Genomic DNA, 57,671 nt, shown 5'->3' on the forward strand with positions numbered 1-57,671 from the left:
TCACCGTAACGTTCAAGGTTCCTCCTGTATTCGAGTTGATCGTTCCATCAGTAGCATTCACTGTTGCCGATTCTGCTTTGTACAAGATCATAGATCCTGTAGCCACACCTGCCGTAAAGGTCAAGCTAGTTGCTGTACCAAAGTTTATGGCTGCTACCGTTGGTGTCGTAGCTGGACTTGGTGATGCAGTCGCTCCACTGAATGTAATGTTTTTTGCTCCTGTGTAAGTTGTTACTGTATTGCCACTCGCATCTTGTGCGGTAACCGTTACGGTTTGACTGCCTCCTGCAGTTTGGGTTCCAGTTCCTGTGACAGCTAATTTAGTCGCTGCTCCTGGATTGACTGTAATGCTTGAACTAGTAGCAGCCGTTCCTGATGCTGGAGTAAAGGTAAAGGTTCCTGCTCCCGATGTTCCTGTGAACTTCAAGCCTAAGCTCGTTAAGTTCGCTACTCCACTAACAAAGTCTCCCGCTTGGTTCAATACATTGTTAACTCCACTTCCTAAACCACTTACTGTTCCTGTTAAACTTGTCGTTACCGTTACGTTATTCGTGTTAGCTGCAAAAGTAGTTACCGTATTTCCGTAAGCATCTTGTGCCGTTAAGGTATTCGTTCCTGTAAAGGCTGTGCCATTAATCTGTGGACTCGTTAAGCTCACCGCCAATTTCGTCATCGTCGATGCACTCACAGCTACCGTTAAGCGATCTGCACCTGCTGCTGAAATACTTCCGTCGGTCACTGCCACTACAGCTGATTCCACGTTGTACAACTTCATGTTGGTCGTTACAGCTCCTGATGCAAATGTCAAGGCTGTTGCTGTTCCAAAAGCAATATCTGTAGCCGAACTGTTGGTCACCTTAGGCGTGGTTACAGGGGCTGTTGAACTCGTTGCTCCTGAGAATGTTAAATTCTTAGAGCCTGTATAAGTGGTTACTGTATTACCACTCGCATCTTTAGCCGTAATCGTAATGGAATTACTCGCTCCTGCTGTTTGAGTTCCTGTTCCTGTAACCACTAATTTAGTAGCGGCTCCGGGGCTGACAGTGACACTAGAGCTAGTAGCCGCTGTTCCAGATGCTGGGGTAAAGGTAAATGTTCCTGCTCCCGAAGTTCCTGTGAACTTCAAGCCTAAGCTCGTTAAGTTGGCTACTCCACTAACAAAGTCTCCCGCTTGGTTCAATACATTATTAACTCCTGATCCTAAACCACTTACTGTTCCTGTTAAACTTGTTGTTACTGTTACATTATTCGTGTTAGCTGCAAAAGTTGTTACCGTATTTCCGTAAGCATCTTGTGCTGTTAAGGTATTCGTTCCTGTAAAAGCAGTACCATTTGTTTGTGGACTCGTTAAGCTCACCGCCAATTTCGTCATCGTCGATGCACTCACAGCTACCGTTAAGCGATCTGCGCCAGCTGCTGAAATACTTCCATCGGTCACTGCCACTACAGCTGATTCCACGTTGTACAACTTCATGTTGGTCGTTACAGCTCCTGATGCAAATGTCAAGGCTGTTGCTGTTCCAAAAGCAATATCAGTAGCCGAACTGTTGGTCACCTTAGGCGTGGTTACTGGGGCTGTTGAACTCGTTGCTCCTGAGAATGTTAAATTCTTAGAGCCTGTATAAGTGGTTACTGTATTACCACTCGCATCTTTAGCCGTAATCGTAATGGAATTACTCGCTCCTGCTGTTTGGGTTCCTGTTCCAGTTACCACCAATCGAGTAGCTGCTCCTGGACTTACTGTAATGCTTGAACTAGTAGCTGCTGTTCCTGATGCTGGAGTAAAGGTAAATGTTCCTGCTCCTGAAGTACCTGTGAACTTCAAGCCTAAGCTTGTTAAGTTCGCTACTCCACTAACAAAATCACCAGCTTGGTTCAATACATTGTTAACTCCTGATCCTAAACCACTTACTGTTCCTGTTAAACTTGTTGTAACCGTTACGTTATTCGTGTTAGCTGCAAAAGTCGTTACCGTATTTCCATAAGCATCTTGTGCAGTCAAGGTATTCGTTCCTGTAAAGGCTGTGCCATTAATCTGTGGACTCGTTAAGCTCACTGCCAATTTCGTCATCGTCGATGCACTCACAGCTACCGTTAAGCGATCTGCGCCAGCTGCTGAAATACTTCCATCGGTCACTGCCACTACAGCTGATTCCACGTTGTACAACTTCATGTTGGTCGTTACAGCTCCTGATGCAAAAGTCAAGGCTGTTGCTGTTCCAAAAGCAATATCTGTAGCCGAACTATTGGTTACCTTAGGCGTAGTTACAGGTGAACTTGAACTCGTTGCTCCTGAGAATGTTAAATTCTTAGAGCCTGTATAAGTGGTTACCGTATTACCACTCGCATCTTTAGCCGTAATCGTAATGGAATTACTCGCTCCTGCTGTTTGAGTTCCTGTTCCTGTTACCACCAATCGAGTCGCCGCTCCTGGATTGACTGTAATGCTTGAGCTAGTTGCCGCTGTTCCGCTCGCTGGGGTAAAGGTAAATGTTCCTGCTCCTGAAGTTCCTGTGAACTTCAAGCCTAAACTTGTTAAGTTCGCTACTCCACTAACAAAGTCTCCCGCTTGGTTCAATACATGGTTAACTCCACTTCCTAAACCACTTACTGTTCCTGTTAAACTTGTTGTAACCGTTACGTTATTCGTGTTAGCTGCAAAAGTCGTTACCGTATTTCCGTAAGCATCTTGTGCTGTCAAGGTATTCGTTCCTGTAAAGGCTGTGCCATTGATCTGTGGACTCGTTAAGCTCACTGCCAATTTCGTCATCGTAGAAGGACTCACCGTTACGTTCAAGGTTCCACCAGTATTCGAGTTGATCGTTCCATCAGTCGCATTCACTGTTGCCGATTCTGCTTTGTACAAGACCATCGATCCTGTAGCCACACCTGCTGTAAAGGTCAAGCTAGTTGCTGTACCAAAGTTCGTAGCGGCTACTGTTGGGTTTGTCACCGGACTTGATGATGCAGTCGCTCCACTGAATGTGATATTTTTTGCTCCTGTATATGTTGTTGCTGTATTACCACTCGCATCTTGTGCAGTAACAGTTACGGTTTGACTACCTCCTGCTGTTTGGGTGCCAGTTCCAGTAACTACTAATTTAGTAGCAGCTCCGGGGCTGACAGTGACACTAGAGCTGGTAGCAGCCGTACCAGATACTGGAGTAAAGGTAAATGTTCCTGCTCCCGAAGTTCCTGTGAACTTCAAGCCTAAGCTCGTTAAGTTCGCTACTCCACTAACAAAGTCTCCCGCTTGGTTCAATACGTTGTTAACTCCTGATCCTAAACCACTTACCGTTCCTGTTAAACTTGTCGTTACCGTTACGTTATTCGTGTTAGCTGCAAAAGTTGTTACCGTATTTCCGTAAGCATCTTGTGCTGTTAAGGTATTCGTGCCTGTAAAAGCAGTACCATTAATCTGTGGACTTGTTAAGCTCACAACCAATTTATCGAAGGCGGCTGCACTCACAGCTACTGTCAAGCGATCTGCGCCAGCTGCCGAAATACTACCATCGGTCACTGCCACAACAGCTGATTCAGCCTTGTACAAGGACATTGGGACAGAAGATGCCACACCATTGGTGAAGGTAATCACGGTGCCTGTTCCAAAATTTATGGCAGTTGTATTCTTATCCGTTACAGTTGGATTAGTTGCCGGATTTATAGATGAATTCGCACCCGAAAAAGTTAAAGTTTTATCACCAGTATAGGATGTTGCCACATTTCCACTTACATCATAAGCGGTCAAAGTAATATTTTGACTATTTCCTGCAGTTTGGGTACTAGTACCTGTAATAACTAATTTAGTTGCTGCTCCTGGATTTACCACAATAGATCCACTAGTGATAGCTGTACCTGAAGCTGGTGTAAAGGTAAATGTACCAGTTCCACTAGTTCCAGTATAAGTCATCCCTTGAGCCGTTAAATCAGCCACGCCACTCGTAAAATCTCCCGCTTGATTCAGCACGTTATTGGCACCTGAACCTAAACTACTTACTGTACCACCTAAGGTATTGCTTACCGTAATATTATTAGTAGAAGCATTGAAACTAGTGGCCGTATTTCCATAGGCATCCAAAGCTGTTAACGTATTCGTACCCGTAAAAGCTGTTCCATTCGTTTGAGGTGTCGCAATACTGGTAGACAACTTCGTCATGGTAGATGGACTAACCACAATAGACAATCGATCAGCTCCTGTTGCTGAATTGGTTCCATCTGTTACAGCAATGAGTGCAGTTTCAGCTTTATATAATTTCAAGGATGTAGTGGCAACCCCAGCAGTAAAACTATCCGAAGTAGTAGAACCAAAAGCTATATCGGAAGGAGTACTATTAGCTGCTGTAGGAGCTGTAACTGGACTAGGAGAACTATTGGCTCCTGAAAAGGTTAAATTTTTGGCTCCTGTATAGGCCGTTGCCGTATTGCCATAGGTATCTTGTGCCGTAATGGTAATAGTCTGACTACCACCAGCCGTTTGAGTACCTGTTCCAGTAACTTTCAATTTAGAAACAGCTCCTGGGGTAACGGTCAATGTTGCCGTCTCAATAACATACCAACCAACTGCATTTTTCAATTCAACATTAAACACAGTAGACCCTACCTGTGTATCTGTCACCGTTACGGCCGCTTTACCTGTATTTCCCCCTGATCCAGCAGTAGTTCCCGGATTAGTTCCTGTGATTAAAGCTGTTCCTGAAGTCGAACTGAAAGTAGCTGTAATACTGTTGACGTTGGTATTAGAGGTATTTTTTGATTGTGTAGTAAGCGTTGTAGTTACCCCTGCAACAACCGAACTTGCAGTTAGGGTCAATGTCGAACCAACACCGATGGCGGCAGAAAATCCATGTACAGTAGTTCCCTCATTTCCACTAGCCAAAGTATAGGCCGTACTAGCTGCTAATGTTGTAGTTGAATTGGGAAGCTTTAATAAATAACCTGCTGTACCTGCACCACCGGTTAAAAAACCTAAAATGGAGTTGGCTGGAGATGCTCCTGACATGGCATAATTAACCACACCTGATATCGATGTTACTCCATTCCAAAAGGTAGCCGTAATGGAAGCTGTACCACCAGTAGTTGCATTCCAGGCATTAGCAATGACAGCCGTTTCCAATCGTAAAGGTGTATTGGTAGATTTAGCCGCCCCAGTTGTCCAAGTAGTTCCTCCACCAGAAGCCGTAGTAGCAGGCCAAGCCTCTAATAAATATACCCCTGCATCTTCTACAAAGATATCTTTCCCGTCAACCTTGATTTTATTATGGTCATTACGCACCAAAACAGTTTCGACGTAACTTTCGGTTACGTCTAATTTCAATACTCGTACAGCAAACAAATCCCCTTCATCACCAGGGGAGTCATCTAAACCATTTAAATAATCATCTATTGCGTGTCCATATTCTTGAAATAACAAGGAAATCAACTGCGTATCCGTGGCATCAGGGTATAAAAAATTACCTTGACCTTCCGAATATTCTTTATTCATGTAAATACGTGGCCGACCATCAGGACCAATGGAACTATAACTAGCCATGGCTCCATGCATGTTTTCCCATTTCACAAATTGAATGGGTACATACAAACCATTTCCTAAAACCAAATTTTTCAAAGCAATGGCCTTCTCATCAAAAGAAGCGTCTATTTGCTTCCGCTTTCCTGGGAAGAATTTAAATAATTGCTCGCGATAATTAGCTTGATTGAAAAATGATCTTAAATGAAAATCAACACCATTTTTGGCTTTCAATACCCTTTTTCTGGCAAAAGAGTAATCTAAACTGTCCGACTGCTCAACAAACACCTGTTGAGAAAATGGCATAATACCAGCAGAAGATGAATAAGAAGCGGCAACAGGCGAAAAGTTCCGCTGGGCAATCAAATTAAAATTTAATGTAAACAAAAATAGGCCCAAAAGAGCCACAAGGGCAGATTTACCCCTTAACGAATTTTTTCCGGAACAAAGTAGAAAAAGAATTTTTGTAATTCTTTGTTGCATAAATTTAATAATAGAACACAAACACACCAGATTAAGACTTTCCTATATTCTTATTCTGATATAATTCGGTATAGGCTTGATGAATAAAACACTAATACTAAACAGTAAATAACTCCAATAAAGTTACTTATAATATTTGAGCTGAACTTACAAAAAACACACTCATTTGTTCTTTATTTTAAATTCCGCTCTTCATATCCTTCAAATACTCCGATGGCGTCTTACCAGTATTGTATTTGAACGCTTTAACAAAGTTAGATCTTGATAAAAAACCCGAAGAATGAGCTAAAGCTTCTAAGGTATTTTGCTGAGCTTTACCGGATTGAATTAAAGTAATGATATGCTTAACTCTCAACTCATTTTTCCAATCATTGAAACTTACTCCTAAGTGATTGTTAAAATAATATGACAATTGATAATACGGTATTTTAGTGTCTTCTGCAATCATAGACAAAGAAAACCGACTTCTTAAATAAGGCTCATCAACACAGTATTTGGCGATTTGATGCCCTATTTCTTCCAAGCGAAAATATGGAACTTCATAGGCTGTTGAAGTTACAACACGCTTAACTGGTGGCGCAAAGGTCGACAAAACCAAATCACCTTGAGCTCGAGAGCTTGTATGCTTTTTCTTCTTGTATTGAGGACTAAATAATACGTAAGGAATGAATAAAATTGATAGATTTTGCAATGAATAAACCCAATATTTGACATCAAAACAAATCTTAAGCATCGTTGGACTCAACCAATTTTGATGCGTTTTTTGAAGCTCAAAATTATTCAGAAGTACCAATAAAGAAGCAGAATTCAATAAAATATACAAGATAATGATTAAGCCAATCCAAAGAATGCTAACCTTGTGCGTCACAAAATAATTCTTAATTCGGCAACGCTTAATCAAATAATAACCTGTGTAAAGAAAATATCCAATCGTAAAAATAGGTCTAATCGTTGATTGAACTAAAGTGGGCATAAACAGGTATTGGGCCTCATATAGAGCTTCAGAATGCGCTACAATTTTGTGCGCCAAAATAAGCTTATCGTCAAATGACGAAAATAAATGAGGTAAAATGTTAATCAAAAAAATCCCAGCTACACCTGCATGCAACCAATCTTTCTGAACTAATCTTTCTCTACCAATAATTACTTTAACAAATAAAAAGAACACAGGCCCCATTAAGAAATATAAAGGGCTAAAATTGATTGCAAACAAGGAAATCATGAATTCTGAGCGTGGTGTATTCGTTACATCATGCACAATTCCAAAAATACTTGTTAAGAAATAAAATATAGCCAATAGAATCTTGGCATAAGCTCTACCCTCCCTGTATATGTAGAGCAGAAGCGCAACGACCAATCCTAAAAAAGAGAGATTTAGTATCATGAAAAATTATAGAACACGGAACAGTTTAAATATTTTTTAGAACACGGAACAGTCTGTATGAAAGACTATAAGACAAATGTAGAACGAAAAATTTTAAATACAAGAACTTTATCATTAAAATTTGTTCTCAATTTGTAATTTACTACTTAAATATATAATATAATTTATATAAAATATAACTATTACTATGCATTTCATTGTTCTCACAAAAAAATTAAAAAGTAATTTAAACTTTTGTTTACACCAAATTAGTCGAATTTGAACAAAAGTACGATACCATACACACTTCTTTGATTACAAAATAGGACGTTGTACACTCTCCACCATGGAGAATATATGTCATACAAAATGGTCTATTCCAATACTTTTACCTCCAGAAAAATTTGAATTATTCCTAAAATCACAAAGCCACGAGAATCGCGTATTTGAAAACTTTCTAGGGATGGCACGGGAATACTAAAATCTCAGGCGAATGAAATTTCGACAAAAAGCATACTACTTAAGGATAAATAGTTATTAATTAAATAATTGTCTTACTATTTAATTAATATATAATAGATCAACTAATCCAATTTCATTTCCTCCACCTCACCACGAATGATTAAATCGGCAGCTGTGGCCGCTTGAATTTGTTCAATGCTTACACCCGGCGCGCGTTCCACCAATAAAAATCCGCCTTCAGGTAAAATATCAATTACCGCTAAATCGGTTACCACTCGACGAACACAAGACTTGCCTGTCAAAGGCAAATCACAGGTTTTCAATAATTTAGATTGGCCATTTTTATTTTGATGTAACATGGCTACAATAATATTGGGTGCAGAAGCCACTAAATCCATTGCTCCACCCATCCCCTTTACCTGCTTACCTGGTATTTTCCAATTGGCCAAATCTCCATTTTGGGACACTTCCATTCCTCCCAATATGGTTACATCAATATGTGCCCCACGAATCATAGCAAAACTATCCACCGAACTAAATAAGGATGCCCCAGGAATCATCGATATGGTTTGCTTGCCCGCATTAATCAATTCAGGATCTACGTGATCTTCCTCAGGAAATGGACCAATACCCAGCAAGCCGTTTTCAGATTGTAAAACAACACTCATCCCTTTAGGAATGTAATTGGCTACCATGGTTGGGATACCTATCCCCAGATTAACATAGTCGCCATCCTTAATTTCTAATGCCAAACGCTTGGCTATAATCTCTTTTTGAGAATCTAGCACAGATAAATGAGCTAAATCCTTTGTCGTGGTACGATGTTCTATTCTTTTTTGATAATTTTTCCCTTGAAAAATTCGCTGAACATAAATACCTGGAACGTGTATTTCATCAGGATTCAAAGAACCGATAGGCACTAATTCCTCCACTTCAGCAATGGTGATTTTGCCAGCCTGTGCCATCATCGGGTTGAAATTTCTAGCAGTGCCATGAAAGACCAAATTACCTTCCAAGTCACCTTTTTGAGCTTTTACGAATGCATAATCAGCAAACAAAGCCTCTTCCATGATATACTCTTTCCCTTTGAAAGTCCGTACCTCTTTACCTTGAGCCACCTCGGTCCCAACACCTGCAGGAGTAAAAAATGCCGGAATTCCAGCCCCTGCTGCTCGAATACGTTCCGCTAAGGTTCCTTGGGGAACCAATTTTACTTCTAATTCACCCGATAAAAGCTGTTCTTCAAACACATCATTTTCCCCAATAAAGGAAGAAATCATGCATTTTATTTGTCTATTTTTTAATAATATTCCCAAACCAAAATCATCGACTCCCGCCTCATTCGATATACAAGTCAAGCCCTTGACCCCCTTCTTGCTCAACTCAGATATGGCATTTTCTGGAATACCCGCAAGCCCAAACCCTCCCACCATAATTGTTGCACCTGATGAAACATCAAACAATGCCGCTTGTGCATCTAAAAACACTTTATTCTTCATATCAACCTGATTTATAGCTACAATACTAAAGAATTAAACTTATGATAAAAATGAAAAAATCTAGCATCGATACATTTATATAGAGATATTGATCAGGTTTTTTAATCTAAAAATCACTTCACGCCGCCAACGCTGGCAAGGTTTCGAACCTTGACAGCGTTAAATGTTTCTGCTTGAAACGATTTTCCCTTCACAATAATTGTCCAACAAATTGATAATAAAATGGCCGAATACTCAACATAGAAGCATATAAGCATTTTGAGCTTTGGACATATTTTTCTAATTTAAAGTCTTATAACCTATTGCCTCTAAAACCTATAAAATGAACCCAGAAAAGGAACCTGGATTAAAAAGAACCTTAAGCCCACTGATGTTGTGGGGACTAGGTGTCGGATACGTCATATCCGGCATGTATTTCGGATGGAATCTTGGACTGGAAAAAGGAGGTACGCTTGGTCTTGGACTAGCTACCCTTTTAATCATTCTATTATATACCACATTTACATTTTCTTACACTGAATTAGCTTGTGCTATTCCTAAAGCAGGTGGAGGATTTGACTATGCAGGAAGAGCTTTAGGGCCTACTTGGGGATTTGTGGCGGGGATGGCTCAAACCATTGAATTCATCTTTGCTCCACCAGCTATTGCCTTTGCCATTGGGGCATATTTCAATTTATTCTTTCCCCAAATTCCGATCATTAGTATTGCCATTGCCTCCTATTTTTTATTTACTGCGCTTAATGCCTATGGTGTCAAAGCTGCCGCTATTTTTGAATTAACGATTACCATTCTGGCTGTGGGAGAACTACTGCTTTTCGCTGGGATAACATTACCAGCTTTTGAACTAAAACATTTACAGAGTAATCCCCTACCGCATGGTTGGTCAGGATTTTTTGCAGCCATCCCATTTGCAATTTGGTTTTTTCTAGGAATTGAAGGAGTTGCCAATGTGGCTGAAGAAGCAATCAATCCACAAAAAACGATCTTAATTGGTTTTGGATCCGCGATTCTGACCCTCGTCCTTCTTTGTATGTTAACCTTTTTTAGTTCTATTGGCGTCAATGGATGGGAATCCATTGTCTATCAAGCGGATGGATCCTTATCCGACTCTCCACTTCCTCTAGCTTTAAAGCACGTAGTAGGTGACAGTAATCTGTTGTATCATTTATTAATTTCAGTAGGATTGTTTGGCTTGATTGCCTCCTTCAATGGCATCATTTTAGCGGCAGGTCGGTCTACTTATGAACTGGGTAAAGTTAATGCAGCTCCTCCTTTTCTTGGTCGAGTTCATTCCAAATTTCAAACTCCTACAAATGCCTTGTTCATCAATATGACTTTGGGAATTATGGCACTTTTAACTGGTAAAACCGCAGAAATTATTACTATTTCTGTATTTGGAGCCTTAACACTTTACCTTATCTCCATGGTGTCTATTTTAGCTCTTAGACGTAATGAGCCAGATCTAGAACGGCCATTTAAAACACCATTTTTTCCCTACTTCCCATGGATTGCGTTGATTATCGCAGCCATATCCATGATTTCCATGATGTATTACAATCCTGTTCAAGCAGGCATATATTTCCTTATTTTACTAGGCACCAGTATCATTTATCGATTTTTTGGCCCTAAATTGACCCATAAACCCTAATTTTCAATTTAGAAAATGACCTCTACCGAATTAAAAAACTATTTATCTAGCCATCCTACCTCGAAAGTAAAAATCGCTTTCACGGATATCGATGGTATTTTGCGTGGCAAATACATTTCCACTGAAAAATTCTTATCCATTCTTGAAAAAGGAACTACATTTTGCGATGTCGTTTTTGGTTGGGATGCTGCGGATGTATTGTATAGCCAAGGTAAAAAAACAGGCTGGCATACAGGTTTCCCAGATACTCCTGCTCAATTGGATTTAAGTACTTTCCGACAAATACCATGGGAAAACAACCTTCCTTTTGTACTAGGTGATTTTCTAGAACAAGATGGAAAAGCATCTTCTGTTTGTCCCCGACAATTACTTAAAAAGATTATCGCAGAGGCTCAGGCCCTACATTTTACACCGATTTTTGCCCAAGAATTCGAGTGGTTTAATTTCGCTGAAACACCTGATTCTGCCCAAGATAAGCAGTACAAAAACCTGAAGCCTTTAAGCCCAGGAATGTTTGGGTATTCCGTGTTGAGAACAACATTGAATAATCCCTTTTTCAACGATTTATTCGAACAACTTAAATCTTTCAATGTACCCATTGAAGGATTACATACTGAAACTGGACCAGGTACTTATGAAGCGGCCATTGCCCATTCGGGTGCCTTAGAAGCGGCTGATAGAGCTGTTTTATTTAAAACTGCCGTAAAAGAGATCGCCTATAAACATCAAATCATGGCTACTTTTATGGCCAAAATAGATGAAAATTTACCAGGATGTGGTGGTCATGTGCATCAAAGTCTTTGGGACGCTGATGGCAAGACCAACCTTTTTTACGATGCTCAAGATCCCTACCATTTAAGTAAAATGGCCAAACACTATTTGGCAGGTATCCTACATTGTTTACCCCATATTTTACCCATGTTTGCCCCAACTATCAATAGCTATAAAAGATTAGTGGAAGGCGCCTGGGCCCCTACCACGCTAACGTGGGGACTAGATAACCGAACCGTAGCTTTACGTGTGTTAAGCGCTGGTGCTAGCTCGGCCCGTATAGAAACCCGTGTCATTGGAGCTGACGTCAATCCATATTTAGCTATTGCTGCCTGCTTAGGTGCAGGACTTTATGGCATTAAACATGAATTAGACCTGCAAGATCCTACCACGGGTAATGGATATTTAGATTATTCCCATGGAAGTATTCCTCATACCTTGATTGATGCCACCAAAAATATGCAGCAATCGGCCGTAGCCAACGAGATTTTTGGCCAGGAATTTGTGGAGCACTTTACCATGACCAGAACCTGGGAATGGCAACAGCATTTAAAGTCGGTGACCGACTGGGAATACAAACGTTATTTTGAAATCATTTAATCAAGCCTATATTTTAAACACATGTCTTCATCCATTTTACAGTATAATTTTCCGACAACCATCCGCTTTGGTGCAGGAGCCATCAACGAAGTAGCCGATTATCTACTAAAAAATGATCTCACAAAGCCTTTGGTGGTTACTGACCCCGTTGTTGCAAGTTTGGATTTTTTCAAATCCTTTATTCAATCGCTTGAAAAGAAAAACATCTCAGTTGAGGTCTTTTCTCAAATTCATAAAAATCCAGTAAAATCCGATGTTTACTTAGGTGTAGATTCCTATGATGCCAACCAAAGAGATTCTATCATTGGAATTGGTGGTGGAGCGGCTATGGATGTGGCGAGAGCCATGGTGTTGCGCGTCAATCACCGGGAGGATTTATTTAAATACGATGATTTGATTGGAGGGGATATTTATGTCACCAATGACGTACCTCACTTTATCACGATACCAACCACTGCTGGAACTGGTTCAGAAGTGGGTCGTAGTGCCATCATTGCAGATGATGTTACGCATCAAAAAAAGATTCTTTTTTCACCCAAATTATTAGCTAAAACCATCTTTGCTGATCCTATGTTAACCATGGATTTGCCACCAGCCGTAACTGCTGCAACTGGTATGGATGCCTTAACGCATAATTTGGAAGCTTATGTAGCTAAAATGTCGCATCCGCTTTGTGAGGGAATCGCATTAGAAGGAATCTCCTTGATTGCTAAATCCATGGAAAAGGCAGTCAAAAATCCGGATATTGAATCCAAAAGCAATATGCTCATTGCTTCTTTAATGGGGGCTGTAGCCTTCCAAAAAGGCCTGGGTGTCGTTCATTCCCTGGCTCATCCGATGTCGTCCTTATTGGATACTCATCATGGATTAGCCAATGCGGTCAATCTACCCTATGGTATGAAATTTAACATCGCTGGTTTTGAGGAAAAATTCCGTCGCATCGCTCGTACATTAGAGATCAAAGATGAAAGTGGAGAAGGTGTAGTGAATTTCTTATTTGACTTAAATAATCGAATAGGAATCCCCCATAAACTACGGGAAGTGGGTGTTAAAGAGGAACATGTGGAAACCTTAGCTGATTTAGCTATTGCCGACTTTGCTCATCCTAACAACCCAAAACCAGTTAGTAGAGAAGATTTCAAAAACCTATATTTAGAAGCTTTATAAGTTATGAAAATCCGTTTGGGCATCAGTTTTAGTAGTACCAATTTCCAAAATTACCTCCGATGGTTTGATCCAGAAGTGTCTGCGGGGAAAGTGGAATTACTAGAACTGAAAGCCGAAAATAGCAAGGAGGCTGATCTAGAATCTTGTGACGGATTTGTCCTCAGCGGTGGTTGCGATATCGATACCTTGCTCTACCAAGGTGCTCCCGAGTATCCACATAAACCAGAAGAATTCGAAACCGATCGAGATCATTTTGAAGCTTCCATCTATCTATTTGCCAAACAATACCGCAAACCATTATTAGGAATTTGTCGTGGCATGCAATTAGTTCAAGTAGTAGAAGGAGGAAAACTCATTCAAGACTTGGGAGAAGCGGACAATTTGATTCATAAAAAAGCGGGTAATATCGACCGAAAGCACCGTATAGAAGTTAGCGAAGGGAGCTTTTTAGCCTCTATAAGTCAGCAAAGCTCAGGAGTAGTTAACTCGGCCCACCATCAGGCAATAGATACTAAACAACTAGGCCAGAATCTATTCATTTCTGCTTGGTCGCCAGAAACCCATAGCCCTGAGGCCTTGGAATACCAAAATAAAGAAAATCAAGCTTTTATGCTCTGTGTGCAATGGCATCCAGAACGTATGGAGGAAAAGGAGAAAAGTCCTTTCTCCGAAAACATCAAACAATCATTTTTAGCCTCGATTATACATTCAACATAATTATGCAAGTTATTAACCCCGCCACCGAACAAGTTATTCAGGAATTAACCGAAGATAACGCAACTACTTTACAACAAAAATTGACCCAATTACAACAAGGTCAAATTACTTGGGCAGCCAAACCATTGTCCGAGCGAATAGAAATCGTATTAAAATTTGCAGCCCTTTTAGAAGAAAATCGGGAAGAATTAGCCTCTATTTTAAGTTCAGAAGTGGGAAAACCGCTTCAACAATCGCGCAACGAAATCAATGGTGCCAGAGCCCGAATCCAATGGCTTTGTGAAAATGCAACGGCCTATCTGAAAGAAGAAATCATGTCGGACGGCTCAGGCATGCAAGAAAAAATAGTCTATGAACCACTAGGTGTTATTTGCAATATCTCCGCATGGAATTATCCCTATTTAGTAGGCACCAATGTATTTGTTCCAGCCCTTTTAGCGGGAAATGCCGTGATGTATAAACCATCAGAATATGCAAGTTTGACGGGTTTGTCGATTGCGAAATATTTCCATCAAGCTGGGGTTCCTGTAGATGTATTCCAAATCGCCATTGGGGCTGGTTCAGTAGGGGCTAACCTATTAGAAATGCCTTTTAATGGTTATTATTTCACAGGTTCTTATCAAACTGGCCAAAAAATATATACGAAGGTGGCACCTAAAATGGTTCCAGTTCAATGCGAATTAGGAGGTAAAGATCCATTATACATTACCGATGAAGTTCAAGATATCGCAGGAATTGCAGCAGGAACTGCCGATGGTGCTTTTTATAATAATGGGCAAAGTTGTTGCTCTGTAGAACGAATCTATGTCCATGAAAAGGTCTACGATTCTTACGTGGCTGAATTTGTCAAAGAAGTAAAATCTTGGAAAATGGGTGCTCCAACAGAAGATGGCGTTTATCTAGGTCCTCTTTCCAGAAAAGCACAAATATCTGTTTTGGAACAACAAGTAAAGCAAGCCTTAGATTTAGGTGCAAGTGTATTGACTGGAGGAAAAGCAGTGGCTGGCACAGGTTATTATTTTGAACCAACCGTTTTAGTGAATGTAAATCACCAAATGGATGTGATGAAAGAAGAATCCTTTGGTCCTATCATTGGCATACAAAAAGTAAAAGATGATGCAGAAGCCATTGCTTTGATGAAAGATACCGCTTATGGACTTACCTCATCAGTATACAGTGTCAATGAGAAGAGAGCAAATCAGATTTTAGCTCAAATGGATTCAGGTACTGCCTATTGGAATTGCTGCGACAGAGTAAGTGCAGCCTTACCGTGGAGTGGCCGCAAACATTCGGGCTTTGGTGCTACCCTATCGCATCAAGGAATTCGAGCATTTACCAAAACTAAAAGTTATCATTTGCGACAGCCCTAATAAGGCTTTTGACCTACAAAACCTTTGAACGATGAAAACCTTCCTGTTATTCACTAGCCTACTTGTATGTAGTAGCTTACAAGGCCCATTATTGGCTCAGAAATCTCGCCTTAATCCTTTGGCTTATGAAGAGATCCCTTTAGGGCAAATTCGTCCAACAGGTTGGTTGAAACAACAAGTGGATGTCATGGTTAAAAACTCCACAGGGCATTTGGATGAAAATCACAAGAAGATTAAAACCGATAATGGCTGGTTAGGAGGCAAAGGGGATGATTGGGAAGAAACACCTTATTGGTTGGATGGTGCCTTACCAGCAGCCTATTTAAGTGGTGATTCTGCCTTAATTAAAAAAGTATTGAATTATGTCAACTGGACCTTATCGCATCAGCGCCCATCTGGCTTCTTTGGTCCATATAGCAAATACGAGAAAGAGACAGGGAAAATGGCCGAAACTGGAGATCAAGCTGCGGATTGGTGGCCAAGAATGATTATGTTGAAAATATTGCAACAGTATTATCAAGTAAGTCATGATCCGCGTGTCATTCCATTCATGACGAAGTATTTTCAATTCCAACTTAAGAATTTAAAAAATACGCCTTTGGTCAAATATACTGAATGGGCACAGTCGAGAGGTGGAGATAACCTGATGGTGGTTTATTGGCTATACCGACAAACCAAAGCGCCGTTTCTATTGGAATTAGGCGATTTGATCTATTCGCAAACGACCAATTGGACGGATTTATTAGGAAACAGGGATTGGGCTATTCAGGCAGCATATCAGCAAAACGACCAGCACTGGATGGATCGGCATGCTGTCAATGTAGGTATGGGAATCAAATTGCCCGCCATTTATTCTCAATCAAAAAAAGACCCACATTATTTACAGGCCTTAAAAACGGGTTTTCGAGATTTAATGACATTGCATGGATTGCCACATGGTATGTTTTCTGGAGATGAAGATTTACATGGGAATGACCCCATTCAAGGAACAGAATTATGTGCCACCACGGAAACGATGTTTTCTCTAGAACAAATCATTTCGATTACTGGAGATACGGAATACATGGATGCCCTGGAACGCATGACATTCAATGCTTTACCAGCCCAAATCACCGAAGATTTTAATGGGAAACAGTACTTTGGCATGGCTAATCAAGTGGAAGTAAAAAGAGGCGTATATAGCTTTTCGTTACCATTTTGGAGAGGTATGAACAATGTCTACGGCCCATATAGCGGATATACGTGCTGTACCGCCAACATGCACCAAGCATGGCCCAAATACATGTCGCACCTTTGGTATAAAACTACCGAAGGTGGTTTTGCTGCTTTGGTTTATGGACCCAATAAACTAGAATCGTCTTTGACTTCAGGAGTGAAAGTACAAATTGAAGAAAAGACCAATTATCCGTTTGAGGATCAAATCCAGTTCAGCATTAATCCCGAAAAAAAGCAATCTTTCCCTTTGAAATTTAGAATTCCATCCTGGTGTGAAGAGGCTATTATATGGCTAAACGGGAAAGAATTACAAAGAGAAAAGGGAGGTCAAATTGCTAAAATCACTCGAGAATGGAATCCAGGCGATCAAATCACCTTGCAATTTCCTACTAAAATCCGAACTCAAAACTGGGGTAAAAACTCCCGTTCTGTTGAATACGGCCCACTCATCTTTGCCCTTAAAATTCAAGAAGACTTTCAAAAAAATGTTCATCCCCAAGAAGGTGAGTACTTTGAAATTCTACCAAAAAGTGACTGGAATTTTGCTGTGTTAAAGAAGTTCGTGGATAAACCTGCCGAAAATGCCCAATTAATTAAGAAGTCTTTCCCTGGCAACTTCCTTTGGAACCAAGAAAGTGCTCCTTTGGAAATCGTATTGGAAGGCAAAAAACTACCTGATTGGAAAAGCCATGCTGGGGTTGCATATCAACCAGTTACCACACGAAATGGAGATTATTTGGGACCAGCAGAAGAAAAAATTGAGAAGATTACCTTAATTCCCTTTGGATTTACTCGTTTACGGATAGTCGCCTTTCCTGTAGTGAAATAATCAAACTTATGATTTTCTTTCAAATCAGGATACCTCTTTATCTATTTCCCCATAGATTTGCGATTAGATTAGCATTTTCAATTTAGCTTTGTCAATTAGCTTTGTCAATTAGCTTTGTCAATTTAGCTTTGTCAAATTTTCAAAATTTGACAAAGCTTACTGAAGCTTACATAGGCTAACAGAAAGCTTAATTCATTACCTACCCCTTTAAAACAAATACTCCTATGAATCCAGTAAAAAGTTACGGTGCCATTAATAAAGATTCGGCGATAGCTCCTATGCCGATTGAACGTAGAGATTTAGGTGCTCATGACGTCTCTATTGACATTTTATACTGTGGCGTTTGCCATTCTGATATCCACATGGCTCGCTCAGAATGGGGACCATCCGTCTACCCAATTGTCCCAGGACATGAAATTGTAGGAATCGTCAAAGCTGTAGGTTCAGCTGTGACCCAATTTAAGGTGGGACAAACAGCTGGTGTGGGAGTTTTTGTGGACTCTTGTCGCACATGCCCATCTTGCCAAGGTGGTCAAGAACAATATTGTGATAATAACTTCACGCCTACCTACAATGGATATGAAAGAGATGGAAAAACACCTACTTTCGGAGGCTATTCTTCCAACATTGTTGTTGATGAAAAATACACCTTACATATCCCGTTTACGGATCATTTAGACCAAGTGGCGCCTTTACTTTGTGCAGGAATCACGACCTATTCTCCACTTAAATTTGCTGGTGTAGGCAAAGGACATAAAGTAGCCGTTTTAGGTTTAGGTGGACTAGGTCATATGGGGGTCAAATTTGCTGTTGCCATGGGTGCAGAAGTGACCATGTTGAGTACTTCCCCTTCTAAAGAAGCTGATGCTAAAAGACTTGGGGCGCACCATTTTGTTTTGTCGACCGATAAAGAACAAATGAAAAAATTGAGTAATCAATTTGACTTTATTTTAAATACAGTAGCAGCACATCACGACATGAATGCATTTCTTAACCTCTTGAAATTAGAGGGAAAAATGCTGATTGTAGGTATTCCTCCTGAGGATCATCGAATTGCTGCAGCCAGCTTGATTTCCAAAAGAAGAAGTATCATAGGATCCAACATTGGTGGAATTGCCGAGACCCAGGAAATGCTGAATTACTGTGCAGAACACAATATTCTATCAGATATTGAATTGATTCCCATGAATCAAATCAATGAGGCTTACGAGCGAATCATCAAATCCGATGTTAAATATCGATTTGTCATTGATATGAAGACAATTTGAGATATCATTTAAAAAAAGAGCTTAGCTACCTAAGCTCTTTTTTTAAATGATAATTCTCATATAAATAGCCAACAACTATTTAGTAAATTGTAACATGAAATGGATTTATATATCGCTCTTACTACTAAGTTTGAGTGCTTGTAACAAAAAAGAAGAAACTACCTTTCCGAGTGAAGGGCCTATTTCCGAGTCTGTTTATGCCTCTGGCACATTGAAAAGCCTAGACCAATATCAGGCATTTGCACCAGTAAGTGGTATCGTAGATCAAATCTTTGTTCAAGAAGGTGACAGCGTCAAAATAGGAGATCCTATCCTATCTATTTCCCATGTAGCTCAGCAATTGAATCAAGAAAATGCCGCTTTGGCAGCTAACTTTGCTAATGCATCAAACAATCAAAGCAAGATCAACGACGCCCAATTATTCGTTGATTTAGCCAAGAATAAATGGAAAACAGATTCTACTCTATTGGTTCGCCAAAGGGCCTTATGGAAACAACAAATTGGGACTCAAGTAGAATTAGAACAAAAAGAACTAGCTTACGAAAACTCTAAAGCCGCTTATTTGTCCTCTATATTAAAATTAAAGGATTTGAAACGTCAGATTCAGTTCAATGCCAAGCAATCCATCAAAAACCTTTCTATTTCAAAACAACTAAGTGCCGACTTCACCGTGAGAAGTAAAGTAAATGGTATCGTGTATGATTTGCTAAAATTGAAAGGGGAAATTGTCAGCCCTCAAACACCTCTTGCCATTGTTGGAAATCCCTCGCAATTCATTTTGGAGATGCAAGTTGATGAAGATGATATTTTCAGAGTCAAGGTAGGTTTGCCTGTACTATTGACACTTGACGCCTACAAAGGACAGGTATTTGATGCCACAGTAACCAAGATATATCCCATCATGAATGAGAGGAGCAAGACGTTTTTAGTAGAAGCCAAATTCACTCAAAAACCGGCCACCTTGTTTCCCAATGTCACGTTTGAAGCCAATATCATCCTATTCAAAAAAGAAAAAACCTTGTTAATTCCTAGAAATTATTTAGTCAAAGATAGTTTGGTCATTAAAGCTTCTGGAGATACGATCGTCGTAAAAACAGGTTTGAAGGATTTTAAAAAAGTGGAAATTATTCAAGGGCTAAATGCCAAGGATGAAATCAAAATGCCCGGTAAATGAATTTTAAATTAATTCAAAATATTGCCGTATCTCTACTTTTAGCCCGTTGGAGACAAACTTTGGTGGCCGCCATTGGTGTTACTTTCAGTATCACTATGTTTATCACCTTATTAAGCTTTATGTCGGGCTTAAATGATTTGTTAGATGGCCTCATTCTAAACCGAACACCTCATGTAAGGTTATACAAAGAAATGAAAGCTTCTGATTTTCAACCGATAGATCTTCAATCTAAAAAAACGAAGCAATACAACTTCATCCGTTCCATCAAACCCAAATCGGAAAGATTAGAGATTCAAAATAGCGCAGCCATCATTAAAAATTTAAAGTCTGATTCTCGAGTTCTTGGTGTGGCACCCAAAGTTACGGCTCAAGTATTTTATAATGTGGGAGTTATTGAAATTACAGGGGTCATCAATGGCATAGATCCTGAAGCTGAAAACAAACTCTTTTTCTTCAACGATTACGTAACTGAAGGAAATTATATGGATCTCAAAAATATCCCCAATAGTATCATTCTGGGCAAAGGAGCGGCAGAAAAGATGTTGGCTCAAATTGGAGATGTGGTACAAGTCACCTCGAGTAAAGGAGAACGCCTTTCGCTGAAAGTGGTTGGTTTTTTTCAATCAGGTTTACAAGATATAGACAATGTACAGAGCTATGCTTCCATATCAACGACACAGAAATTATTGGGTGAATCCAATAATTACATTACCGACTTACAAGTAAAATTAAATGACATTCTTTTGGCCCCTAATGTGGCAAAGGAATACCAAAGAATTTATGAAATTCAGGCCATTGATATACAAACTGCCAACTCCCAATTTGAAACGGGTAGTTCTGTTAGAAGTCTGATTTCCTATGCCGTGGGAGTTACCTTATTGATTGTAGCTGGTTTTGGAATTTACAATATCCTCAATATGATGATTTATGAAAAAATGGATTCCATTGCTATTTTGAAAGCCATTGGATTTTCCGGGAAAGATGTCAATCGTATTTTTATTTTAATTGCCTTGAGCATAGGAGTCTTTGGAGGCATTTTAGGCCTTTTAGGAGGATTTGGTTTATCAGCAATCATCGATCAAATACCTTTCAACACTAGTTCCTTGCCTACAGTAAAAACCTACCCCATCAACTATAATCCAAGATATTATCTGATTGGGTCTACATTTGCCATCATTACCACTTATCTAGCAGGCTACTTCCCTTCCCGGAAAGCGAGCAAAATAGACCCTGTTATCATCATTAGAGGAAAGTAGTATGAGCCAAATCATTTTAGAAGCACAGGGTATCAGTAAAAGCTTTCATGATCCAGTAACAATACCGGTGCTTAAGAATATATCCTTTAGTCTGAATAAAGGCGAGTTTGTCTCGGTGATAGGCAAATCAGGTTGCGGAAAATCCACCTTATTGTACATTCTTTCCACAATGGATACCGATTATGAGGGAAATCTCATCATAGATGAAGTATCCATGCAAGGAAAAGATGAAGGGGAATTGGCCGTTGTTCGCAATGAAAAAATTGGCTTTGTATTTCAATTTCATTATCTATTGAATGAATTCTCTGTTTTAGAAAATGTGATGTTACCCGGTCAAAAATTGGGCAAGTATTCCCCTAAAGAAATCAAAGAAAGGGCCTATCAAAAATTGAAAATTCTTGGCATTGAAAATGAAGCTTTAAAAAAGCCGAATCAACTTTCAGGTGGGCAAAAACAACGTGTAGCTATCGCTAGAGCACTCATCAATGACCCTTTGATCATTATGGGAGATGAGCCCACAGGAAATTTGGATAAAAAAAACAGTGAAATCGTATTCGATATTTTCAAAGAATTGGCAGAAAACTATGGTCAATCTTTGTTAATTGTTACGCACGACAATGAGTTTGCTTCTCGTACGCAGCGCATCATTGAAATGCAAGACGGCTCCATTATCCGCATGTAATTAACCTGAAACCTTGGCGCCTCCTGGGATTTTTCTCAGTAACCAGACAATAGCCCCAGAAATCAACAAACAGCTAAATGCTGTCACAGGTATTCCTAAACTTGGATGTACCAATTTATAGTGTATCCCCAATTTGGCGATGTAAAATAAGACCAAAATATGGACTAAATATATCCCATAACTATGGGAGCTAATCCATTCTCTCAAAGGAATTAAGACACGAATCTCAAAAGGAAAGTATTTACAAAGCAAGAACAATCCGGCCGTAGAAAGCACTACAGAAGGAGAAAAGTTAGCATATAGCAATCCATAAAATTTTCCATCGCGTAGGGATAATTGATAGGTTCCAATCAATGTCCAGGCCGTTCCGATAACAAATAATGCCATTGCCCAAAAACGTATTTGACTCAAATTACTGAAGTCTTTATGTCGCAAATAATATCCCAACACCAAATAACCCAAATAGCCCGTAAAATAAGGCAAAGGCACGGGTGAATCTAGAACAGGAAAATGAGGATTATTGAAAATAATGGTCAGTAACCAAATACCTAAAAAGTACTGAATCTGTTTTTCTGAGGCCATCCGAATCCAAGTACTCATGATAGGTATGAATAAATAAAGCCCAATGACCATATACACATACCAAAAATGGTAGGAACCACCTGTAAAATATTGTTGACCTATCCAACGTATCAATTCCTCAACTGAATGAAATGATCTACCTCGCATTCGAACAGCCCAATTGAAATACACAAAAAAGATATTCCAAAATAAGAATGGGACAACGATTCTTTGAAATGATTTTGAAACAAATGCCCCATAAGGCTCCTCTTTTCCTAAAACTAAGGCACCTGTTAGCATGACAAAAATGGGCACAGCAAAACGCATGCAGCCATTATAGACATTGGCATTCCACCATAAAGCATCAGGAACACGATGAAAACTCAGCAGCAAGTTAGCTGCTGAGTGAATCAAAATCACTGCGAGAGTCGCAATGACACGTAAATTTGTTAACCAAATAATGGGGCCGTTGGCCTTAGAGATTTGCATTATCAGGGCCTGCAAAAGGTTGACGATACAAGCGTTTCTTGGTTGCTGCAAACAAGGCATTGGCCACTGCTCCCCCTGTTGGTGGTAAAGCAGGTTCTCCCAAACCTGTTGGTGCAATTCCATTATTCACAAAATGAGCCTCCACAGTAGGAATTTCATTTCCACGAATCAATTTATATGTATCGAAATTCTTTTGCTGAGGAACTCCTTTATCAAAACTCAATTTGCTAAACATGGCATGGCCATAGCCATCAATAATACCTCCAATCACTTGATTTTCAGCACCAGAACGGTTAATTACCTCACCGCAATCAGTAACTGCAGTTAGATGGGTAACTTTGGCCTCTCCATCCACTATTTTAGCTTCTGCTACTTGGGCTACATAGGATAAATGAGAGAAATAAACACTAAATCCTTGATGAACATTAGCCCCTTTCTTACCCCATTTTGCCTTTTCAGCCACTTGTTTGATGACTTCAATAAAGCGATCAGGTTCGTAGGTAATCTTTCCAACAGGATTGGTTTTTACTTTTTGCAACCAATCCAAACGCATTTGAATCGGATCTTTACCAGCTGCTGCAGCTACCTCATCCAAGAAGGATTGTTCTGCCGAAGCCAAGAAGTTGGTAATTGGCGCGCGCCAAGGTCCCGTAGTAATCGCTGAATTATAATTGAATGATTCAATCAATACGTTATCAATGGCTCCAACTGGGAAATTATCTTGTCGAGTACTATTACCAGCATTCAAACCTACTCCACGTAAGTAGAAGGCAATCATCTCACCTTTCTCATTTAAACCCGCTTTAAAGTGATATCTAACTGCTGGACGATAAATCCCTCCAGTCATATCATCTTCACGCGTCCACATCACTTTAACAGGCATTTTAATGATGCTAGAAAGTTCTGCCGCTTCTAAAGCATAGTCATTGTTTAATCGACGACCAAAACCTCCACCCATTTTAGTCAATTCTACCTGAATGGTATTTTCAGGAACACCTAACAAAGTAGCTACTGCTTTTTGAGCTGACTGAGGAACTTGAGTAGGGCCTGCTAATAAGATCGAACCAGGGCGCACATCCGCAAAGAAGTTCATGGGTTCCATCGGAGTATGTGATAAGAAAGGACACTCGTAAGTGGCTTCAATCACCTTAGCTGCTTTAGCTATGGCTGCATGAAAATCACCATCCTTCCGCTCAACCTTTACTTTGTCGGTCTTCATCCCCTCATCAAACCATTTCTGGTGCGTACTATCACTTTCTAAATTACTAGTATCTGAATAAGAACAAACAAGCTTTTTTCTGGCTTGCATGACTTCCCAAGTAGATTTACCTACTACAGCCACTTTATTTTTGAAAGAAACCACGTCGATGATTCCTGGCATCTTTTTTACTTCCGCAGCATCAAAGGATACTAAAGTAGATCCAAAAGCAGGTGGACGGACGATTTGAGCCACTACCATGCCCGACTTCTGGGTATCTAAACCGTATTGTGGTTTTCCAGTCAGGACTTTATAATTATCTACTCCTTTAACAAAACTACCAATCAACTGATAATCAGAACGACTCTTATAGGTCACTTCCGAAGGAACGGGTAGCTTTGAAGCTGCATCCACCAAAGCACCATAGGCTAATTTTTGACCTTTGTTTGGTCCAATAACAAAACCTTTGGAAGTTTTACAGCTAATGGCATCAACACCCCATTGCTGAGCTGCTGCTTGAACTAACATCTGTCTGGCAGTAGCACCAGCTTTACGTAAACGCTCCCAAGAGTGTTTCAAGGCACCACTACCCCCTGTCACTTGACGTTCGAATAATTGTGTATCTAAATTCGCTTGACGCACTTCCACTTGTTTCCAATCTACATCAAGTTCTTCTGCAACAACTATGGGAAATGCCGTTTTAATTCCTTGTCCAATTTCTGGATTAGGAGAATACAAAATTACTTTGCCTGTGTTTTCAATGGATAAAAAAGCATTGAAACGATTAGCATCTAAAACTGGATTCATCTGTTGGATGATGCCGGCATTAGCCTTGGATTCGAACCAGTCAAATCCTAAGGAAAAAACACCACTCAAGAGGGCTGTCTTCTGAATAAATGATCTTCTTGTCGTTTTCATCTTTATTTCTTTTTAGAAGAGTTGGATGCAGAAGCAATTTCAGAAGCACGTTTCACCGCATTATGAATCCGGTGGTAAGTACCACAGCGACAAATATTTCCCGACATTCCAGCCACAATATCATCATGGCTGGGTTTCGGGTTTTTCTTCAATAAAGCTGCCGCAGTCATAATTTGACCTGCTTGACAATAGCCGCATTGAGGTACATCTAATTCATCCCAAGCTACTTGAACTGGGTGCTCCGCTTTTTCATTTAAACCTTCAATGGTCGTAACAGCCGATTTACCCACCGCAGAAACAGGCAAAACACAAGAACGCATGGGTTCTCCATCTAACCAGACAGTACAAGCGCCACATTGGGCAATACCACAACCATACTTGGTTCCTACCAGAGACAAATGATCTCTAAGAACCCAAAGCAAAGGTGTATTGGAATCCACTTCCACTTTCACCTTTTTACGATTAATCAGTAATTCGATCGACTCCATTGTTGATTGGTTTAATAAGATAAACGAAATTCTATTTACGTTTTTTAGATTTTGTTTCTACTGGAACAAGCTCTTTCACTCGAATGTTTCGGAATTTTAATTCATTTCCATGACCTAAAAATCCAATATGTCCTTTTGGGTTAAATAATCCTGGATGTTCTTTATGGTCAGGAGTTCCACCTTTGGTTGCTTCTGCTATATCTCCATCCAAAATCACCTCTCCGTTCAAAATCACTTTGATGTGATTTCCCTCAGCAATTACTTCTTGTTGATTCCACTCACCCACCGGCTTTAAGAAACCTTTCTTTGCAGGAATAATTCCATATACAGAACCATGGTATTGGTATGGCTGCAAATTAGCATATACAGGAGCGGTATTATCCAAGATTTGTAATTCCATGCCCACATAAGCAGCATCTCCTGTTAATGGAGCACGAATACCCAATCCATTATTTGCACCAGGCGTTAATTGGAAATCAAATTTAAAGTGGAAGTTGGCATACTCGTTTTTCGTAAACAAATTACCTTTTCCTCCACGCTTAGGATAAATCACCAAATTACCATTTTCAGGTACATAATCCGTCGTATTTCCTGTCCATTTGAATAAAGAAGACCCATCAAATAACAGCTCAAATCCTTGTGCTTTCTCTTCATCTGAAAGTGTCTGCAATGGCTGAGGTTCTAATTCTTTAACATAGATGTTACGATAAACAATGTGGTTACCATGAGCTTGTAATTCAATGGCATCTTTCACAAAAATGGGAATTTTACGATCCCAATAGTTTTCTAAAATGGTATTATCTACTACTAACTCTCCATTCAAATACACCGTTACACGCTCACCCACCATTTTAATGTAGAATGTATTCCATTCTTCTACTGGGTTATCCGCTAATTTTAATGGATTTTTAGCATTGATCTGATTGTTATATAATCCACCTGAACCTACATTGGCTCCTACATTAACACGAGCAATATCCCAGATTTGAACTTGTGGAGCACCGCGTAAATAAATGCCAGCATCACCATCTTTTTCAATTTTCCAATCGACATACATTTCAAAATCTTGGTAATCTTTTACTGAACAAAGGTTGTCTCCATGACCAGTAAAATGCAATTGATCATCTTTGGCATACCAACCTTTACGCATGTTCTCATCCGCTTTTACTTGCTTAATAGCTAAGCTATCAGCCGACATGGCACGGCGTTTCACTGGATTTTCTACTAGGCCTTTCCAACCCGATAAATCCTTACCATTGAACATGGAATAAAAACCTACCTTATTTCCTAAAGCATCAATGGCCTTTTGAGCAGAAGTACGTAAATCAGCAGAAGAAACAAAAGGCAAGGCTTCTAAAACCCAAGCCTTGGTCATTTGACTTTGTAATTCTGGATTTCCCACAAATAAATTAGTTAAACCATCGGCTGCAACCGAACGAGCATTGGCCTCTTGTAAACCTATTTGCAAGGTTCTCATAGCAGATAAACTTGGGCAACGACCCAAACCTCTAAATACCAAAGCACGAGTATCCATATCTTGGGTTAAATCCAAGGCATTCCGGTAACGTAAGATTTGTTGAGTAACATTTTGTGTAGCCTTACCATTACTCTTCACATAGGCTTTAATGGCTTCCAAATTCTTGGATTTTTTCACTAAATCGCCTAACCATACCAATGATTCTGCTTCTGAAACAAATGGAATCCAGTTCAACTGATTTTTCGCTTTCACCGCATAACCATTCACTTTGCTAGCGACAGTCGGATCCAATTTTTGAATTTGGGTAACACAGCTTTGTAAGTGTTTTACTTCACTCTCCGAACTTGCATTAGAAAGTTTTTGAGCAATGATATCAAAATCAGCAGGACTAACCCATCTGAATAATACTTGATAAGCAGCAGCACGTGTAGCGTCATTGGATTGTACAGCATTCCAAACATGTGATTTGATAGCTGGCCATTGACGGTAAGAAGCATAAATCAACAAAATGGTTTGTTGAGATGCACTCAACTGAGAATAGGACGCTACGTTTTTCTCAAAAAAGCTATTCGCAGCTAAATTGCTAGCCACTTCTCCTACAGCAACACCGTCCACTTCAGCATTAGCAGCTGTTGCCCAAACTTTGGCTAAGCCAGCGTTACCTTGGATTTTCAAACGAGCTATGGAAGCTGCTGTTCTTAATCCTGCATTTTTAGATGTTTCAGACACGGTCACTTGAGCTAAAGCCCAGGCAACTTTCGCATTTCCAGCAGCTTGAACAAAAGATGTTTTCTTGGCATCAGACCACTTAGAGAAAGCTGCTGCTACCTGACTAGCATCACTAGCTTTGGCATGCTTCATCAGATGTTTAACCAAATAAGCCTCTACTTCATTATTAGAAGTTTTAGCAAATGCTCCTAACAAATAAGCTACGGGAGTTTTTGACTTAGATAAAAGTACATCACTGACCTTTATTTGAGAACCAGCAGGCCAAGAAGTTACATTTAAAGGACTAAGCCCATTGGCATCTTTAGCTGACTTAACAAAAGCTAAATAGGATTCCAAAGCCTGCGTAGGCTCATATGCACCATTGGCTTTAGCCGCTTGTTCTTTTAAAATTTTATTTGCATTAGGAGAACCTAAAGCAGCTATTGCTCTTAAAATCAATTGATTGGTACGTTGATCCGACGATGGATATAAAGCTTCAATGGCTGAACCAGCGGCTTTATAATTTATGTCGGTTAGAGCTTGAATCATATCTTTTTGATAAGCCGCGTTACCATTTTGTAAAGCTGCCAACAAAGCTTTCCCCACTTGGTCTTGACCAAAAGGAGCCAATTTAACCAATAAACGAGCCGCAGGACCTGCTAAGTGATTCTTTTGTAAAAATGGGATAATCACTGAAATCGATTCCCCTCGAGCGATAGGTTGCAAAGCCAACATAGCGATAGCTTGGGTATTCACATCAGTAGATTCTTGAATAATTTTCAAATTCGCTTGTACGCGAGCAGCGCGATCAGCTTCATTGGTTCCCGTCTTAACGGAAATAGGTGCTGACTGCTTTTGCGCTAGGACTGTCCCTTGCGAAAGGGCAGCCATCAGCAATAAATTAAGTATTGAAGTAGTATATTTTTTCATTGTTATTACATAGTAAATGGTGCACGCATAGGTTGGTCAATCAAACGATTGGCCTCTTCATCTCCGACAAATTCTTGTTTTACAGGATCAAATTTCAGGTTTCTGTTCAAACGCATGGCGATTAAACCCATATTGACAATGGTACAAGAACGGTGACCATTTTGATCATTTAATGCAAATGTTTTTCTTCCTTTTACGGCATCTACAAAATCTGTTTGTTGAGCTGGCGGCTCAGGGAATTCTGCCAATTTACGTTCTAAGTCAGGAATGTCTGTTTTAAATCCACGGAATACTTTTCCTTTTGGACCTTCGATGTAGGCAACATTTTCATCTCTACCTTCTCCATCTAAAACGATTTGACAACCATCGGCAAAGGTGTAAGTAATCCGACGGAATGTACCTACAGCATCTGCATCCTGCACAGGTGCATCCACTTCTACATAAATAGGACTAGTATCATCTTTACCCAATAAATATTGAACAGGATCAATGTAATGTTGACCCATATCACCTAAGGCACCTCCATCATAATCCCAATAACCACGGAATGTCTGATGCGTACGGTGTACATTATAAGGTTTGTATGGAGCTGGTCCTAACCACATGTCATAATCTAATTCAGCAGGAACGGGCTGTTGGGTTAAGCCTGTTTTACCTACCCAATAGAATTTCCAATCAAAACCTGTATGTCTAGAGATGGTTACTTTCAAAGGCCATCCTAATAAACCAGAATCAACTAATTTCTTGATTGGCTTAATGGTGGTATTCATTCCATAAAAATTACCTTCAAAACGGAACCAGGTGTTTAAACGAAAGATCCGGCCGTGCTGTTGCACTGCCTCTGTCAATCTTTTTCCTTCCCCAATGGTACGTGTCATTGGTTTTTCACACCACACATCCTTACCTGCCTTAACAGCATCAGCAGCAATAATTCCATGCCAGTGAGGAGGAGTTGCTACGTGAACGATGTCCACTTCTGGTAATTGAATTAACTCGCGGTAATCACTAAAGGATTTCACTCCTTTCTCTACCTCATTTAAACCTAATTGTAGATTCTTTTTGTCCACATCGCAAAGAGCTACTACCCTTGTACCTGCATAAGGAATATGTCCACGACCCATTCCACCAGTACCAACAATGGCCTTAGTTAATTGGTCGCTTGGGGCTAAATAACCCTTACCTAATACATGGCGTGGAACAATACTAAATGCGGCAAATCCTAATGCGGACTGCCCAATAAATTTTCTCCGAGAGACTTTCATATGATAAATAAGCTTATTGGGACAAGATAGAAAAAAAAAAGCTTTTTCTTGGACTTTACTGTCATGGATTTATCTATTGGATGCAATTTTATTCTTGCTCTTTGACCAATGGATATGACCTAAGAAATTATCAATTTATTGAAAAGGAGTATTGGGATTCCAAAGCAATCAATCCTGTCAATATCAATTTACTGATCCAATAATTTAGAAATAAAATCGTTGACCGAAGGACCTTTGCTTCGAAAGGCAATCATCACCCAACGCTGTCAAGGTTCGGAACCTTGCCAGCGTTTAGCATTCGGTCAACACCACCACCAAACTCCTAGCACCATGAGCACCAATCACCAACGATTGTTCAATGTCTGCTGTTTTGGATGGGCCCGATAAAAAGACACCAAAGCCTGTTTGTTTATCACCCAAGCGTATATACGCCTCTTGCAAAGTGGGCAAAAGATTCTTTTGAGATAAATAAATCACTAAATGTTGGCAAATAAACGGTGCCACACGATGCGGTAAGGTGGAGTCATCCAACCAAATGGCTCCATTTTCAGCCACACCAAAATCCCCATCTATTTCCAATACATCGATATCCGCTAAACTTAATCCATCAGCTAATGGGTTCAGACGAACGCGTTGCATGTTAGGAAAATGTTTATCTAATGCTGGAGCGGCATCTGCTGCTTCTTTCACTTGAATAACAGTAGTACTAACTACTACCATAGCATGGAGAAAGTCTGCCAAGATATCATCTCCAATCACCTGAGCTGTGAATGCCCCTGGATATGCCTTAGCAGGCACTTTCACTTCCTGCAAAGCCTTGATTATTTCTTCCCGACTACTCATGATCGATTCGATTTATACCATTCCTGAAAACTTTGTTTGGGAGGCGAAGGCATTTCCCTTTGCTTATACCATGGATTCATTCCATTGTTCACTAAAAATGGAAACCAATTCATGACTTTTCTACCAATTCCCCCAGCCATTCTAAATACAGCGGGGCTTGACATCAGCCATGCCATCAATTTCATACCAAATACTTTACCTGCCGGTGCCAATCCTTCTTTCATTAAATCTTGTCGCCAAAACCATAACTGCTCATGAATATTGATTTTAACAGGACAAACATTGGAACAACTTCCGCATAAAGTACTAGCAAAAGGCAAATCTACATTAGCCTTTTTATCAAAATTAGGCGCTAAAATGGACCCAATAGGACCCGCTACTGGTTGGTGATAACTATGCCCACCACTTCTACGATAAACGGGACAGGTATTAAAACAAGCAGCACATCGAATGCACTTTAACGAATTTCTAAATTCATCACGAGCCAATTGCCTCGAACGACCGTTATCTACCAAAACAATGTGCATTTCTTGACCGTCACGTGGTTTGGCAAAATGACTTGAATAGGTTGTAATCAATTGTCCTGTCGCACTCCGTGCCAAAAGACGAAGAAAAACACCTAAGTCTTGTCGCTTAGGAATAATTTTTTCAATCCCCATACAAGCAATATGCACATCCGACAAATGGGCACCCATATCAGCATTACCTTCATTGGTACAAACCACAAATTCACCCGTTTCGGCAACAGCAAAATTGACCCCAGTAATGGCTACTTTAGCTCCTAAGAACTTCTCTCTCAAGTGAATTCTAGCTGCTTCTGTTAAAAATTGTGGATCCTTATTCCCCTTGGGAGTTCCTAAATGTTGATGGAATGTTTCTCCAACATCCTCCTTTTTTAGGTGAATGGCTGGTAATACAATATGACTAGGTACTTCTTTTCTAAACTGAACAATACGCTCGCCCAAGTCTGTATCAACTACATCAATCCCTTTTTGCTCTAAATAAGCATTCAAATGACATTCCTCAGTTAACATTGATTTGCTTTTCACCAAAGCCTTATCTCCATGTTTTTGAATGATGGAATAAACGATTTCATTATGTTCATGAGCATCTTTCGCCCAATGAACTTGAACGCCATTGGCCTGTGCATTTGCCTCAAACTCCAAGAGATATTGAGGCAAATTACTAAGGATATGCTCCTTAATTTGAGAAGCTTGATTTCGTAATGCCTCCCACTCAGGAAGCAACTTACTAGCCTTATCTCGTTTGGCTCTTACAAACCACAAGGTATCATCATGCCAATCCGTTCTTTCTTGATTGGCAATGAATTTCTCAGAAGCTTCCGCGTGACTAAGCATGTGCATTCAATATTTCTACGATGTGTTTCACTCCTACATTTGATGCTGAACGTTTCAGAATCCCTTCCATATGCATTAAACATGAAGTATCTGCCCCTACGATGTATTCTACCTCATTGGCTTGATGTTCTAGTATGCGATCTTGTCCCATTTTTACCGAGACTGCCTCTTCGGTCACACAAAATGTACCGCCAAACCCACAACATTCATCTTGTCGCTCTGGATATTTCCACTCACAACCTTTTACTAAATCCAATAAATAAGTCAACTTAGAAAAAGGCTTTTCATTCAATTCAGTCATGGAGGAAATGCGCAAACCTCGCTGACCATGGCAACTTTGGTGCAAGCCTACCTTATGTGGAAAATAGGATGGCAATGATTTTACCTTCAAGACATCGACTAAAAACTCACAAATTTCATATACACTAGATCTGATTTTTGAATCTGGATGATGTTCTTTCAAATGCAATACACAAGAGCCTGATGGTCCCACGATATAATCAAAGCCTGAGAAATTAGTTGAAAAATTCGTATCACATCCCCCTGTAATATGTGCAAAACCTGAATTAGCCATGGGTTGCCCACAGCAAGTTTGATTCTCGGGCACAATAACTTCACATCCCAATTTCTCCAATAATTCTAAACTAGCTATTGCTACCTGTGGATAAAATTGATCAATGTAACAAGGAACAAATAAGGCTACTCGCATGCTTCATATCTTTTTAGGCTCACCAAATTAATGGGTATTTCTTGATCATTCCAGGTTGAATGTATGGCTAAGGCTGCTCCTAAAGAACTAGCCTGTGCTACTTCGGCACCATAGATAGCAACTTCTGGAAACGCATAGGCCAAAAGCCGCATATAAATTTCATTTTTACTAAATCCTCCATCTACCAAAATGCGATCAACAGGAGATGAGTCCAATAGGAGGCGTAACGAATATATTTGCTGAACAACCAAATCTACCATAAACTGTTGGTATGCTTGTTCGAAATTTTCAAAAATACCTAAATCACGAGAATCAAAGCCTGAATTAGCTAAAAAAGCAGCATTTGCTTCTTTCAAGGAAGGCATCTTATTTTCTATTTGATGGCTAAGTAGCGCATTCAAATGAGTAGAATAAGGTACCGTTAAATGGGCTTTTTTATCTACGGCAAAATGAGCTTGTAATCTTTTTAATTGAATTTCATGCTCATTTCCAGCAAACAATCTAGCAGCTTTGACTGGCTTACCGTTGTATTGCAAAAATGACAAAACATCGTTTTTCAATTCAACCGGAGTCAATGGTTGCGCATTGAATGGGTGCATAGAAATACACCATGTACCTGTCGACAATAATAAAAATGGCTCTTTAAATTGCTTCAAGTAAGGAATTAATGCAGAAGAGGAATCATGCAAACCCACTCCCACTGGCAAGCTGGAACCATTCATTGGAAATGTTTGATGTGCCAATACCGTTGGTGGTAGCATCTGTATCAATCCTTCCTTTTCTACCCATTCATGATAACGTTGATGGTCAAAATCCCACAAATGGGTATGGCAACCTACCGAGGTTAATTCTGTGTAAAATTGGTGGGTAAACAAACTCGACAAATAATTGGGCCAATGTAATACCCATCGAATTCCTTTATCTTGATTTTTAGTGGCTTTTGCCATCCAGTAAGCCATCATGCCCGAATTCAAACTCCCCAAAATAGGTGATGCCGTAGCTCGAGCAACTTCAGATTCTCCACCATAACGTGCATAAAATGCATTAGCTAAATCAGCAGGAAATGGCTTCAAATAATTATATAAAGGTAAAACGGATTCTCCTTGCTCATTGATAAATACAACGGTGGCTCCGTAACCTGAAAAATTCAAGGCTAAAATATCGAATCGAGGATCTTGTTGTACTTCGGCAAAAGAAGCCAATACCCACGCTTGCACTGCAGCCAAATCTTCACCCATGAATCCATCTTCATCTGGAATCTCAGCAAAATTTTGGCTTTTCTCTAATACAATCTGGTAGTTCTTATCCCAAAGGAATAATTTCTTATTGGTTTTGCCAATATCAAAAATTGCAATTACAGGAAGTTTCTCCACCACTGACATCTTTATAATCCCGTAGCCTGAGTTTTGGCACCTCTTTCTTGAATCAATTGATTTCTAATACCTAAGTCGCGGAATAAAGCCAAAGGATCTAAGGCTCCCCCTAGTTCTAATCTAGCTTGTGCTACTAGCGAACGAACATCTGTACGGAAAGCTGTTTGTAAAATCTCCTGACATGCCACCACATCATTCGCATTTCTTGCGACTTCTAATGCGGCGCGATCAACTAATAAAGCTTGGGCATAAGCCATTTGAATAGCTTCAACAGATTGCAACAAATCTTCTAGTGGATCTTTTACATTATGAGAGGCGTCAATCATCCAACCCAAATCTTTGGCATGATTCATCCCTTTGGCATCCATCCCATCCACTAATTCGTTGAAAATCAAGAATAGCTGGTAAGGTTTAATGGACCCAGCAGTTAAATCATCATCACCATATTTGGAATCATTGAAATGAAAACCACCCAATTTACCTTCCATCAACAATAATGAAACAATTTGCTCAATATTGGCATTGGGCAAATGATGACCTAAATCCACTAAAGTATATGCTTTTTCTCCCAATTTATTCACCATGGAATATGATTGGCCCCAATCTCCTACTGTAGTTGAATAGAAATTAGGCTCGTACGCTTTGTATTCTAAAAACAACTTCCAGTCGCCCGGTAAAGCTGCATATATTTCTTTTAAGCTTTCAACGGTACGTTCGTAGGCTTTTCTGAAGTTCAGTTGCCCAGGGAAACAAGAACCGTCCGACAACCAAACGGTCAAAGACTTAGAACCTAACTCAATCCCTTGTTGAATTACATCAATATTATGTTGAACTGCTTGTTTTCTTACCGCTGCATCTACGTGTTGCAATGAACCAAATTTATAGCTCAATGCTTGATTCGCTTGATCTTGAAAAGTATTTGAATTAACGGCATCAAAGGCTAAACCATGCTGAGCTGCTAAGGCTTTAATCGCCGCTGGATTAGTCGTACTATCCCAAGGAATATGCAAGGAAATTGCTCCTGAAGTTTGGTTCAATGCGTGCAATAAACCTACATCTGCAATTTTTTCTTCCAAATTACGAGGTTCTCCACCTCCTGAAAAACGACCAAATCGCGTCCCACCTGTGCCCAAGGCCCAAGATGGAATCGCGATCTGAAAATCCTTCAATTTAGATATCAAATCAGATGGAATGGCTACCTCTGAATTAATAAAAGTATATCTTCTTTCGTGCGCTGCTAAACAAAGCGCATTGTGGTCATGTAATTTTTCTCCAACAAACATGTAATTCTCTCCGATTTAACGTAAAAATCCTGCTGCTACTCCACCGTCTACATTCAATGCATTTCCGGTAGATTTATGCAACAATCCGCCAACAAATGCATAACAAGCATTGGCAATATCTTCTGGTAAAATAGATTGATTCAATAAAGTACGCTTCGCATAGAAAGCAGGTAATTCTTCTACCTTAATTCCGTATGCCTTAGCACGTCCTTCTGCCCAACCTCCGGCCCAAATATTAGAATCCGCAATAACAGCATCTGGATTAACCGTATTCACACGAATGCGATCTGGTCCTAATTCAGCCGCCAATAAACGCGTCATATGAGCCTGTGCTGCCTTCGCTGAACCATAACCTGCGTTATTAGGTCCTGCTACAAATGCATTTTTAGAAACGATATTCACAATATCCCCTCCTAAATTTTGCTTACGCATAATAGCTACAGCTGCTTGGCTAACCAAGAACTGACCTTTCACTAAAATATCAAATAAGCGATCCCAATCTTGCTGAGTATGCTCTAAAATACCTTTTGAAATACTAATACCTGCATTGTTCACAATTACATCTACTCCACCAAAAGCCAAACAAGCTTCTCCCATCGCATTTTCGATGGATTCTTGACTTGTAACATCGGCTAAAACAGTCGATACAGAATCTTTACCAAACAAGGCTGTAAATTCCTTCTTTGCCTCCTCCATGCGCTCAGCATTCACGTCATTAATAACAACGCAAGCACCTTCTTGAGCCATTTTCTTAGCAATAGCTTTACCAATTCCACCCGCTGAACCTGTTACAAAAGCCACACGGCCCGACATGCTCTTAGGTTTTGGCATACGCTGTAATTTGGCTTCTTCCAATAACCAATATTCAATATCAAATGCCTCTTGACGAGGTAATGAAGTATATTTTGAAATAGCCTCTGCACCGCGCATGACATTAATGGCATTCGTATAGAATTCTGCCGCTACACGAGCTGTTTGTTTATCTTTAGCGAAAGTAAACATACCTACTCCTGGGTATAAAATAACAACCGGATTAGGGTCACGCATAGCAGGACTATTCGGACGTGCACAAGTAGCATGGTATTCAGCATACATAACACGATATGCCTCAAACAAAGGCTGAATTTGCGCCTTAATTCCTTCCACATCAGATAAATCCTGATCTGGTTTCAAGTTCAATACCAGTGGGGAAATTTTGGTACGAAGGAAGTGATCTGGGCAAGAGGTTCCTAGTGGAGCCAATACATCCAAATCATTCGAGTTGATAAACTGAAGTACACGCTCATCATCGGAAAAATGACCGATCATTTGAACATAAGAAGAGCAGAAACCTCTCAATACTGGCGCAATAGCCTCCGCTTGAGAAATACGCTTATCTGTTTCTAGTGAAGTAATTTTAGGGCCACCAAAAACAGGTCTTGTCTTTCCTTCATTTTGCTTGATGTACTCAGCACACTTTTCAATGACATCCAACGTGTTTAAATAACAATCGTAGGATGTATCAGCCCAAGTAAACAATCCATGTGAACCTAACATGATACCGCGTAATTGAATTCCTTTAGCTGCTGCCTCTTGTAAACAAGCACGCAATTGCAGACCTAAATCAAATCCAGGACGCTGCCAGCCAACCCAACCAATCTGTCCTCCAAATAATTCTTCTGTAATTTTCTTACCGTCTTTTGCAGCTGCAATAGCAATAGCCGCATCCGGATGCAAGTGATCGATGTGCTTGAATGGTAAGAAACCATGCAATGGAGTATCAATAGAAGGTGCTTTAGATGCTAAATCGAAAATACAATGGTTAAATAACTCCACCATTTCATCCTCGTGCTCTAAACCACGATAGACATTCTCTAAACTTAATAAACGATCCAAATACAAGGCTGCACATCCTGATTTCTTCAAGGTACCGATGTCTCCACCAGAACCCTTAATCCACATCACTTCTGTCTCTTGTCCTGTTAAGGGATCCTTATCTTTTATTTTGACCGAGGTATTACCACCTCCATAGTTCGTAATTCTTAAATCTGCTCCAAGTATATTGGATCTGTAAATAAATAAATCTACCTCGTTTCCAGATAAAGACGCTGCTTTTGAATCCTCCCATAGGTAGGATACATGCTGATAATTTTGGGACATATCTCCTTTTTTTTCAGTAAAATTAAATCTTGTCAAGTTAAAACCGTCCTAGTCTTTATAAGGACAGTCCTATTTTTATTTCTTACTCTTTTTTGCCACAGGCATGGCTTGTTCAAAATAATCGACCACTAAATGGCTCAATGCTTTCACTCCAAGCTGAAATCCGGACTCATCTATCTGAAAATCAGGAGTATGATGACTTGCCACTGGTACGTTCAACTTATCCAAAGATCTTCCTCCTAAAAAGAAAAAGAATCCCGGGATTTTTTCTTGAAAAAAACTAAAATCTTCCGCACCTGTATGAGCAGGCTTTAAAAGCACTTTGTCACGCCCATTCAGTTCTATAAGCGCCGGAAGCATTTTATCTACTAAGTTAACATCATTGATCGTTGCAGGATAACCCGTACCGATGTGTACGTCTGCCACTGCACCTCCACTTTTGGCAATGTTTGTCGCGATATCAGTAATTCGCTGGTGAACTAATTTTCTTTGTTCTGTACCAAAAGTCCTAATCGTACCAATCATACTCGCACTTTCAGGAATAATGTTATACCGTATTCCACTATGAATAGCTCCTACTGTCACGATAGCTGGATCTTCAGGTAAATTCACATTCCTACTCACAATAGTCTGTAAGCCCAAGATGATTTGAGAAGAAATAACAATTGGGTCAATACCTTGCCATGGATAAGCCCCATGCGCTTGCTTACCTTTTACCTGTATATCCAACTCATCAACTGCGGCCATGGTAGCCCCAGGACGATACTGTATGGTTCCTGCTGCTGCTTCCGCCATAATATGCAATCCAAAAATAGCATCTACCTTAGGATTCTCTAACACTCCCTCCTGAACCATTAATTCGGCTCCAGAAACAATTTTCTCTCCTCTTGCCCCGTAAACTCCTTCTTCTGCAGGTTGAAAAATAAATTTCACGGTTCCCGCTAAATGACTCTTTTCCGAAGCTAAAATTTCTGCAACAGACATTAAGATAGCCATGTGACTATCATGTCCACAAGCATGCATAATTCCTGTTTTCTGTCCATTGTACTCCGTAGTTACCGTCGACTTAAAGGGCAAATCGCCTCGTTCCGTCACAGGTAGCCCATCCATGTCTGCTCTTAAAGCAACCACTGGACCAGGCTTACCCCCTTTTAATATCCCTACCACTCCTGTTTTAGCTACTTTTTCTTGTACTTCGATCCCTAGAGATCTTAAATGGGCTGCAATAATCCCTGCAGTCCGAATCTCATTATTTCCTAATTCAGGGTGCTCATGAAAATCCCTTCTCCAAGCAATCGTTTTAGATTCTATTGCTTGAGCTTTTTGGTTGATAATCGGCTTAAGTGAAGCTTGCGAAAAGGCCAATGGCCCCAAGAGCAATAAAGTAGGTAAAGTAATAAATGCTTTCATATTCATGTTTTTTTATATCAAACAAAAGGAAAGAGCTGAGCTCTTTCCTTGACAATTTAGTGGATGCAATATACAAAAAATCAAATCGTATGATAGCTTCAAGATTTCATATCCGTCAGGCTTACCATATCTAAGAAACGTAACCCCATTTCTTCATGATTTCTAAATCTTCTTTCACGCAATCAATTGGCTTTTTACCTTGATATGATTCTTGCTCAATGATGAAGTGCTTCGTTCCACCCTTCTTTTCTCCCAACTTCACCATCTCCAACACAGAAATAATACCAGTACCTAAAATCGTACTTTCGTATTTTTCACCATGACCCGGCGCTGATGCAATCTCATCTTTCACGTGCATGGAGACAAAACGACCTGGATATTTTTTCAAAATTTCTGCTGGAACACCCCCACCATTAATCATGTTACCTATGTCTAATTGCTGAGCAACCAATTTAGAATCTGTATTTTCCATAATTAAATCGAATAAAGTCACTCCATCCAATTTCTCAGAAAACTCAAAATCATGGTTGTGATAGCCAAAGCGCATACCTGATTTTTGGCATAACTCTCCCGACTTATTGAATACATCCATGTAAGTTTTAAACAAACTTGATGAGGTACGGATCGACTTATCCAAAGATGGACTTATTACAATCTCTTGTCCACATACAGCAGCATCTTCTACCGTATATTTCCACAAATCAGTAAATTCTTTTTTCGACTCATCCCAATGTTGTTTACCCATCACGGTATGTCCACTAGGCATTTTCAAGCCTAATCCATCTAATCTCTTTCTAAATTCTTGTGCTGACCAACCATAAAACTTACGATTGACATAGTTGGCATGTTCTACATATTTGTAGCCCATTTCAGCCAATTTAGTCAATGTACCCATAGGATCAGCTCGCATGTCTTCCCGAATGGAATACAATTGAACTCCTACTATTTTCTTAGCTTTCGCATTTGCTAAAGCTTCCCAAGTCGAAGAAGTGAAGGCTGCAGCTCCTAATGCCACTGCACTCTTTTGTAAAAATGATCTACGCGATGAATTCATAATTATTTAGATTTATTTATCTTTCAAAATTAGAATTCTAAATGAATTTTTTATCCTTTTCTGAGATTATTTATCCTGATTCCTTCAAACCCCATCCCAGATTTTAGTTAAAAAGCGTAACTTCGAAGACTATGCAACCGCTCGCCGAACGAATGCGTCCTTCCCTATTGGAGGACTATATTGGACAAGAACATTTGATGGGGCCACAAGGGCCACTTCGAAGAGCTATTGATGCTGGACACTTACCTTCGTGTATTCTATGGGGGCCACCCGGAGTGGGTAAAACAACTTTAGCTGTATTATTGGCCACTGCCTTAAAAAGGACCATTTATACGCTATCTGCCGTATCTTCTGGAGTAAAAGAAGTACGAGAAACCTTGGATTTAGCTAAAAAAAATCGAATGTTCGAAGCTAATTCGCCCATTCTATTCATTGATGAGATTCACCGTTTTTCGAAATCCCAACAAGATTCTTTATTAGGTGCCGTAGAAAAAGGTATTGTCACGTTGATTGGTGCTACCACGGAAAATCCATCTTTTGAGGTTATTTCCGCATTGCTTTCTCGTTGTCAGGTATATGTTCTTCAGCCCTTGCAAGAAAGCCACATGGTTCAAATGTTGGAAAGGGCTATTCAAATTGACCCTCTATTTAAAAGCAAAAAAATCACTCTTCAAGAAACCGATGCACTTTACCATTTTTCGGGGGGTGATGGCAGGAAGCTGTACAATTTATTTGAATTACTAGTCAGTTCTGCTAATTCCAATGAATTGACTATCACCAATGCCTTGGTTACAGAAAGATTACAAAAAAATCTAGCTTTATACGATAAAGATGGGGAGCAGCATTACGACATCATTTCGGCCTTCATCAAATCCATTCGGGGTTCAGATGCGAATGCAGCCATATATTGGTTAGCTAGAATGCTTCAAGGAGGAGAATCTTTGGAATTTATCGGCCGGAGATTACTTATATTAGCCTCAGAAGACATTGGTTTAGCAAACCCCAATGCGCTTTTGTTAGCCCAAGCTTGTTTTGATTCCATTCGTGTCATCGGAAATCCAGAATCACGTATTATCCTCTCCCAAGCTGTTATTTATTTAGCCAATTCCCCTAAAAGTAATTCAGCATATTTGGCCATCGATGAAGCGTTGGCATTTGTGGAAAAAACAGGCAATTTACCTGTCCCCTTACACTTAAGGAATGCTCCTACGAAACTCATGAAAGAACTAAATTATGGAGCCGACTATAAATATCCGCACAATTACCCTGGACATTGGGTAGCACAAAACTACATGCCCGAATTGGATGTATACCCAACCTTTTATCAGCCAGCTAATAACCCAGCAGAAGATAAAATGCGTCCTAAAAATTCAAAAAAAGAAGATTAATCATGACACTCCATCAGGAGCAATTGACCGCTTTCATAGGTGATTTTCACCATCCCATCTGCCTTTGTCACATTGCTAGAACCTGTCCTTTGACCTATACACAGATCCAATCGATCTAATTCATACAACAATCCTGAACTTGATATTTGTTTAGCCTCCGCCATGGGCATTAATGAAATGGAAGTGCCTTCTGGATACCATTTTTCAAAAACAGGTGGTAATAAATAACTCACTGAATAATCATCAATCATGACAATTTTCAAGTCTCTACCATACCTTGCCATGGAATGAAAATTATTGAGCGTATGATCCATGCGTTTACCCGTAGCCCAAACCACATTCACAGCAGGAAACCCTTCTTCAATTAAATAATGAAAAGCTTTTTCCAAATCAGTATATAACTGATCAGGTGTATGTACTTTTTTAAGTGGATAATCGTCGTAATTCATTCCTGAACTAAACGATCGATCAAAATCACCTAACCAAACATCTACTTTAATACCCAATTCAATTACGCGTTCCAAGGCTCCATCCAAGACAATAACCGTAGGGGACCATTCCAATAGCTGTTCCAATATGTCCATGGAACAAGCCTCGCCATTAGCGATGATCAAAGCGGGCTCCTGTTTCTCTCGAATGATGTGATGGGATGACATTAGGCCTGAAAGTCTGATTTACCTCCTGATTTGGATAATAATTTGGTCTCTTTAATTACTAAACCTTTGGAAACGGATTTACACATGTCGTAAATGGTCAACGCCGCCACACTGGCGCCTACCAAGGCTTCCATTTCTACACCTGTTTTTGCCTGTAAACGACAAGTACAAGTGATAATAATTTCCTCTGCCTGCACATCTATATCAAAAGTACAAGCATCTAATCCCAAGGGATGACATAATGGAATTAAATCACCCGTCTTTTTGGCGGCCATAGTCCCCGCAATAATGGCTGTTTGCAAAATACTCCCCTTTTTATTTTGCCAACCGGCTGCTTCAAAATGCTGAATGATTTCAGCTCCTAAATAGACAATGGATTGAGCTTTTGCTTCTCTAGTCGTACTATTTTTAGCTCCGACATCCACCATACCGGGTTGATTTTGAGCGTCCAAATGTGAAAATTCTGCTGCCATATTGATGCTAATTGAAAACAAAAATACATCTATTGAGTCATTTCAGCGATTTTTTTAGAAATTTATAGATTGAGTATAAAAAAAAGATATGTTAATACCTCAAGAAGCTTTTCAAATTCTACAAGAAATACCTGTTCCTAGACAAAAAGTTCATCTACCGCTGATCCATTGTTTAGGAGGTATTTTAATGGAAGATCTATTAGCCGATCGCGATTTCCCACCATTTGATCGTGTCATGATGGATGGTATTGCTATAGGTAATATACATATCAAAGAATGGGCCTTGGATGGAACCGCCTTTGCTGGCGAAACTCAAAAAAGTCTTTCAAATCCTGATGGTGCTTGGGAAATCATGACGGGATCTCCGCTGCCCAAAAACTGCGTGGCAGTCATCAAAATTGAAGACCTAGATTTTTTTGAAAAAGAGGGCAAAAAGTGGGTTTCAAGCAAGAATGATACCATTGAAAAAGGGAGCTTCATTCACACGCAAGGAAGTGATATTCAACAAGGACAAGTCATTTTAAAAAAAGGAACGCGATTAAAAGCCAATCATATTGCCATTGCTGCTAGTGTGGGTTATTCCAAATTGTGGATTGAGAAATTGGGAGAAATTCATGTTTTTTCAACAGGCGATGAATTAGTTTCCATAGAAGAAACCCCATTAGATCATCAAATCAGAAGCTCCAATTCCATCATGATGCAATCTGCTTTGCAGCATGTAGGAATAACTTCTAAACACCATCATTTACCTGATGACCCTACTATCATCCTTCAATCACTAAAAACAAGCTTGTCAACCGTTGATATTCTATTACTTTCGGGAGGGGTTTCAGCAGGCAAAAAAGATTATATTCCTGGCATTTTAAAGGACTTAGGCTTTGAAGCCAAATTCCATAAAATAGCCCAAAAACCGGGTAAACCACTTTGGGTAGGAAATCGAGAAGATGGCAAAGTAATTTTTGCATTTCCTGGAAATCCCATCTCTACTTTGGTTTGTTTTTCCATTTATTTTTTATCTTGGATTCAAGATCAAAAAACTCCTTTTCCTCAAGTTAAAATAGAAGGCTTACAAGCCCCTTTAGCTAATTTGGATCATTGGATTCCCATCCAGTGGACCAGTGAGCATCGAGCTAAAGTCTTGCAACATAATGGATCGGGGGATTTAGTTCATTGGCAACATGCCGACGCCCTGGCGTGGCAAAAAGCCAATGATCCTAATGATGAATTAACCTATTTTCCTTTGTAGCTATGGAATTGCACGTACATACCTTCGACTTGCCCTTGAAGCACACCTTCACCATTACGCATGAATCTAGGGATGTACAACCTACACTCATTGTGGAATTAACTTGGCATGGAAAAAGTGGATTTGGGGAAGCAACGGAAACACCCTATTATGGGGTGACCATGGAGAAAATGATATCTCAATTAGAGAGTATCCGTTCTTTTTTACCTAGCGACATTCTCCCTCACCCTAATGATTTTTGGAAAATGATGTCCAAATATTTGTTAGACGACCACCCATTTGCCCTGTGTGCACTGGATGTAGCCTATTGGGATTTATGGGGCAAAACACATGATAAAGCTTTACACCAATTATGGGGTTTGGACATTTCCCAAAATCCGATAACCGATTATACGATTGGAATGGATACAATTGATGTCATGGTATCCAAAATGAAGGAAATGCCTTTTCCTTTATATAAAATCAAACTGGGGACAAATCAAGATATTGAAATTATTGAAGCATTAAGAAAGGAAACAGATGCTGTATTTCGGGTTGATGCCAATACCGCTTGGACAGTTGAACAAACCTTGGAATTTGCACCTAAGTTAAAAGCTTTAGGAGTGGAGTTTATTGAACAGCCTCTAAAAGCAGATAATTGGGAAGGTATGAAACGGTTGAAAAAAGAATCTGTTTTACCGATTATTGCCGATGAAAGCTGTATAATAGAATCAGATGTGGCGCAATGTGCTGAATATTTCCATGGGATCAATATCAAGTTGATGAAATGTGGGGGTATTACACCCGCATTAAGAATGATTCAACAAGGCCGAAATTTAGGTTTGAAAATCATGGTAGGTTGCATGACTGAATCTACCATTGGCTGTTCGGCTATTGCCCAACTACTTCCATTATTGGATTATGTGGACATGGATGGGTGTTTATTGGTAGAAGATAAAATTTCTCAAGGAATACGTATTGATTTTGGGCATGTCATTTATGCCAAAGAAGGAGGAACAGGAGCAAAATTAATTCAGCATGGCTAATTTTACCCATTTTGCTAATTCCATTCCCGGGAGAATCATTTACGTAGAAGGAAAACCTTTTCGTTGGCTAGGAGGCACCAATTATTTAGGAATTGGTGAGCATCCCATATTTAATGAAAAACTTAAAAAGGGGATTGAATTATTTCCACAAAACTGGGGTAGTTCTAGAAAAAACAATATTCAATTCGCGGTTTGGGATGATCTAGAGCACGTATTGTCGCAAAAATATGGACATGAAGCTGCAGCACTTTGTTCCTCTGGTTTTGCTGCTGGACAGATTGCCTTGCAATATTTGCTCAAACAATTCCCCCAAGCCACTTATTCCCTTGCGCCCCACAGCCATCCAGCTATCACCACTTTTTTACATGTTCCTTTTGAAGGAAGTAGAGAAGCTTGGATTCAAGCAGGAATATTAGACCAAGTTAAGATTTTAGGAACAGATGGCATTAGAACGCCCATTGTTGAATTATTTAATTTTGAATGGACCCAAAAACTGCTTTCTGATCAAATTCTATTAGTGGATGAATCGCACCGGATAGGCGTTCAGGACATTCAAATAAACAGTTCGGCTACCATAATTCAAACTGCCTCCTTATCTAAAGCCTATGGAATCCCCGCAGGAATTATTTTAGGATCAAAAAAATTGATTGAAGAAATCAAAAAAGAAGCCATTTGGATTGGAAGCTCTCCTCCCAATTTGGCTTTTTGTTATGCTTGTTTACATGCCCAAGAGGCATATGATGAGCAAAGGGAAAAACTTGTAGAAAATGTGGGCATATTCCAATCTGAACTAAAGGGTACATCCATCCAATGGGCAGAAGGTCATCCCTCTTTTTGCACGGATAATGAAAGTATCATTCAACGATTAGAAAAAAATGGATTTAAAATGAACCAGTTTTCTTATCCTCAATGGAATGATCCTGCCATTGCTAGAGCCTCGATTCATGCTACATTAAAAAAAGCTGACCTAATCGAATTAAGTCAGCTTCTTCAGGAATAATATGTCAGATGAATTTAAGGGGCTGGATTTTTTTTCGCATAAATCAATACAGCTACGCCAAAAAGCATGGCTGGGATTGATAAGATTTGCCCCATGTTCAAGGTCATGTAATTTTCAAATTCGCTCTGATTTTCTTTCAAAAATTCATAGAGAAAACGAAGTGCAAACAAGGTAATCATAAACCAACCTGTGATTAAACCTTCCTGCGTTTTCTCCTTTTTCTTTGACCAAAACCACATAATGATAAAGAAGATTAGCAAACAAGAAAGTGCTTCATAGAGCTGAGAAGGATGCCTAGCTAAAACTTCTGCATTACCCATGGAATTAAACTCCGTATCACGGTAAAACTTAAATCCCCAAGGCAATTGAGTCGGTTTTCCAACAATTTCTGAATTCATTAAATTACCCATACGGATAAAAAAACCGCCCAAAGCTACTGTGGGGACGACACGGTCTGTCACATATAAATAGGATTGACCTGGATATTTTTTTGTGTATAAATAAAAAGCAGTGAAAAGCCCAATCCCAGCACCATGTGATGCTAAACCAGAATAGGGAGGAATAATCATTTGAGTGAAAAAGCGAATAGGATCGGCCTGTAATAAGGGAAATTCATAGAAGAAATAATGCCCAACCCTTGCTCCAATCACTGTAGCCACCATGGCATAGATCAATAAATGATCTGCTTGTTCGGCTGGTCTCCCTTCTTTTTTAAAGATATAGCTTAACACTTGAAATCCAGCTAGAAAAGCTAAGGCAAAACATAGTCCGTACCAACGAACTGGAAATCCAAACAATTCAAAAATAGTTGGATCGGGATTCCAATCAATAAACGATAAAATCATGGGATTGACGTTAAATATAGCAATTCAAATTTAAGACAAAATTTAGGATAATTGCCAAACGTCGTGGATGCGAATATTATTTTTGAACCTTAGGAATCACAAAACTAACGGCCTTCTTTAGGACTTTAGCAGGAAATAAACGGTGAGGAAAACCTAAAGCAAAAGTATCTGAGGCAAAAAGCACTCCTAGTATTAATAGAACAACAACCTTCTTTTTCATATGTTTATTGATTGATAGACAAATGTAGTAAACATATAGTACTTTGCAATACAAGGTACTATAATTATTTATTTATTTGTGATGATTGGTAGTCAAGATGCGCCCATTGGTCGATTGGTTGCATGAGCGTACCGAATCATCTTATATTTTTGATACGAAAACGAAATCAAACGCCGTTTAACAGTCAAAATAAAATTTATACTTATGAAAAATCAATTGCTTACATTCGCCCTTGTAGCTAGCGTTGGTCTAGCAAGCTGCTCAAAAGAGGATGCATTGAATCCTACATCGGATGCCACTGGCTTTGTTAGTCAGAATTTTGTCCCAACTGCTGTTAAAACAACCGTAACAAACACTTACCCATCTGCGCAAGTAGATTATTATGTATTACAAAGTAATTCCTTGTATGGTGCCAACATTGTGTTAAGTAACACAGAATCACAAGTGGTATTAAGCAAAACGGGGGAAATCAAAGAAGCTTTTACTCGCATTACAGAAACGGAATTACCGGCTGCAATTACAACCTATTTAAAAGGTAAGTATGCGAGTTATACTTTCATTCATGCAGGCAAAAAGACTTCGGGCACTCCAATCACTTATCGAGTCGAGATTAAAGTAGAAGACAAGGTATATTCTATTTTGTTCGACGAAACTGGAGCTGTGATCTCTACCATTGAAGGTAAAAAAGGAGAAAAAGGAGGAAAAGGTATGGGAGCGGCTGTGAGTCAATTAGCCTTAACTGACCTACCTGCTGCTGTACAAGCTGCTATTACTGGTTATACATTCAAAAATGCCGTCATGCGATTGGACGAAAATGGGGTAGCGACATACCATGTACATGCTGAAAAAGATGGAAAAGTTTGGGATTTAAAATTAGATGCTTCAGGAAAAATACTTTCGAGTGAAGAGGAAAGTAAGAATGATATCAATATCACCAAAACTGACATTACAACACTGCCACAAGCTATCATTGATTACTTAAACAAAAATGCGGCAGGATGGACTTTGAAAAATGCCGTTTCTGTACAAAAAGACAATGTGGCAATACACTACCATGTAGTGGTTACCGTTGGGGGAAACACTCAAACGTATATGTTTGACAAAGATTTCAATTATATAGCTAATGCTGGCAAAGGACCCAAAGACAATCCTAGCCCTGCCAACTTCACGATAACTGAAATTACGAAAGATAAAATCCCATCATCCGCTATTTCTTATTTAGATAAAACTTATGCGGGTTGGGCATTAACAAAAGCTGTTTCGGTTAGTAAAGACGGTGCAGCTTATGAAATTGAAGTAATCATTACGGTTGCTGATAAAAAGTATAAAGTTGAATTTGACCTCTCTGGAAATTTCAAGAGTGCTCATAAACTTTAATTATTAGGTTGATTGTTTAAAAAGGCTTGCTCTCGCAAGCCTTTTTTTGTTATTTCGAGTGCTATGCAAGAAATTGAACCTTCCTATCAATGGGAATCTATATATAATGCCTCCCATGACCCTAAATCGCCATTTTACGGAAGATCATATTCCAATACAGAATATATTAATACGATTTATAGCTATTATATTCACCCACTTTGGGATGATATAGACTCCGAAACGCTCTACTGCAAAATACTTTTCACTGATTACTCCTTACAATTTACAGTCATAGAATTGATGGGTGAATGGAACGATACCTTGCACAATGACATCATGTTATTTAAACGCGGTGTAATAGACCATTTATTAGCTGCAGGTATCAAATACTTCATTCTAGTGGGTGAAAATGTGTTTAATTTTCATGGTTCTTGGGAGGATGATTACTACGCTGAATGGTTTGAAGAAGTGGAAGATGGCTGGATAGCAGGACTTTGTTTCCCTGAATTCATTGAAAAGGAATGGAGTAAATATAAAATCGATTATTACATCAATTTTGGAGGTACTTTACAAATTCCTAATTGGCGAACAGCCAAACCAGAAATGCTTTTTTTATTAATTCACAAAATCCTATCAAATCGACTAGGTGCCTAAAAATCAAGTCTTTGATTAAAATAATCAATAAGCAGGATAAAAAACTTAATTCAAATCATACCTTTGCCTTGAGATTTATTTACGTCTATTCTTTTAGATTTGTCAACTCTTAAAGAGTTGACAAATCTGAGTGACAAATGAGTGACAAATCTGAATTCTGTGCACTAGCTAAACTTTTAACAAAATTACAAACACATTACAACCATTTTACCCCAAAATTACCTATGAAAAAATTATTTACTCTCCTCCTATTATTCGTCTCTATTCAGATGATTGCAAAAAAACCAGACAGCCGTTATTACGAATTACGTGTTTATTATTGCCACCCTGGTAGATTAGACGCGTTAATCCAACGTTTCACAAACCATACAACCAAAATTTTCGAAAAACATGGTATGACTAATGTGGGATATTGGATTCCTAACAACAATGAAAAAAATGCGCTTTACTACATTTTGTCCTACCCTAACCAAGTAGAACGTGATAGCTCTTGGAAACGTTTTGGTCGTGATCCAGAGTGGAAAGAAGTAGCCAGAAAATCAGAAGAAACAGGTAAAATCGTAGCTAAAGTAGAAAGTACTTTCATGATGGCTACTGATTTTAGTCCAAAAATTAAACCTTCACACAAGAGCGTCGATCGTGCTATTGAATTAAGAACTTATACAGCTACGCCCAATAATATCGATAACATCTTAGCTCGCTTTAGAAATCATACCACCAAATTGTTCAAAAAACATGGTATGACGAACATTGCCTATTTTAAGACCATTGAAAAAGATCCTAATGTACAACCACGTTTGGTTTATCTTTTAGCTCATGATAGTGAAGCTGCAGGTAAAGCTTCTTTCGATGAGTTCAGAAAAGATCCAAATTGGATTAAAGTCCGCGACGAATCTGAAAAAAATGGAAAAATTGTCGACAAAGTAGAATCTATCTACATGCATCCAACGACATTTTCAACTATCCGATAAAGCTTTGTATCTTTGTTGTCCCGAAAATTCGGGACAACAAAGAAAAATTATGCGTTGGAATAAACAAGGCTTACTCTTTTGTCCAGATGGTCAATCTGAATGGAATCAAAAAAAATATGCACACGTCGTTTGTGCTGATACAAACTACCCGGATAGAATCCGTTTATATTATTCTGCCCGCGATTCCAAAGGGCGCTGCCAAGCATCCTTCATTGATTTAGATTCCAATAATTTATCAAACATCTTGTACGTTCATCCTGAACCCATTTTATCTTTAGGGGAACCCGGAACCTTTGATGATTGTGGCATTATGCCCACTTGGTTTTTACAAAATGGAGAGGAAAAGTGGCTTTATTACATCGGTTGGACCGTCAGAAATACCATCCCTTACCATAATGCATTAGGTTTAGCCTCTTCTACAGATGGCATCCATTTTACTAAAAAATTCCAAGGTCCCATCATCAGTACCACAGCTACAGAACCCTTCTTTAATGGTTCCGCATGTTTTCTTTATGACCAAGGCAAATACAAAGTTTGGTATTTAAACTGCACACATTGGCTTCCAGATGGCAATTTAATGGAGCCTTGTTACCATATCAAATATGCCGAGTCTACCGATGGAATCAACTGGGATAGAAAAGGACAAGTTGCTATTGATTATCGCGATGAAATAGAAGGTGGAATTTCCAGACCAACAGTTCTAATTGAGAATGGGGTTTATAAAATGTGGTTTTCGGCCAGAGCATGTACCGATTACCGTACCAATCGCTCTCGTTCCTACCGAATTTACTATGCAGAATCAAGCGATGGAATCCATTGGGAAAGACATGACGGATTAGCTGGTATTGATGTAAGTGACAATGAGCAAGATTGGGATTACGAAATGATTGAATATCCTTTGGTTATCCGTCATCAAGAAAAAACAATTCTATTTTATAATGGAAATCATTTCGGTCAAAGCGGCGTAGGTTATGCCATTTTAGAAGAAAAATAATGGATTTTAGCTACTTGAATCATCAGCTTTATGGTAACCCTCAAACGGCCAAACAACCCAAGGTTTCCGTTTGCCTAATTACCTATAAACATGAGCAATATATCCAAACTTGTTTAGACAACATTCTGCAACAAAAGACGGATTTTGAATTTGAAATCATTATTGGAGAAGATCATTCTCCAGACAATACCGCTTCTATTGTCAAATCCTATGCTGACCGTTTCCCTGAAAAAATCAAAGCCTACATTCGGCCAGAAAATGTAGGGGCAAAAGTGAATTTTTTGCATTGCTTTTTTGATTGTCAAGGTGAATACATCGTCCATATTGAAGGAGATGATTATTGGACTTCACCTGATAAACTCCAAAAACAAGTTGATTTTCTAGATAGCCACCCAGAAGCATCAGCCTGTTTTCATAATGCTCAAATCATCTATGAAGATGGCACAGGAAGAGTCCCAACATTAATTAATCCTGTCGACCAGGCCCCTTGGGTCCATTCGATCGATTTATTAAAAGAACGAGAAGCATGGTTCATGGCAACTGCCAGTGTCATGATGCGAAAAAAGCTTGTTAAGACCTTACCTGATTGGTTTTTTCATTCTAAAAGTGGGGATATTCCGCTCTATGTTATATTATCAGAAGAAGGCCCAATTGCCTATTTGCCTGAGACTATGTCTGTTTATCGAAAAAACGAAGGCGGCATGAGTTATACTGACAGTAATAAATCGGCTTCATTTATCTATAATCGTATTTTCATGTATTCCAAAATCAATGAATATACACATGCCAAATACCAATATTTAATCCAACCTATCCTCTTTGAATATCATTTACTTTTAACTCGGATTACAGAGAACGAAAAATCATTTCTGAAAAGATGTTATTATCTGTGGAAAGCTTCTGCTCATGCTCCCCAAAAACTCCATCTCGAAGACTGGAAAAAACTATTTAAAGAACATGTTTTCACGGCAGATTCCTTTTTGGCCTATTTAGCTTTCCGAAAAAAAATCAATCGTTTTTTTGGAATCCGTTCATAAAACAGGATAAGTCCATTAGGATTTTACAGGGTTTTAATTGAAATTTATAGGTATTCTACGGAAAAACATATACTTATGAATTTGACTTCTTCTAAAAAGCCTTTTTTATTCACGGCATTGTCTCTCTTTGCCTTATTATTTGCTTCTTCTTTCTATAAAAATCAATCTGCTCGTTGGGGACAAGTCTTATTGGATTCTTTAACTGAATCACAAAAAAGACAATCAGAAAATGCCTTAAAAGGGTTAAAAATACATCCTGAATTAGAAATTACCCTGTTTGCATCTGAACCAATGCTTCAAAATCCAACCAACATCGATGTCGATGCTCAAGGTCGTGTTTGGGTAGTGGAGGCCTACAACTACCGTCCAAATATCAATGGAAACCCAACTAACTCACAGGGCGACAGAGTCTTGATACTTGAAGACACCAATGGTGACGGAAAAGCGGATTCAAGAAAAATATTCTATCAATCTCCAGAATTAAATGCCCCTCTTGGCATTGCGGTACTTGATTCCATGGTCATCGTTTCTCAAAGTCCCTACATCTGGAGAATGTTCGACGATAATCGAGATGGAAAAGCGGATCGAAAAGAAGTGATGTTTCAAGGGATTGGTGGAGAGCAACATGATCATGGTGCTCATGCCTTTACTTTTGGTCCTGATGGAAAACTGTATTTCAACTTTGGAAATGAAGGGGGACAATTATTGGATGCACAAGGAAAAGCGGTTTTAGATCAAGATGGAGACCCAATTGGCCCTAAAAAATACAAGCAAGGCATGGTGTTCCGTTGCAATGTGGATGGCTCACAGGTAGAGGTACTCGGACATAATTTCAGGAACAATTATGAAGTTGCAGTTGATTCCTATGGTGGATTATGGCAATCAGATAATGATGATGATGGTAACAAAGGTGTGAGAATCAATTTCGTGATGGAACATGGAAACTATGGATACCGTGATGAAATGAGTGATGCGGGTTGGTCTGCGAATCGTACCAATATTGAACCAGAGATCCCTAGAAGACATTGGCACTTGAATGACCCAGGAGTGGTTCCAAATTTATTGCAAACTGGATCTGGCTCTCCTACTGGGATGATTTTATATGAAGGCAATTTATTACCAAAGGCCTTCCAAAATCAAATGATTCACTGCGATGCTGGCCCGAATGTAGTTCGCAGCTATCCTGTGAAAGCCCAAGGTGCAGGCTTTGAAGCGAGTATTTTACCTTTGGTAGAAGGTGTTAATGATCAATGGTTTAGACCAGCCGATGTCACTGCTGCCCCAGATGGTTCTGTATTTATTGCTGATTGGTATGACCCTGGTGTTGGTGGTCATCAAGCTGGAGATCAAACAAAAGGTAGAATTTACCGAGTTGCTCCCAAAGGACATGCTTACCAAGTAAAGTCAATGCCATTAAATACGCCAGAGAACGCCATTCTTGCATTAGAAAACCCAAATTTGGCTCAAAGGTATCTGGCATTTAAAAAATTAATGACGTGGGGACAATCCGCTGAAGCTGCCTTAGAAAAGTCCTACCAAAACAATACCAATCCTCGTATGAAAGCGCGTGCTTTCTGGGCATTGATGAAAACAAGTAAAGCACAGCATTACTTAAATTTGGCGGCAAAGGATGGATTAGCCGATATCCGCATGATGGCTATTCGTCAGGCGAAAAGAACTCCATTCAGTCAATGGAAGGAGCTTGCTGCTGCTTGGGCTAAGGATGAAAATCCACAAGTACGTAGAGAATTAGCTATTGCTTTGAGACATATCCAAGACTCACAAGCAGATGTACTTTGGGCTCAATTAGCCCAACAACATACTGGGCAAGACCGCTGGTATTTGGAAGCTTTAGGCATAGGTGCTGATGGTCTTTGGAACAGTCGATTAAATGCATATTTAGCCCTTTCTGTGAATCCTACATCTCCAGCATTCCAAGATGTTGTGTGGAGATCCAGAACGGAAATTGCCCTTCCATATATCTTTACCGAATTAAAAAGTAATCAAGCATTATCTCAAAAACTTCGTTATTTCAGAGCTCTTGACTTTATCCCAAGTGATAAAAAATCAAGTATGTTAATTGATTTAATTGCTAAAAACTTCCAAGGTCAAACAGAAGCACAATTGATTGGCTTACGACATATCAACCCATCATTCATCGCATCCAATGCTGATGCTAAAAAGGTGCTTAGAGATTTACTCCCGAAAACATCTGAAATTGAATACCTGGAACTGGTTGAGAAATATGAATTGGCAGAAGAAAAAGATCATGTACTTCAAATGATTTTGACTGGTAAGCAGAGCCGAAAAGCTGGATCTATCATGTATAAATTGAATGGTGGAGCTGCCTTGATTTCCAAAACATTCCAAACAGGCAATGAAGACCAGAAAAAAGCCATCATTGAATCCATTCGTTGGATAGGCCAGCCTAACACGTTATCCTTATTATTTGATGCCATGAATCAAAAAAATCTATCCATGAGCATTAGAAAAGAAGCTGCCCGAAGTTTAGGAAATTCTGCCAATGGAGAAAACTATGTGCTGGATATCTTGAAAAATAAAAAAGTAAGCACTGAATTCATTCCATCCGTAGTGGAAGGTGTGAGTCGAACTTGGAGAAAAGCCGTTCGAATGGAAGCTAATTCCTATTTGGGAGGAAGTAGTCAAAATACCAAAACCAAGCATCCCGATTTGAATACACTATTAGGACAGAAAGGAAATGCTCAGGCAGGTATTAAGGTTTTTGTAGATCAATGCTCAATGTGCCACCAAGTGTATCAGGAAGGTATTGATTTCGGACCAAAACTTACCGAGATTGGCTCTAAACTATCCAAAGACGGCATGTTCGTATCCATTATGCACCCCAATGCTGGGATTAATTTTGGCTATGAAACCTATGAAATTTTAACTAAATCTGGAGAAAACTACCAAGGAATCATTAGTTCTAAGAATGAAACGGATATCATTTTGAAATTACCTGGAGGTATGGTACAAAATTTCAAAACCTCAACCTTGAAATCAGTCAAACAATTACCTAATTCTATGATGCCAGAAGGATTAGCTGATGCTATGAGCACCACGGATTTAGTCAACCTAGTCGAATATTTAACTACCTTAAAAAAGAAATAAACATGGATCGTCGTTCCTTTGCCCAAATGATGGGCGGAAGCTTATTAGGAGCAGGTATTACAAGTAGCCAACCTACTTTAGCTGCTTCATCAAGTCAATTACACAGCTTGGCTGCTGAGCCTCCTTTTAGCTTAAAATATGCACCACATTTTGGTATGTTTAAAAATCATGCTGGAAATGATGAAATAGATCAATTGAAGTTCATGCATGAGATGGGATTCCGTGCCTTGGAAGACAATGACATGATGGGTAAAAGCCCTGAGCTTCAAGCAAAAATTGGTGAGACACTCACTAAATTAGGCATGACCATGGGTGTTTTTGTTGTGAAGTTTGATGGTTTTTTTGATACCCAACACATGACCACTGGCAAAAAAGAAGCCACAGACATGTTCATCAAAGCTTGCAAAACAGCCGCTGAAACAGCCAAGCGTTGCAATGCCAAGTGGATGACCGTAGTACCAGGAAACTTCAATCGTAAACTGCCTTTAGGAGTTCAGACTGGCCATGTGATCGACAACCTTAAACGTGGTGCTGAGATTTTTGAACCGCATAATTTAACGATGGTATTAGAACCATTAAGCGATAACCCAGATTTATTTCTTCGCTACTCTGACCAGTCGTATATGATTTGTCGGGCCGTTGGAAGCCCTGCTTGTAAAATCTTATTTGATATGTACCACATGCAGCGCAATGAAGGAAATATGATAGCCAATATGGATTTATGCTGGGAAGAAATAGCCTATTTACAAATTGGTGATAATCCGGGGAGAAAAGAACCTACCACGGGAGAAGTCAATCATGCGAATATTTTCAAACATCTAAGAAAGAAAGGATATACCGGAGTATTAGGTATGGAACATGGTAATTTTTATCCTGGAAAAGAGGGTGAAATGAAATTAATTGAAGCGTATCGCAAGGAAGACAAAGGATAATTCCATTGAATATTTGGAATACTACCTTTATATTTAAATATTTGTTTAACTATTTAAGATATTATGGATATTGTATTCAAAGCTATCAATGATCCAACTCGAAGAGAGATACTTCGCTTTTTGACTCATGGACCACAAAATGCTGGAATGATTGCTCAGCAATTTAACATGACTAAGCCTAGTATTTCTCATCACTTGGATTTACTAAAACAAGCCCAACTGGTTGATTTCAGCAAGAAAGGGCAATTCTTGGTCTATACCCTTAATAAGTCGGGTTTTGAATCCATACACGCATGGTTTCAACCCTTTACATTGTTTTTTGAATTGCCTAAGCCAAAAATCCGACTATAATTTGGGTTTGACATAAACTAATCTTTCCTTAATTTCGGGTACCAAATTGCCAATCCTATGAATCATTCACTTCCAGCGTCATTATCTTTTCTTCGTTCAGAACTTCCCTCCCATTGGGTTGGACTTGGAGTAATTCAATTACCGAAGCGTAATTTCTTCCAGTCGATCGGTGATTATTTTGCAGAAAAATCAGGAAAACAACGAATTTCATTTGTGGTAGTCAATGAGGAATCCTTAAAGACGCTTCATTATCAAGGTTCTACGTTGATATCATCCGAATTTGTCGATATCCACAATTTGGATCATTTCTATTTCTCGGAAGGTAATACTTCTGATGGATTAGTTTCTTTATTTAATTGCGAAGCAAGTGTGGTGGTTTCTAAAAACAAAAAAGGGGAATTAAAACTCAAAGATTATTTCCTCAAAATCATGCCTGCTTTATTGGGCGAAAATGCAGAGCCGATTCGCAAAATTGAAGATATCCAATGGGCTCAAGAGAGCAAGAAGCACATTGCTGAAGTTTTAAAACATTGGCCTGAACAAATCAAAGCAAGAAAAGACAAAGAAGAAGCGGAAGAAAAAGAAAGATTAGCCCAAGAAGCACATATTAGTTAATCCTCGGATTCTACTTTCTTTGCCACTTTTAGTTTCAGTAAATCCTTCGAATTCAGTGCAACTAAGCTAACAATTACTAGGGTTGCCGTAGCTCCAACCAAAACCGATGGAACTGTTCCCATCATTTTGGCCATAACTCCTGATTCAAAAGCACCAAGTTCATTCGAAGAACTAACGAAAATTCCATTCACGGAAGATACCCTACCTCGCATTTCATCGGGCGTATAAAAGCGTAAAACGGTTTGTCGGATTACTACACTCACCGAATCAAATGCCCCAGTAAAAAATAAGGCAACCACAGATATCCAAAAATTAGTTGATATTCCAAATACCATGGTGGCAATGCCAAATCCAGCAATAGCTATGAGTAAATTTCGCCAGGCCTTCTCTAAAGGTGGAAAATAGATCATGAAAGCCATAGATAATAAGGCCCCAATGGAAGGTGCCGCACGTAAAACACCTAGACCCTCTGCTCCTACTTTCAATATATCCTCTGCAAAAATTGGCAATATGGCAATGACACCTCCAAACAAAACGGAAAACAAGTCCAAGGAAATAGCATACAA

44 protein-coding genes (1 of these 44 running past the window's edge) are annotated in these 57,671 nt (G+C 39.4%); 23 read left to right on the forward strand and 21 right to left on the reverse strand.

The annotated features are described in order from the left end of the window. The 3 genes from EWU22_RS11105 to EWU22_RS11115 form a co-directional block, all read right to left on the reverse strand. On the reverse strand, window positions 1-5,989 hold a 5,989-nt coding region (locus EWU22_RS11105), incomplete at its 3' end, for a beta strand repeat-containing protein (protein ID WP_130925609.1). A 178-nt stretch (window positions 5,990-6,167) separates the two neighbouring features. Continuing rightward, complete coding sequence (locus tag EWU22_RS11110; protein WP_130925610.1) at window positions 6,168-7,373, reverse strand: helix-turn-helix domain-containing protein; 1,206 nt, start codon at window positions 7,371-7,373, stop codon at window positions 6,168-6,170. A gap of 563 nt (window positions 7,374-7,936) precedes the next feature. Then, complete coding sequence (locus tag EWU22_RS11115; protein WP_130925611.1) at window positions 7,937-9,313, reverse strand: 3-oxoacid CoA-transferase; 1,377 nt, start codon at window positions 9,311-9,313, stop codon at window positions 7,937-7,939. Window positions 9,314-9,635: 322 nt separating this feature from the next. Between EWU22_RS11115 and eat the strand changes: the two genes are divergently transcribed. The 10 genes from eat (at window position 9,636) to EWU22_RS11165 (ending at window position 22,010) form a co-directional block, all read left to right on the forward strand. Continuing rightward, window positions 9,636-10,961, forward strand: coding sequence for an ethanolamine permease (gene eat / locus EWU22_RS11120; RefSeq protein ID WP_130925612.1), 1,326 nt, complete (start codon window positions 9,636-9,638; stop codon window positions 10,959-10,961). Between the two features lie 15 nt (window positions 10,962-10,976). After that, a complete protein-coding gene (locus tag EWU22_RS11125) occupies window positions 10,977-12,332 on the forward strand; it encodes a glutamine synthetase family protein (RefSeq protein ID WP_130925613.1) in 1,356 nt (451 codons plus the stop codon). Window positions 12,333-12,353: 21 nt separating this feature from the next. Next, window positions 12,354-13,499 carry an iron-containing alcohol dehydrogenase gene (locus tag EWU22_RS11130; RefSeq protein WP_130925614.1) on the forward strand — a complete coding sequence of 382 codons (1,146 nt, stop codon included), beginning with the start codon at window positions 12,354-12,356 and terminating at the stop codon, window positions 13,497-13,499. Window positions 13,500-13,502: 3 nt separating this feature from the next. Next, window positions 13,503-14,216, forward strand: a complete 714-nt coding sequence (locus EWU22_RS11135) for a gamma-glutamyl-gamma-aminobutyrate hydrolase family protein (RefSeq protein WP_130925615.1) — start codon at window positions 13,503-13,505, stop codon at window positions 14,214-14,216. 2 nt (window positions 14,217-14,218) lie between these two features. Further along, entirely contained in the window at window positions 14,219-15,586 is a 1,368-nt protein-coding gene (locus EWU22_RS11140) for an aldehyde dehydrogenase family protein (RefSeq protein WP_130925616.1), read from the forward strand. 31 nt (window positions 15,587-15,617) lie between these two features. After that, entirely contained in the window at window positions 15,618-17,630 is a 2,013-nt protein-coding gene (locus EWU22_RS11145; RefSeq protein ID WP_130925617.1) for a beta-L-arabinofuranosidase domain-containing protein, read from the forward strand. Between the two features lie 224 nt (window positions 17,631-17,854). Beyond that, window positions 17,855-18,898: an NAD(P)-dependent alcohol dehydrogenase gene (locus tag EWU22_RS11150; RefSeq protein WP_130925618.1), complete on the forward strand. Its 1,044-nt coding sequence runs from the start codon at window positions 17,855-17,857 to the stop codon at window positions 18,896-18,898. 94 nt (window positions 18,899-18,992) lie between these two features. Beyond that, window positions 18,993-20,072 (forward strand): efflux RND transporter periplasmic adaptor subunit, encoded by a 1,080-nt coding sequence (locus tag EWU22_RS11155; protein WP_130925619.1) that lies wholly within the window; start codon window positions 18,993-18,995, stop codon window positions 20,070-20,072. Continuing rightward, window positions 20,069-21,328 (forward strand): ABC transporter permease, encoded by a 1,260-nt coding sequence (locus EWU22_RS11160; RefSeq protein WP_109323396.1) that lies wholly within the window; start codon window positions 20,069-20,071, stop codon window positions 21,326-21,328. Before EWU22_RS11155 ends, EWU22_RS11160 begins: the two co-directional genes overlap by 4 nt. A 1-nt stretch (window position 21,329) precedes the next feature. After that, window positions 21,330-22,010 (forward strand): ABC transporter ATP-binding protein, encoded by a 681-nt coding sequence (locus EWU22_RS11165; protein WP_130925620.1) that lies wholly within the window; start codon window positions 21,330-21,332, stop codon window positions 22,008-22,010. Here EWU22_RS11165 and EWU22_RS11170 read toward each other — a convergent pair whose 3' ends face one another. The 13 genes from EWU22_RS11170 to EWU22_RS11230 all read right to left on the reverse strand — a co-directional run bounded on the left by EWU22_RS11170 (window position 22,011) and on the right by EWU22_RS11230 (window position 40,210). Next, window positions 22,011-23,060 (reverse strand): acyltransferase, encoded by a 1,050-nt coding sequence (locus EWU22_RS11170; protein WP_161566851.1) that lies wholly within the window; start codon window positions 23,058-23,060, stop codon window positions 22,011-22,013. Further along, window positions 23,047-25,176, reverse strand: coding sequence for a xanthine dehydrogenase family protein molybdopterin-binding subunit (locus tag EWU22_RS11175; protein WP_130925622.1), 2,130 nt, complete (start codon window positions 25,174-25,176; stop codon window positions 23,047-23,049). Before EWU22_RS11175 ends, EWU22_RS11170 begins: the two co-directional genes overlap by 14 nt. A gap of 2 nt (window positions 25,177-25,178) precedes the next feature. After that, entirely contained in the window at window positions 25,179-25,664 is a 486-nt protein-coding gene (locus EWU22_RS11180) for a (2Fe-2S)-binding protein (protein WP_109323400.1), read from the reverse strand. A 31-nt stretch (window positions 25,665-25,695) separates the two neighbouring features. Continuing rightward, on the reverse strand, window positions 25,696-28,779 hold the full coding sequence (locus EWU22_RS11185; protein ID WP_130925623.1) for a DUF1080 domain-containing protein: 3,084 nt from the start codon (window positions 28,777-28,779) through the stop codon (window positions 25,696-25,698). Window positions 28,780-28,784: 5 nt separating this feature from the next. Further along, window positions 28,785-30,041 (reverse strand): Gfo/Idh/MocA family oxidoreductase, encoded by a 1,257-nt coding sequence (locus EWU22_RS11190; protein WP_193495312.1) that lies wholly within the window; start codon window positions 30,039-30,041, stop codon window positions 28,785-28,787. 291 nt (window positions 30,042-30,332) lie between these two features. Further along, window positions 30,333-30,884, reverse strand: coding sequence for a LutC/YkgG family protein (locus EWU22_RS11195; RefSeq protein WP_130925624.1), 552 nt, complete (start codon window positions 30,882-30,884; stop codon window positions 30,333-30,335). Then, window positions 30,881-32,248 (reverse strand): lactate utilization protein B, encoded by a 1,368-nt coding sequence (locus EWU22_RS11200; protein WP_130925625.1) that lies wholly within the window; start codon window positions 32,246-32,248, stop codon window positions 30,881-30,883. The genes EWU22_RS11195 and EWU22_RS11200 overlap by 4 nt, the downstream gene beginning before the upstream one ends. Continuing rightward, window positions 32,235-32,951 (reverse strand): (Fe-S)-binding protein, encoded by a 717-nt coding sequence (locus tag EWU22_RS11205; RefSeq protein ID WP_130925626.1) that lies wholly within the window; start codon window positions 32,949-32,951, stop codon window positions 32,235-32,237. The genes EWU22_RS11200 and EWU22_RS11205 overlap by 14 nt, the downstream gene beginning before the upstream one ends. After that, a complete protein-coding gene (locus EWU22_RS11210) occupies window positions 32,942-34,324 on the reverse strand; it encodes an FGGY-family carbohydrate kinase (protein ID WP_231962886.1) in 1,383 nt (460 codons plus the stop codon). Before EWU22_RS11210 ends, EWU22_RS11205 begins: the two co-directional genes overlap by 10 nt. 11 nt (window positions 34,325-34,335) lie before the next feature. Then, complete coding sequence (locus tag EWU22_RS11215; RefSeq protein ID WP_130925628.1) at window positions 34,336-35,607, reverse strand: TIM barrel protein; 1,272 nt, start codon at window positions 35,605-35,607, stop codon at window positions 34,336-34,338. A gap of 15 nt (window positions 35,608-35,622) precedes the next feature. After that, the gene (locus tag EWU22_RS11220) at window positions 35,623-37,746 is read right to left on the reverse strand and encodes a bifunctional aldolase/short-chain dehydrogenase (protein WP_130925629.1); all 2,124 of its coding nucleotides are present in this window, start codon (window positions 37,744-37,746) and stop codon (window positions 35,623-35,625) included. Window positions 37,747-37,821: 75 nt separating this feature from the next. Further along, window positions 37,822-39,156 (reverse strand): amidohydrolase, encoded by a 1,335-nt coding sequence (locus EWU22_RS11225; protein WP_130925630.1) that lies wholly within the window; start codon window positions 39,154-39,156, stop codon window positions 37,822-37,824. Between the two features lie 130 nt (window positions 39,157-39,286). Continuing rightward, window positions 39,287-40,210, reverse strand: coding sequence for a TIM barrel protein (locus EWU22_RS11230; RefSeq protein WP_109323409.1), 924 nt, complete (start codon window positions 40,208-40,210; stop codon window positions 39,287-39,289). Between the two features lie 131 nt (window positions 40,211-40,341). Here EWU22_RS11230 and EWU22_RS11235 point away from each other — a divergent pair, with 131 nt between their 5' ends. Next, window positions 40,342-41,598: a replication-associated recombination protein A gene (locus EWU22_RS11235; RefSeq protein WP_130925631.1), complete on the forward strand. Its 1,257-nt coding sequence runs from the start codon at window positions 40,342-40,344 to the stop codon at window positions 41,596-41,598. On the opposite strand, the gene EWU22_RS11240 is transcribed toward EWU22_RS11235, so the two are convergent. Both EWU22_RS11240 and moaC read right to left on the reverse strand, forming a co-directional pair. After that, on the reverse strand, window positions 41,595-42,254 hold the full coding sequence (locus EWU22_RS11240; protein WP_130925632.1) for a thiamine diphosphokinase: 660 nt from the start codon (window positions 42,252-42,254) through the stop codon (window positions 41,595-41,597). The genes EWU22_RS11235 and EWU22_RS11240 overlap by 4 nt on opposite strands. Further along, a complete protein-coding gene (gene moaC / locus EWU22_RS11245; RefSeq protein ID WP_130925633.1) occupies window positions 42,254-42,727 on the reverse strand; it encodes a cyclic pyranopterin monophosphate synthase MoaC in 474 nt (157 codons plus the stop codon). Before moaC ends, EWU22_RS11240 begins: the two co-directional genes overlap by 1 nt. Before the next feature lie 88 nt (window positions 42,728-42,815). On the opposite strand from moaC, the gene EWU22_RS11250 reads away from it, so the two are divergent. From EWU22_RS11250 to EWU22_RS11260, 3 genes are read left to right on the forward strand one after another with little or no spacing between them, the layout of a single operon-like run. Then, window positions 42,816-43,973 carry a molybdopterin molybdotransferase MoeA gene (locus tag EWU22_RS11250; protein WP_130925634.1) on the forward strand — a complete coding sequence of 386 codons (1,158 nt, stop codon included), beginning with the start codon at window positions 42,816-42,818 and terminating at the stop codon, window positions 43,971-43,973. 2 nt (window positions 43,974-43,975) lie between these two features. Further along, window positions 43,976-44,998, forward strand: a complete 1,023-nt coding sequence (locus tag EWU22_RS11255; protein WP_130925635.1) for a dipeptide epimerase — start codon at window positions 43,976-43,978, stop codon at window positions 44,996-44,998. Further along, window positions 44,991-45,998: an aminotransferase class I/II-fold pyridoxal phosphate-dependent enzyme gene (locus tag EWU22_RS11260; RefSeq protein WP_130925636.1), complete on the forward strand. Its 1,008-nt coding sequence runs from the start codon at window positions 44,991-44,993 to the stop codon at window positions 45,996-45,998. The genes EWU22_RS11255 and EWU22_RS11260 overlap by 8 nt, the downstream gene beginning before the upstream one ends. Window positions 45,999-46,012: 14 nt before the next feature. On the opposite strand, the gene lgt is transcribed toward EWU22_RS11260, so the two are convergent. Both lgt and EWU22_RS13315 read right to left on the reverse strand, forming a co-directional pair. Then, complete coding sequence (lgt, locus tag EWU22_RS11265) at window positions 46,013-46,843, reverse strand: prolipoprotein diacylglyceryl transferase (protein WP_317127124.1); 831 nt, start codon at window positions 46,841-46,843, stop codon at window positions 46,013-46,015. Window positions 46,844-46,919: 76 nt separating this feature from the next. Then, on the reverse strand, window positions 46,920-47,063 hold the full coding sequence (locus EWU22_RS13315) for a hypothetical protein (RefSeq protein ID WP_154401957.1): 144 nt from the start codon (window positions 47,061-47,063) through the stop codon (window positions 46,920-46,922). A 204-nt stretch (window positions 47,064-47,267) separates the two neighbouring features. Between EWU22_RS13315 and EWU22_RS11270 the strand changes: the two genes are divergently transcribed. The 9 genes from EWU22_RS11270 (at window position 47,268) to EWU22_RS11310 (ending at window position 57,105) form a co-directional block, all read left to right on the forward strand. After that, a complete protein-coding gene (locus tag EWU22_RS11270) occupies window positions 47,268-48,440 on the forward strand; it encodes a PepSY-like domain-containing protein (RefSeq protein ID WP_130925637.1) in 1,173 nt (390 codons plus the stop codon). A 63-nt stretch (window positions 48,441-48,503) separates the two neighbouring features. Then, window positions 48,504-49,076, forward strand: coding sequence for a hypothetical protein (locus EWU22_RS11275; protein ID WP_130925638.1), 573 nt, complete (start codon window positions 48,504-48,506; stop codon window positions 49,074-49,076). 224 nt (window positions 49,077-49,300) lie between these two features. Then, a complete protein-coding gene (locus EWU22_RS11280; RefSeq protein WP_109325085.1) occupies window positions 49,301-50,047 on the forward strand; it encodes an NIPSNAP family protein in 747 nt (248 codons plus the stop codon). A 49-nt stretch (window positions 50,048-50,096) separates the two neighbouring features. Beyond that, window positions 50,097-51,041: a glycoside hydrolase family protein gene (locus EWU22_RS11285; protein ID WP_130925639.1), complete on the forward strand. Its 945-nt coding sequence runs from the start codon at window positions 50,097-50,099 to the stop codon at window positions 51,039-51,041. After that, window positions 51,041-52,078 carry a glycosyltransferase family 2 protein gene (locus tag EWU22_RS11290; RefSeq protein ID WP_130925640.1) on the forward strand — a complete coding sequence of 346 codons (1,038 nt, stop codon included), beginning with the start codon at window positions 51,041-51,043 and terminating at the stop codon, window positions 52,076-52,078. Before EWU22_RS11285 ends, EWU22_RS11290 begins: the two co-directional genes overlap by 1 nt. A 75-nt stretch (window positions 52,079-52,153) precedes the next feature. Further along, window positions 52,154-55,207 carry a PVC-type heme-binding CxxCH protein gene (locus tag EWU22_RS11295; protein ID WP_130925641.1) on the forward strand — a complete coding sequence of 1,018 codons (3,054 nt, stop codon included), beginning with the start codon at window positions 52,154-52,156 and terminating at the stop codon, window positions 55,205-55,207. A gap of 2 nt (window positions 55,208-55,209) precedes the next feature. Further along, the gene (locus EWU22_RS11300; RefSeq protein ID WP_130925642.1) at window positions 55,210-56,139 is read left to right on the forward strand and encodes a hydroxypyruvate isomerase family protein; all 930 of its coding nucleotides are present in this window, start codon (window positions 55,210-55,212) and stop codon (window positions 56,137-56,139) included. 63 nt (window positions 56,140-56,202) lie between these two features. Further along, window positions 56,203-56,490 (forward strand): autorepressor SdpR family transcription factor, encoded by a 288-nt coding sequence (locus tag EWU22_RS11305; RefSeq protein WP_109323422.1) that lies wholly within the window; start codon window positions 56,203-56,205, stop codon window positions 56,488-56,490. 57 nt (window positions 56,491-56,547) lie between these two features. Beyond that, window positions 56,548-57,105 carry a hypothetical protein gene (locus EWU22_RS11310; protein ID WP_130925643.1) on the forward strand — a complete coding sequence of 186 codons (558 nt, stop codon included), beginning with the start codon at window positions 56,548-56,550 and terminating at the stop codon, window positions 57,103-57,105. Here EWU22_RS11310 and EWU22_RS11315 read toward each other — a convergent pair. Then, window positions 57,102-57,671, reverse strand: the final stretch of a protein-coding gene (locus EWU22_RS11315; protein WP_130925644.1) for an MFS transporter. Its footprint extends 696 nt past the window's final position; 570 of the gene's 1,266 nt are visible here — the last part of the coding sequence; its start codon lies beyond the right edge, outside the window; the stop codon is at window positions 57,102-57,104. The two genes, EWU22_RS11310 and EWU22_RS11315, sit on opposite strands and share 4 nt — an antisense overlap.

It is taken from the genome of Aquirufa nivalisilvae, assembly GCF_004307455.1.
Classification (GTDB): domain Bacteria; phylum Bacteroidota; class Bacteroidia; order Cytophagales; family Spirosomataceae; genus Aquirufa; species Aquirufa nivalisilvae.

Excerpts from the sequence above, each read along its gene's own strand:
- EWU22_RS11110 (WP_130925610.1), bottom strand. The coding sequence starts at position 7,373 with ATGATACTAAATCTCTCTTTTTTAGGATTGGTCGTTGCGCTTCTGCTC.
- EWU22_RS11115 (WP_130925611.1), bottom strand. The coding sequence starts at position 9,313 with ATGAAGAATAAAGTGTTTTTAGATGCACAAGCGGCATTGTTTGATGTT.
- eat (WP_130925612.1), top strand. The coding sequence starts at position 9,636 with ATGAACCCAGAAAAGGAACCTGGATTAAAAAGAACCTTAAGCCCACTG.
- EWU22_RS11125 (WP_130925613.1), top strand. The coding sequence starts at position 10,977 with ATGACCTCTACCGAATTAAAAAACTATTTATCTAGCCATCCTACCTCG.
- EWU22_RS11130 (WP_130925614.1), top strand. The coding sequence starts at position 12,354 with ATGTCTTCATCCATTTTACAGTATAATTTTCCGACAACCATCCGCTTT.
- EWU22_RS11135 (WP_130925615.1), top strand. The coding sequence starts at position 13,503 with ATGAAAATCCGTTTGGGCATCAGTTTTAGTAGTACCAATTTCCAAAAT.
- EWU22_RS11140 (WP_130925616.1), top strand. The coding sequence starts at position 14,219 with ATGCAAGTTATTAACCCCGCCACCGAACAAGTTATTCAGGAATTAACC.
- EWU22_RS11145 (WP_130925617.1), top strand. The coding sequence starts at position 15,618 with ATGAAAACCTTCCTGTTATTCACTAGCCTACTTGTATGTAGTAGCTTA.
- EWU22_RS11150 (WP_130925618.1), top strand. The coding sequence starts at position 17,855 with ATGAATCCAGTAAAAAGTTACGGTGCCATTAATAAAGATTCGGCGATA.
- EWU22_RS11155 (WP_130925619.1), top strand. The coding sequence starts at position 18,993 with ATGAAATGGATTTATATATCGCTCTTACTACTAAGTTTGAGTGCTTGT.
- EWU22_RS11160 (WP_109323396.1), top strand. The coding sequence starts at position 20,069 with ATGAATTTTAAATTAATTCAAAATATTGCCGTATCTCTACTTTTAGCC.
- EWU22_RS11165 (WP_130925620.1), top strand. The coding sequence starts at position 21,330 with ATGAGCCAAATCATTTTAGAAGCACAGGGTATCAGTAAAAGCTTTCAT.
- EWU22_RS11170 (WP_161566851.1), bottom strand. The coding sequence starts at position 23,060 with ATGCAAATCTCTAAGGCCAACGGCCCCATTATTTGGTTAACAAATTTA.
- EWU22_RS11175 (WP_130925622.1), bottom strand. The coding sequence starts at position 25,176 with ATGAAAACGACAAGAAGATCATTTATTCAGAAGACAGCCCTCTTGAGT.
- EWU22_RS11180 (WP_109323400.1), bottom strand. The coding sequence starts at position 25,664 with ATGGAGTCGATCGAATTACTGATTAATCGTAAAAAGGTGAAAGTGGAA.
- EWU22_RS11185 (WP_130925623.1), bottom strand. The coding sequence starts at position 28,779 with ATGAAAAAATATACTACTTCAATACTTAATTTATTGCTGATGGCTGCC.
- EWU22_RS11190 (WP_193495312.1), bottom strand. The coding sequence starts at position 30,041 with ATGAAAGTCTCTCGGAGAAAATTTATTGGGCAGTCCGCATTAGGATTT.
- EWU22_RS11195 (WP_130925624.1), bottom strand. The coding sequence starts at position 30,884 with ATGAGTAGTCGGGAAGAAATAATCAAGGCTTTGCAGGAAGTGAAAGTG.
- EWU22_RS11200 (WP_130925625.1), bottom strand. The coding sequence starts at position 32,248 with ATGCACATGCTTAGTCACGCGGAAGCTTCTGAGAAATTCATTGCCAAT.
- EWU22_RS11205 (WP_130925626.1), bottom strand. The coding sequence starts at position 32,951 with ATGCGAGTAGCCTTATTTGTTCCTTGTTACATTGATCAATTTTATCCA.
- EWU22_RS11215 (WP_130925628.1), bottom strand. The coding sequence starts at position 35,607 with ATGTTTGTTGGAGAAAAATTACATGACCACAATGCGCTTTGTTTAGCA.
- EWU22_RS11220 (WP_130925629.1), bottom strand. The coding sequence starts at position 37,746 with ATGTCCCAAAATTATCAGCATGTATCCTACCTATGGGAGGATTCAAAA.
- EWU22_RS11225 (WP_130925630.1), bottom strand. The coding sequence starts at position 39,156 with ATGAAAGCATTTATTACTTTACCTACTTTATTGCTCTTGGGGCCATTG.
- EWU22_RS11230 (WP_109323409.1), bottom strand. The coding sequence starts at position 40,210 with ATGAATTCATCGCGTAGATCATTTTTACAAAAGAGTGCAGTGGCATTA.
- EWU22_RS11235 (WP_130925631.1), top strand. The coding sequence starts at position 40,342 with ATGCAACCGCTCGCCGAACGAATGCGTCCTTCCCTATTGGAGGACTAT.
- EWU22_RS11240 (WP_130925632.1), bottom strand. The coding sequence starts at position 42,254 with ATGTCATCCCATCACATCATTCGAGAGAAACAGGAGCCCGCTTTGATC.
- moaC (WP_130925633.1), bottom strand. The coding sequence starts at position 42,727 with ATGGCAGCAGAATTTTCACATTTGGACGCTCAAAATCAACCCGGTATG.
- EWU22_RS11250 (WP_130925634.1), top strand. The coding sequence starts at position 42,816 with ATGTTAATACCTCAAGAAGCTTTTCAAATTCTACAAGAAATACCTGTT.
- EWU22_RS11255 (WP_130925635.1), top strand. The coding sequence starts at position 43,976 with ATGGAATTGCACGTACATACCTTCGACTTGCCCTTGAAGCACACCTTC.
- EWU22_RS11260 (WP_130925636.1), top strand. The coding sequence starts at position 44,991 with ATGGCTAATTTTACCCATTTTGCTAATTCCATTCCCGGGAGAATCATT.
- lgt (WP_317127124.1), bottom strand. The coding sequence starts at position 46,843 with ATGATTTTATCGTTTATTGATTGGAATCCCGATCCAACTATTTTTGAA.
- EWU22_RS13315 (WP_154401957.1), bottom strand. The coding sequence starts at position 47,063 with ATGAAAAAGAAGGTTGTTGTTCTATTAATACTAGGAGTGCTTTTTGCC.
- EWU22_RS11270 (WP_130925637.1), top strand. The coding sequence starts at position 47,268 with ATGAAAAATCAATTGCTTACATTCGCCCTTGTAGCTAGCGTTGGTCTA.
- EWU22_RS11275 (WP_130925638.1), top strand. The coding sequence starts at position 48,504 with ATGCAAGAAATTGAACCTTCCTATCAATGGGAATCTATATATAATGCC.
- EWU22_RS11280 (WP_109325085.1), top strand. The coding sequence starts at position 49,301 with ATGAAAAAATTATTTACTCTCCTCCTATTATTCGTCTCTATTCAGATG.
- EWU22_RS11285 (WP_130925639.1), top strand. The coding sequence starts at position 50,097 with ATGCGTTGGAATAAACAAGGCTTACTCTTTTGTCCAGATGGTCAATCT.
- EWU22_RS11290 (WP_130925640.1), top strand. The coding sequence starts at position 51,041 with ATGGATTTTAGCTACTTGAATCATCAGCTTTATGGTAACCCTCAAACG.
- EWU22_RS11295 (WP_130925641.1), top strand. The coding sequence starts at position 52,154 with ATGAATTTGACTTCTTCTAAAAAGCCTTTTTTATTCACGGCATTGTCT.
- EWU22_RS11300 (WP_130925642.1), top strand. The coding sequence starts at position 55,210 with ATGGATCGTCGTTCCTTTGCCCAAATGATGGGCGGAAGCTTATTAGGA.
- EWU22_RS11305 (WP_109323422.1), top strand. The coding sequence starts at position 56,203 with ATGGATATTGTATTCAAAGCTATCAATGATCCAACTCGAAGAGAGATA.
- EWU22_RS11310 (WP_130925643.1), top strand. The coding sequence starts at position 56,548 with ATGAATCATTCACTTCCAGCGTCATTATCTTTTCTTCGTTCAGAACTT.